We start from the raw sequence: 57,106 nt of genomic DNA, 5'->3' as shown, positions 1-57,106 counted from the left end.
GCAATCGGTGCCGACGCGATCCTGATCATCGTCGCCGCGCTCGATGACAATCAGATGGTCGAGATTGAGGCTGCCGCGCTTGAGCGTGGCATGGACGTGCTCGTCGAGGTTCACAACGAAGATGAGATGGCACGCGCGAGCCGCCTGAAATCACGCCTGATCGGCGTGAACAATCGCGACCTCAAACGCTTCGTAACCGATCTTGCGGTTACCGAGCGGCTTGCTCCCCTCGCGCCTGAGGGCACGCTCCTGGTCAGCGAAAGCGGCATCAACTCGCACGCGGATCTTCAGCGCCTTTCCGCTTGCGGAGCGCGCACGTTCCTTGTGGGGGAAAGCCTCATGCGCCAGCCCGACGTGGAACAGGCGACGCGGGCCCTCCTCTTCGCCTGATCCTCGGCGCATCCGCAGAGAGCTTGTCTCTCTGTCCTACAACGATCGGCTCTGGCATGACGGCGTGATGGCCCAATTTCAGCAGCACGTCTCGGAACCATTCGCTCACCACTCCAGAAAGCGCGGGATTTTCCTTTCCAGGACACCGGCAATTGCGGCAACCTGCGCCGCATGAGCAAATCCCTTTCCCACATCGACGCCGAAGGCACGGCCCGCATGGTCGACGTCGGCGCCAAGGCCGAGACCCAGCGGCTCGCCGTCGCCTCCGGCCGCGTCCGCATGAGCCCCGAGGCGCTCGCAGCCATCCGAGCAGGGAATGCGCCGAAAGGTGATGTGCTCGGCACGGCACGGATCGCCGGCATCATGGCCGCAAAGCGCACCGGAGATCTGATCCCGATGTGTCATCCCCTGGTGATCGACGCGGTTAACGTCGACTTTGCTTTCGAGGGGGACGCCGTTCGCGCCACCGCCACCGCTTCGCTCACGGGCAAGACCGGAGTCGAGATGGAGGCGGTCACCGCCACAGCCATCGCGCTGGTCACCATTTACGACATGGCAAAAGCGCTCGACAAGGCGATGGTGATCGAGGACGTGCGCCTGATCGAGAAGCGCGGCGGCAAGTCCGGCCACTGGCGGGCGGACGAGGCATGATGCGCGAACCACCGCTCCAGCTGGAAGAGGCGCAGGCTCGCCTTCTCGCCCTCGTCGAACCGCTGCAGATCGAGCGAGTCGATATCGACGGTGCGCTTGGCCGCTATCTCGCCGAGCCGCTGCGGGCCCGGCGCACGCAGCCTCCTGCAGCGCTCTCTGCCATGGATGGCTACGCCGTGTCCGAGGGCGATCTTACCGGGCCTTGGCAAGTCGTCGGAGAGAGTGCCGCAGGCCACCCCTTCGAGGGGACCATCAGTTCGGGCCAAGCGGTGCGGATGTCGACCGGTGCGCGCCTTCCGGCGGACGCCGCTTGCGTCATCCTGCAGGAAGATCTCGCGCGAGATCAGGATCGGCTGACACTGACGGGCGAGCCGCCGTCGCCAGCGCACAAGCACATCCGTCCTTGCGGCCTGGATTTCCGCGACGGTGATGAAGTGCTGCCGATCGGCACGCGACTTGGCCCTGCACAACTGGCACTGGCAATCAGTGCCGGGCACCGGCACTTGCCGGTGCGCCGTGCGCCGTCCGTGCTGGTTATGGACAGCGGAGACGAGCTCGCCTCTGACCCAGAGGTCTGCTTGGAGCATCAGATCCCCGCAAGCAACGCCGCCATGCTTGCCGCCATGGCTCGGGCGCTGCCTTGCGAGGTTCAACGCGTTGGCCCCGTGCCCGATTCGATGGAGGCGCTTGCGGAAGCGCTCTCCCAAGGCGCGGATGCAGACGTGATCGTCACCAGTGGTGGTGCATCGGTCGGCGATCACGACTTGGTGAAGCCGGCGCTCGAGGCTTGGGGTGCAAAGCTCGGGTTCTGGCGCGTGGCGATCAAGCCGGGCAAGCCCATCATTGTCGCCACGCGTGAGCATGGCGGCAAACGGCAGATCATTCTTGGCCTCCCGGGAAATCCAGTCTCAAGCCACGTGACCGCTTACTTGTTCATGCTGCCGCTGCTGCGGGCGCTGCTCGGCGCCGCTCGCCCTCTCCCTCGCACGCTGAGACTAAGGCTCGGGGCTCCGCTGCCCAGCAATGGTGGGCGGCGTTGTTTCGTGCGGGCCACTTGGGACGGCGAAGTCGTCTGTGCGCAATCCATTCAGGACAGCAGTGCATTGGCATCCCTCGCGGCGAGCAACGTGCTGATCGACCGGACCGCGAATGCACCCGAGGCTCTCGCCGGCGAAGACGTCGACGCGTTCTGGATCGAGAATGGCGGAATTGCTTGACGGGCGACTTCTTGTTGCTTACTTGTTCGCTAATTGTTCACGACAAGAACGCCTGAGGAGGCGCCGAACATGTTGACGCGCAAGCAGCACGAATTGCTCCGTTTCATCCAGGCCCGCCTGGAAGAAACCGGCATCTCCCCCAGCTTCGAGGAGATGAAGGAGGCGCTGGACCTGAAGTCCAAGTCGGGCGTGCATCGCTTGATCTCCGCGCTGGAAGAACGCGGCTTCATTCGCCGGCTGCCGAACCGCGCCCGAGCGCTTGAGGTCCTCAAAGAGCCTGAGAACGCAGCACCTCGCACCGCGGCCAAGCGTGCCGCCAACAGCAATGAAGCGCCTCGCGCGCAGCCGCCCGTTCCCTCTCCAGCCAATGACGTGATCGAGATCCCGCTTCACGGACGCATCGCCGCAGGCGTTCCGATCGAGGCACTGGAAGGCCAGGCATCGCTTTCTGTTCCGGCAGCGCTCCTGGGCTCAGGCGAGCACTATGCGCTTGAAGTCTCCGGCGACTCCATGATCGAGGCGGGCATTCTGGATGGCGACTTCGCGTTGGTGAAGCGCACCAGCACTGCGCGTGATGGCGAGATCGTCGTGGCGCTTGTTCGGGGCGAGGAAGCCACCCTCAAGTACTTGCGTCGCGAGGATGGCATGGTGCGGCTCGATCCCGCTAACGCGGCTTACGAGGCGCAGGTCTACTCGCCAGGAGAGATCGAGGTGCAAGGCAAGCTTGCAGGATTGCTGCGCCGCTATCACTGATCGATTAGGGCGCAGCTGAAGCAGAAGCGCTTACCGCGGGGCGCGAGGGCTGTCTGTCCTCGGCCCCTCGCCACCACCCGTGCCGACCTTCGCTGTCCGCGACGCTGCTAACGCGGGCGTTTGCAAGATCGATGGCGAGACCGCCCGTGTGCTGGAGAAGCCTGCGATCGACCTTGAGCCACCGGGGCCGGCAACTCCGCGGTAGCCAGCGGTCGGAGATCACCAGGTCCACACGCTCGCAAGCGGCGGCCAGGGCGCGTTCCGGCACGGCATCGCGGCTTCGCGTCAGCAGGAGCTGCCAATCTCGCTCGCCGCGCGTCAAGGTTATGACACAGGTGTCACGATTACAGTCCGCGCCAGGAAGGCTGACTAGAGACGTCGGTGTGCCGCTCATGCCTGCGATCTCAACCAGATTGTCCCTAACAAAATCGCTGCGGCTGGGGCGAAGGACGAACAGAGCGTCCGCCTCCTTCGACAGCAAGCCCACGTGGCGGCCGTCGCCCGAGATGAGCAGGTCCGGCGGCCGAGCCGTGGCTACAAGCACAGCCCCAAGCACCGCCGGTGCCAAGCCGAACCAGCGCACTTTACCGGACCACAGACCGAACCAGAGGCCGCCGCCAATGAACAGAGCAAACGCCGTTCCCGCCATCGCAGGGATGACCGTCACGGCGCCGGGCCGGCTGGCTACCCAGTGCGCAAGACCATTCAACCCGGCGATCGCATGGCCCGCTATCCACCAGGCTGGCGCTCCCATGCTCACTAGATCAAGCAGCAAGCCGCATAGAACCGAGGGCATGATCACCAGCGTGGTGAGCGGGATCGCGACCACATTGGCGAAGGCGCCGTAGATCCCCGCCCGGTGGAAGTGATAAAGGCCGATCGGCATCAGAGCGAACTCGATCACGAAGCCAGTCAGCAACACGAGCGCGAGGTGTCTCAGCGCCCGGACACCCAAGCCCTCCTCTCGTGGTGTCAGGAACCGGCGGACCGGCCCGGCGCCTGACAAGGCTATAATCGCAAGCACAGCGGCGAAGCTCATCTGGAAGCTGGGACCGGCAACGGCCTCGGGCCAGAGCAACATGACGAGAAACGCCGCCACGGCCAGCATACGCAGCGACAAGGGCTCGCGCCCGAGCGCAAGCGCCATCAACACAAGCAGTGCGCCGATGCACGAGCGCACCGTCGGCACCTGAGCGCCGGTCAGCAGGGTGTAGCCAACACCCGCAAAGGCGCCGAAACCTGCGCCCACGACCGGTAGCCGTACTCGCAAGGCCAACCACGGCCACAGCGCCAGAAGCCGGAGGCTGACGAAGTAGACCGCGCCGATTACCGCGCTGACGTGAAGTCCGCTGATCGAGAGCAGGTGCGCGAGGCCCGCGTCCCGCATCGCCTGTGCGTCGGCTCCGACGATCCCGCCCACATCGCCGGTGGCGAGCGCTGCTGCGATGCCGGCCTGCCGGTGCTCCAGTTGCTCCCGAATATGGCTGGAAATTCTCCGGCTCGCGCTACCCAGCCAAGGCGCGGCACCGCCCTCGTCCACGATCTTCGGCGCTTCGAGTGCTGTGCCCGTCGCGGCCAGCCCCTTGAACCAAGCGGTACGTGCGAAGTTGTAGGCGCCCGGCAGCATCGGGGGCGCGGGCGGCATCAACCGGGCGCGGAACCGCACCACCTGACCGGCATGGAGGCCATCGGCGCTCCCAATTGCGTCGGCCAGATTGATCCGGACGCGAATGGCGCGTTCGCCACCCGGCTCACGCGTGGCAAGTACAAGCCGGCTGCGGGCCTGAGCTGGCTGGGTTTCCACGGCGAGCACTGTCCCCGTCAGAGTCGCCACCCCCGGTGCGGCAATGGGGGCCGCGCCAACAAAGTGCGAGCGGGCCCATACCGAACCGCAGCCGGCTGCGACCACCAGAGGCACGACAATCCCGCTTAGCCGCAGATAGGGATAACGCCCGTAGGAGCCCAGAGCGGCAGCGAACCCGGCAGACAGCCCTCCGCACGCAACCATAAGCGCCAGCCAGTAACCGGGGGCCGGCAATGCGAACCAGACCGCGATGCCCGCACCGAATGCAACTGCCAGCCATGGCATACGATCGAACCCGGCATCGCCAAGAAATCGCTCGACTGCGGCCAACCCTCTCGACAAGCGGCGCGCACTGTTCCATGGCCCATGTTGCAGTGCAGCGCCCCCGGGCGCGGCGGGCGGCAGGATATCTCGGCGCGCGGCTCGGGTGGCCATGTGCGCATTGGACAGGAAGGACAAGGCGATGGCAAGCGGCAGCTTAGCGGAGGCGACGCAAGGCGGAGCTCCAGCTGGCGCTCGTCCCGTGGTCACACGGTTTGCGCCTTCGCCCACCGGCTATCTTCATATCGGCGGCGCACGCACCGCTCTCTTCAACTGGCTCTATGCACGTCATCACGGCGGGAAATACCTCCTTCGCGTCGAGGATACCGATCGCGCCCGCTCGACTGAGCCGGCGATCGGCGCCATCTTCGACGGGCTCTCATGGCTCGGTTTGGAAGGCGATGAAGAAGCTGTCTTCCAGTTCGCGCGCTCTGACCGCCACGCGGAAGTTGCCCGCAAGCTGATCGAAGCCGGTCACGCCTACCGGTGCTACATGACGCAGGAGGAGCTCGCCGCTCACCGCGCGAAAGCGCAGGAAGAGCGCCGCCCCTTCCGGCTCGCAAGCCCCTGGCGCGATGCGGATGCGGCAACTTGGCCGGCCGCCGAACCATTCGTCGTGCGCATCAAGGCGCCGCGTGAGGGCGAGACGGTGATCGACGATCTCGTCCAGGGCACTGTGACGGTGCGCAACGAAGAGATCGACGATTTCGTTCTCCTGCGTTCGGACGGCACGCCCACTTACATGCTTGCCGTTGTGGTTGACGACCACGACATGGGCGTCACGCATGTGATCCGCGGTGACGATCACCTCAATAATGCGTTCCGCCAGCTTGCGATCATCGACGCGATGAGTGCGATCGAGGGTTGGGGGCGTCCCATCTACGGGCACGTTCCGCTGATTCATGGCGCGGACGGTGCAAAGCTTTCGAAGCGGCATGGTGCCTTGGGCGTCGATTCGTACCGGGACGAACTTGGCATCCTGCCAGAAGCGCTGTTCAACTATCTCTTGCGTCTGGGCTGGGGCCACGGCGATGACGAGATCATCGCTCGCGAACAGGCGGTCGCCTGGTTCGACATCGCGCATGTGGGCAAGTCGCCCTCGCGTTTCGATCTCGCCAAGCTCCAAAACCTCAATGGCCATTACTTGCGCGAGGCGGACGACGGGCGCCTCGCTTCCCTCGTTGCGCAGCGCATAGACGGCGCGGCCAATCTCGCCCTTCTCGAGCAGGCGATGCCCGTGCTGAAAGTGCGCGCCAAGGACCTGAACGAGCTGGCGGAAGGCGCCGCGTTCCTGTTCGCGACGCGGCCGCTAGCGCTGACCGAAAAGGCTGCAGCGCTCCTGACTGAGGAAGCGCGTACGCGCCTCGCTTCCATGCATGAGCGCCTCAGTGGGGAGGCGAACTGGACGGCCGAGAGTCTGGAAACCAGTCTCAAGGCAATGGCCGAGGATCTGGGTATAGGCCTTGGCAAACTCGCACAGCCCTTGCGGGCTGCCCTGACGGGTCAGACGACCTCGCCGGGGATCTTTGATGTTTTGGTTCTGCTCGGACGGGAAGAGAGCCTCGCGCGGATTGGCGCGCAGGTTGCCGCTCCTGCCGGGTCGCAAGTCTAGGGAGAATAAGCACTTGGCAAACCAGGCAAAGCTCAACGCAGCGGGCAAGGACTTCGATTTCCCCGTCCTTCAGGGCAGTGTCGGCCCCGAGGTCATCGACATCCGCAAGCTCTACGCCCAGACCGGGAAGTTCACCTTCGATCCCGGTTTCACCTCGACGGCGTCGTGCGAATCGGCACTGACCTACATCGATGGCGACGAGGGCGTACTGCTCCATCGTGGTTATCCCATCGGTCAGTTGGCCGAGCACTCCAGCTTCATGGAAGTCAGCTATCTCCTGCTGAATGGGGAACTGCCCAGCAAGGACGAGCTCGACACCTTCAGCTACACCATTAGCCGCCACACGATGCTGCATGAGCAGCTCGCAACGTTCTATCGCGGCTTCCGTCGCGACGCGCATCCGATGGCGATCATGTGCGGCGTGGTCGGCGCACTCTCCGCGTTCTACCACGATTCCACGGACATCGCGGACCCTGAGCATCGCAAGATCAGCTCGCATCGCCTGATCGCCAAGATGCCGACGATCGCAGCCATGGCGTACAAGTACGCGGTAGGGCAGCCCTTCCTCTACCCCGACAACAACCTGAGCTACACCGGCAACTTCCTGCGCATGACCTTCGGCGTGCCTGCTGAAGAGTATGAGGTAATCCCGGCGGTCGAGAAGGCCATGGACCGCATCTTCATTCTGCACGCGGATCACGAGCAGAACGCCTCGACTTCGACTGTGCGCCTCGCCGGTTCCTCGGGCGCCAACCCCTTCGCCTGCATCGCAGCAGGCATCGCATGCCTCTGGGGCCCTGCTCATGGCGGCGCCAATGAAGCGGCGCTCAACATGCTGAAGGAAATCGGCACGCCCGATCGCATTCCGCACTACATCGAGCGCGCGAAGGACAAGAACGATCCGTTCCGCCTGATGGGCTTTGGCCACCGCGTCTACAAGAACTACGACCCACGCGCGACTGTGATGCAGTCGACCGTGCGCGAAGTGTTCGAGGCGCTGAAGGTTACCGATCCGTTGTTCGAAACCGCGTTACGGCTGGAAGAGATCGCGCTCAACGATCCCTACTTTGTCGAGAAGAAGCTTTTCCCGAACGTGGACTTCTATTCGGGAATCATCCTTTCCGCGATCGGCTTCCCAACCACAATGTTCACGGTGCTCTTTGCGTTGGCCCGCACCGTAGGCTGGGTGGCGCAGTGGAACGAGATGATCAGCGATCCCGGCCAGAAGATCGGTCGTCCGCGTCAGCTCTACACGGGTCCGACGCAGCGCGACTACGTGCCGCTCGACAAGCGCTGATCATAGCAACACGAGACGATTGGAAGGGCTCCGGTGCAAACCGGGGCCTTTCTCATTTCAGGACACTGGGAAAAGGGGGAAGCTGTCGGAGCGCCTCAGGCGGGGACGAGCAGCCAGATAGCACCTGCGAGCACCACTGTGACGGTCACCAAGGACCACGTCATGATGCGGATACGAACAGGTCCGAGTTCGGAAACCGTGTGGGGTTGAAGACGCCCGACTATCCGGCATGCACGACGCTGTGCCGAGAAGAAGATCAGGATAGCGATCACGAAGAAGCCAGTGGCAATCCCTTTCGCCACCCATGCAGGCTCGAGCGAGCGGAACAAGGCGTTAAGGCCGAGGCCGATACCCACCGCCGCCATGCCTGTCCTTACCCAACCGGCATAGGACCGCTCATGGGCTAGCACCGTGCGATCCTCTGCCAGGTCGGTGCGATCTTCCGCCAGCGTCTCTTTGTTCTCCGCCATCGCTCTATCGTCCAGAAATCACAACAACACGAACGAAGCTTTGCAGAGTGCGGGGCATAATCTCTAAAGAGATGAGAATGCGCTTTTGTTTCCGGCAGCCGCCGGTACCGCACAGTCTACGCGGCATAAACCGTTCGAACATGGGGCGATGAAAGCGAAGTCAGGGATGGCTATATGGGCGCGCGAAGCACCTGTCCGCTGAACTGCCGCACCCCGCTGCAAGAACAAGCGACACCTGAGGAACAACAGCAGAATGTCCGACCAGGTATCCGAGCGCCGGGAGAAACTTTTGTGGATCGCTCGGTGTGGCTGGAAAGGGCTTTGCCCGCGTTGCGGCAAGGGGCGCATGTTCACCAAATGGTTGAAGCTGGCAGACACGTGCCCCGTATGCGGTCTGGAATACAGCTTCGCAGCGCCTGATGATGGTCCGGCGTTCTTCTCGCTGTGTATCATCGCATTTCCGCTGATCTTCTTCGTCGTCTGGCTTCAGGTCGCCTTCAACCCACCGTTCTGGGTTCACCTGCTGACGTCCTTCCCCCTTCTCGGCCTGGGGTGCATACTGCCGCTGCAGCCGATCAAGGGTTGGCTGGTGGCGTCGCAGTATGTGAACAAGGCCCAGGAGGCCGGCACAGCGCAGCTGTGGGAGCAGCTTCACGGTAGCCGCGGCAACTGGCTCGATGATCACACCCCCCCGAATGGACAAGCGGCTGGGACCGATGATCCCGCGACCAAGGAAGACTGACCGGAGCCCTTACCCGGCACGAAAAGACCTCACGAAGCGCAAGCTCCGCGAGGTCCTTCGGTGATCTCAAATGGTTCTTATCGCAGCGAGACGACGTTGTCCGAAACGCGCGGATCCTTGCGCTCGCCAGTATAGAGGCTCGCCATCGGCTCGTCGGTTACGATCACACTCTCTCCCTGACCGAAACCGTTGAAAGCGGTGCGCATGGCAGCACCATAGGCACCCAGCATGCCGATCTCGATGTGATCGCCTGCCTTGATATCTTCCGGCAACTGGAAGGGACCTTCCATGTAGTCGGCATCATCGCAGGTGGGGCCGTAGAAGGCGAAGTCTTCCAGTGCTTCCGAGCGTCCCTCGGCCAGGCACTTGACCGGAAAGCGCCAAGCCACGTGAGCGGCATCGTAGAGAGCGCCGTAAGCGCCATCGTTGATGTATAGCTCCTTGCCGCGGCGCTTCTCGACCTTGACGATCAACGAGTTGTACTCGGCACATAGCGCCCGGCCGGGTTCGCACCACAGCTCTGCGTTGTAGGCAATCGGCAGCGCCTCGAAGTGGCGGTGGATGATAGCGAAGTAGTCCTCAAGCGGAGGTGGCTCCATGCCCGGGTAAACCGACGGGAAGCCTCCGCCCACATCGATCATATCGATGACCACGCCCGCATCGGCAATCGCGGCACGCACGCGCTCAAGCGCTTGGACGTAAGCGAAGGGCGTCATTGCCTGGCTGCCTACGTGGAAGCACACGCCAAGCCAGTCGGCTACCTGGCGGGTCTCCTGGAGGAGCGGACCTGCGTCAGCGAGGTCGATCCCGAACTTGGAAGCCAGGCTCAGTTCGGAATAGTCAGACGAGACGCGCAGACGCACGCAGAGGCGAAGGTCGCTTGCAGGGTTACCGCTCGCGTCCGCCGTAGCAGCGACGATCTTCTCCAACTCCTCACGCGTATCAAGGCTGAACGTGCGCACGCCATGCTGGAAATAGGCCTCGCGAATGGCGCTTGCCGTCTTCACCGGGTGCATGAAGCACAGCGTGGCGGAAGGCAGCGTTGCACGCACCAAGCGCACCTCGGCGATCGAGGCGACATCATAATGCGTGATTCCAGCTCCCCAGAGGATCTCAATCAGATCCGCCGATGGATTCGCCTTTACCGCGTAGAGTGACTTGCCCGGAAACTTCGTGGCGAAGAAACGAGCAGCACGCGCCGCAGCGTGCGGGCGATTCAGAATAACGGGTTCGTCGGGCGTTAGGGCGCGCGCTACAGCCGATGCGTCAAGATGATGGTGCAACTCAAGGGACCCCCAAACGGATGTTAGCGAAAAGCTGCCTTGCGGTTTGGAAGGTCCCATGGGGCAGCGGAGGGCGGATATAGGGGGGTACGCGCGAATCGCAAGACAAAAACGCGATGCTTCACAAAACCGTCACATACCTGGAAGTGCTCAAGCTGCGTGAGGCCTGACAATACGCGATTGTCGATGCATAACAGGCATTTACAAGCTCTCCTATTTCCTCATGCCTACGGCTGGAAATCAAGAAACGCGGATTCAGGCCGCGGCGTTGCATGAGACAGCTGTGATCCGAGCTCGATCGGGTCGGAAGAAAGCCGGGTCGTGCCCTCATTTCAGCTCAGGCGATCGCGAAAGTCCTCGTAATCGAATCGCCGGATGCATTCGAGTGCATCTGTTTCGGAGTCCCAAAGCCAGATGGATGGCAGCGGCACACCGTTGAAGGTCGTGGTCTTCACCATAGAATAATGCGCCTGGTCGAGGAACGCGAAGCGCTGCCCCGGCTCCGCTGGCATCGGCAACGCATAGTCTCCGATTACATCGCCTGCGAGGCATGAAGGCCCGCCAAGCCGCACGCGGTCGTGCTGCGCCATGACCTCGTCGGTCGAAGGTGCTGTCTCACCCAGCATGGCCGGGCGATACGGCGCCTCTATGACGTCTGGCATGTGGCACGTCGCGGAGATGTCGGTGGTGGCAACGGGAATGCCGTTCCAGCCAGTGTCGAGAATGGTGCCGACCAGGATGCCTGCGTCCAGTGCGATCGCTTCACCTGGCTCGATGTACACTTCCGCGCCGGTGTCCTCTGCGACGTCGGAGAGGAACTGCACCAGTTCGTCGCGCTGGTAATCCGCGCGGGTAATGTGGTGTCCGCCACCCAGGTTGATCCAGTTGAACTGGCCAAACCAGGGCTCCAGAAAGTCGAACACCTTGTCCCAGGTTCGCGCAAGCGGCTCGAAGTCCTGCTCGCACAAGGTGTGCATGTGTATCCCGTCGACCATGGCGATATGATCTTCGGTAAGCTGATCGATCGGAAATCCGAGGCGGGAGTGCGGCGCACAAGGGTCATACCGCGGCACTTCACCCTCAGCGTGGAGCGGATTGATCCGCAAGCCGATGTCGAAATTCTCGCCCCCTGCACGGGAAGCCTCGATGATTGGCCACAGACGTTCGATCTGTCCCGGGGAATTGAAGATGACGTGGTCCGAAAGGCGCAGGATCTCCGGCAGATCCTCGGGCTTGTAGGCCGCGCAGTAAGTGGTGATCTCGCCGTCGTAGAACTCTGACGCGAGCCGCGCTTCCCACAGACCGGAGGTACAGACACCATCCAGATACTCACCCACGATCGGCGCCGTAGACCACATCGAAAATGCCTTGAGTGCAGCCAGTACTTTCGCACCCGAGCGCTCGCCCACGTCCTGCAGCACCCGCAAGTTGGCACGCAGCTTGGCCGCGTCGACCACGAACGCCGGACTGTCGACGCGGCTCAGGTCGAAGCGGGCGAAGGCTCCGGGATCGCCGGCTCTGGTTTCCAATACAGTCTCCTGTCGTCAGCCTTGAAGCGTTAGAACGGCAAGGGGCCGGACAGTTCCTCCACGGACCAGGGCAGACCTTGCGTGTTCAGCATCTCCATGAAGGGATCGGGGTCCATCTGCTCGATGTTGAATACGCCCTCCCCCTTCCACTTGCCGGTGAGCATCATGGCCGCGCCGATCATGGCGGGAACGCCAGTGGTGTAGCTGACCGCCTGGTTGCCGGTCTCCTCGTAGGCTTCTTCGTGGTCGCAGATATTCTTGATGTAGAACGTCTTCTCGCCAGATCCATCGAGCGCTTCGCCGGTAGCGATATCGCCGATATTGGTCTTGCCCTTGGTCGTGGGGCCGAGGCTGGCCGGCTCAGGCAGAACCGCTTTGAGGAACTGCAGCGGGATGATCTCGACCCCGTTGTAGACCACCGGATCGATGCGGGTCATGCCCACATTCTGCAGCACCGTCAGATGCTGGATGTAGGCATCGCCGAACGTCATCCAGAAGCGCGCGCGCTCCAGCTCGGGAACGAACCTGGCGAGGCTTTCCAGCTCCTCGTGGTACATCATGTACATGTTCTTCGGCCCGACGGCCTCGAAGTCGAAGCTCTGCTTCACTGCCATGGCAGGGGTTTCGACGAACTGCCCGTTCTCCCAATGCCGCGCCGGCGCGGTGACCTCGCGGATGTTGATCTCGGGGTTGAAGTTCGTGGCGAAAGGCTGACCATGGTCGCCGCCATTGCAGTCCAGAATATCGAGCAGGCGGATGGTCTTGAGCTTGTGCTTCTTGAGCCACATCGCGAAAACGCTGGTGACGCCTGGATCGAAGCCGGAGCCGAGCAGCGCCATCAGACCAGCTTCCTTGAACTTGTCCTGGTAGGCCCACTGCCACTTGTATTCGAACTTCGCTTCGTCGCGCGGCTCGTAATTGGCGGTGTCGAGGTAGTGGGTGCCGGTTGCCAGGCACGCATCCATGATCGCAAGATCCTGGTAAGGCAGGGCCAGATTGACGACGAGCTCCGGTCCGATGCTCTCTATCAGCTTGCTGGTGGCGGCAACATCGTCCGCGTCGATCGCGTAAGTGGAGACGGAAACGCCGGTGCGCTCTCGCACGGACTGAGCGATCGCCTCGCACTTGGACACAGTGCGGCTCGCCAGATGGATGTCGCTGAAGATGTCAGGGTTCATCGCCATCTTGTGAACCGCGACCGAGCCGACGCCACCAGCGCCGATCACCAGAACCTTGCTCACTAGCCCGTCTCCTTCATCGTCGGCCTCACTTGGCCCACGGTTGCGAAAGGCCCGCATATAAGCGCGGCTTGTGACAAGACAACCGCACGTCGACGATGCTTGCGAAGTGCGGGGCGATGCGCCTAACCGGAAAGCCGTGACCTTGCCTGCATCCCATGCCCCAAGCCGCGCCGGCGTTTTGCGCGCGGCGCAGAAGGTGGCAGCAATCCTACCACCGACACCGCTGCTGCCGCTTGAGTTCGGGGGACGCACGCTGTGGTGCAAGGCGGAGTGCTTGCAGCCAGTCGGCGCCTTCAAGATTCGCGGCGGCTGGCACCGTCTCAGCGACTTGTCGGCCGAAGAGCGCCGGCGCGGCGTCGTCGGCGTGTCCAGCGGCAACCACGCGCAAGGCGTCGCCTGGGCGGCTCGGCGGCTCGGCATCGCGGCCACCATCGTCATGCCGGCTGATGCGCCGCAGGTGAAGCTCGACGCCACTCGTGCCCTCGGCGCCGAGATCGTGCTTTACGACCGCATGACGCAGTCGCGCGAGGAGATCGCTTCCGAATTGTGCGCGAAGACCGGCGCCATTCTGGTGCATGCCTTTGCCGATCCCTGGATCATCGAGGGTCAGGGAACGGTGGGCGTCGAACTCGATGAACAGATGCGCGCCCGTGCGGGTGGCTCCGCGTCGCGTATCATCGTTCCGTGCGGCGGCGGCGGACTGGCGGCGGGTGTAGCCCTCGCCTGTCCCGATGCCTCGCTCACTCTCGTCGAGCCAGAAGGATGGGACGATGTGGGACGCAGTCTCGCCGCCGAAGAGATCCTGCCGGTCGCCAAGGACGCTCCGGCCACTGCATGTGATGCGTTGCAGACGCTTTCGACTCAGCCGATCAATTTCGCCGTGCTCAAGGAGCGCTGCAGTGCGGCGCTGTGGGTCACGCCCGCAGAGGTGCGAGCAGCTCAGCGGCTCGCGTTTTCCAAGCTGCACCTAGTCGTCGAACCCGGTGGCGCTGCCGCACTCGCCGCCGTCCTTGTCGGCAAAGTTGAAGTCGACGAACGCACCGCGGTGGTGCTTTCAGGTGGCAACACGGATCCCGAAGCCTTCGCTCGGGTCCTCAGCACGGCGGATTGATCATGGACTTTGATGACCAGTTGCGCCGCTATTTCGGCACTCCAGACCTTGCCCAGGTCACAACTTCCGCGATGCAGGCCGGCGTCGAGCGCATGGCCGTAGACCTCGGCATGGAGACGGACCGCGGCCGCCGCTTCGCGCTGTGGTCGCTGATGTATCTGCTTGGCGCCGCACCCGATCTCGACGTCGCCTTTAAGTCCCAGGAAGATCGCGAGGCCGCGCGTGACTTCATGGACATGATGGATCGCGCGAGCCGCGAATCAGGCGCGTAAGAACAGGCTTGCAAGCTCGACGTGGCTCGACCAGCGAAACTGCCCCACTGGCCTCAGTTCCACCAGGCGATAGCCGCCCGCGACGAGAGTCGCGGCGTCGCGTGCCCAGCTTGAGGGGTTGCACGAGATATAGACGACCCGCGACACCGTGCTTTCCGCAATGTGTCCGACCTGATCGCGTGCACCCGCGCGGGGCGGGTCGATCAAAACCGCAGAAAATCGATTAAGTTCATCGGCCTGCAAAGGGTTACGAAACAAGTCGCGATGCAGTGCGTGTACAGGCACTTGCGCCCGGCCGGCCGCAGCCTTGCAGGCAAGGTGGGCGTCTCGCGCCGCTTCGGCCGCCAGCACTTTGGTGCCTGGCTCCGCCAGCCCAAAGGCGAATGTGCCAAGGCCTGAGAACAAGTCAGCCACCGTGGCCGCCTCCGCGAGCCACTCGCGCGCTGCGCCGACCAGCACTGCTTCACCGTCCGCTGTCGCCTGGAGGAAAGCTCCGGACGGCAAGGGCACGCTCACGTTGCCGAGCCTTACCGTAGTGGGCTCGGGCTCCCAGACTGCCTCGGGCCCATAGCCCTGATCCAGCGTCAGGCGCGCCAGCCCCTGCGTGCGCGCGAAGGTCAACATCGCTTCAGTCGCGGCCAAGCCCTCGACCGTTATACCCTTGATACCGACGTCCACGCCTTGCTCTGCCAACGTCAGCTCGAGATCTGCGGCAAGACGGCCCGGCTGAGCTGCGAGCAAGCGCCGCAGCGGCGCGACCAGCGCGAACAGCTCCGGCGCGAGTACGTGGCACTCCTGCATATCGACGATGCGGTGCGAACCCGCCTCACGAAAGCCGAGCAGGATGCGCCCACCGGACCGTTGCGCGTGAAGAGTTGCCCTGCGCCGGCTGTTCGGCGGCGAGAGGTGCGGCGAGGCGATGGCCTCCGGCACGAGCCCTTGCCCGCTGGCTGCGTTGGCGACGCGCTCTGCCACGAACCGAGTGAGCGTCTCCTCGTCGAGATGCTGCAACTGACAGCCGCCGCAAGTGCCGAAATGGCGGCACGGCGGGACAGCATGGTGCGGTCCCGGCTCCAGAGTTCCGTCTGCGTGGACACGGTCTGCCGGCGCGGCGAACGGCACGTGCCGTCCACTCGCGGTGACACCATCGCCCTTTGCGGCGACACGGACGATTTCCTCTGCTGCGCTCACAAGCAGGTGGCGAACGCCTGAGGGATTGCCCCTGCGAGGTCGCTGGCGGTGAACGGCGCTGAGCAAAGGCGCGATGCCTCGGAGTGAAGCCAAAGTCCCTCGCAGGCAGCCTCGAAAGGCGCGCTGCCTGTCGCAAGACGGCTCGCGATGGCGCCGGCCAACACATCGCCGGTTCCCGCAGTAGAGAGCCAGCTTGTCGCCACGCCTGCGCAGGCGAGACGCCCATCTGGCGCTGCTACCACTGTGTCCGGTCCCTTGGAGACGATAATCATGCCGCTAGCTTGCGCGATCCTCCGGGCCCGCTCCGCCTTGCTGCCGCTCGCTTCGCAATCGAAGGCATGCTCCAGAGCCGCGAGTTCGCCTTCGTGAGGCGTTGCAATGACGGGCGCGGACCGCTCGCTCAGGTTGCGGGGTGAAAGCAGGACCAATGCATCTGCATCGACCACCGCCGGGATTTCCGCAGCGAGCGCCACCGCAATTCGCTCGCGCGCCCGCGCGTCGCGACCCAACCCGGGGCCGACAAGGACCGCGCCAATGCGCCCGTCCTCAAGCGCCTCGATCGGTGGTTCGGTGCTGAGCACGATGTCACTCGGCACGTGTCCGTCATGCTCGGAATAGAGCCGCACGTATCCCGCCCCGGCACCTTGCGCGGCCGTCGCGGCAAGAACCGCGGCGCCTGGCATCCGGCCTGCGACAATGGCGAGCAAGCCGCGCGTGTACTTGTGCGCGTTGGCAGCGGGCGCGCTCAGCTTTGGCCGTGCAATCGCTTGCGCCGCACCCGCCACAGGCTCGATACCGACACCAACCAGCTGCAGCGCGCCCATTATCCCGGCGGCGGACCTCAGGAAATGTGCGAACTTCCAGGCTCCGAGTGCAACCGTGAGTTCGAAGCTTGGCAGACCTCCGGCGAGCAGCATTCCGGTATCCGACTGCACCCCACTGGGAACATCGACAGCGATGCGGTGGTGATGGCTCGCTGCCAGGCGGGCGATCAGTGCTTCGTCGTCGGTCTGGAGAGGGCGAGTAAGGCCGCTGCCGAACAGGCAGTCCACAAAGACCTCCCCTCTTACCTCAGCCGCGCGCCCAAGCACCTCGCCGGAGAAAGCATCCCGAGCCTTGCGAGCGGCTGGCGTCTGCGGCTCGTAGGCAGCGACCACGATCACGTCCCCGCCGCGTTCGCGGATCGCCCGCGCCAGGACGTACCCGTCGCCTCCGTTATTCCCGGGACCGCACAGCACAGTGACGCGATGGCCTGCGGCGACACGCCAGACCCAGTCCGCGGCCCCGCGGCCAGCAAGATCCATCAGCGCCTCGACGCTGCTGCCGCTCGCGATCAGGGCTTCTTCCGCAGTGCGCATCTGCGCGACAGAAAGGATCTGGTGACTAGCGGGCATCAGTCTGCGCCGTCTTGATACTGGCTGGGAACATGTAGCGGTCTTCTCCCACGGCAACGGCCAGCTTGCCACCCTCGATCCTGGTCACGGCCTCCTCCGCTCCGTCCGCAACCACAAGGCCGCGACCGTCCGTCACGACTGCGAATCGGCGGAAGGCACCGTCGGGGTGGCGTACCACCAGGGCCAGCTTGCCGTCAGCCTTGGATCGGTCGACCGCGCAGACTTCTTCAAACTCCTGCGCGCCGCCGACGGCGCAGGCAATGCGTTCTTCGTCCGCCGCGACTTCGGCGGGCTCAGGAGAGCAGCCGGTCACCCCTGCGGAGACAGCAAGGACCAGCAGACCGGAGCGAGGCATCAACCGCGCTTAAGCTGCGAGACGTCGCGCACCGCACCGCGTGCAGCGCTGGTCGTCATCGCGGCATAGGCCTGCAGCGCCACCGAAACCTTGCGCGGGCGCGGATGCACGGGCTTCCATGCCGCGTCGCCCTTGGCCTCCATCGCTGCCCTGCGCTCACGCATCACCTCGTCGGTGATCGCCAGGTTGATGGTGCGATTGGGGATGTCGATCTCAATGGTATCCCCATTCTCGACAAGGCCGATCGCGCCGCCCTCGGCTGCTTCAGGAGAAGCGTGACCGATCGAGAGCCCCGACGTGCCGCCAGAGAACCGGCCATCGGTGATGAGGGCACAGGCCGCACCGAGGCCTTTCGATTTCAGGTAGCTGGTCGGGTAAAGCATTTCCTGCATGCCAGGGCCACCGCGCGGCCCTTCATAGCGGATGACGACAACGTCGCCAGCCTGCACCTGCCCGCCGAGGATGCCCGCCACGGCCGCGTCTTGGCTTTCGTAGACGCGCGCAGGACCAGTGAACTTCAGGATCTTTTCATCGACGCCAGCCGTCTTCACGATGCAGCCGTCGAGCGCGATGTTGCCCGACAGCACGGCGAGGCCGCCGTCCTGGCTGAAAGCGTGCTCGGCGGAACGGATAACGCCACCCTCCCGGTCGACGTCCAGTTCTTCCCACCGGCGCGACTGGCTAAAGGCCGTCTGCGTCGGCACGCCGCCCGGCGCCGCAGCGTAGAACTCGCGCACATCGGACGAAGGCTGGAGGGCAATATCCCACCGCGCGATGGCCTCGCCAATCGTCGGAGCATGAACGGTCGGCAAGTCGCGATTGATGAGGCCTGCCCGGTCAAGCTCGCCCAGGATTGCCATGATCCCGCCGGCGCGGTGGACGTCTTCCATATGTACGTCGGACTTGGCGGGCGCGACTTTCGACAGGCACGGAACCTTGCGGGATAGCCGGTCAATATCGGTCATCGTAAAGTCCACGCCTGCTTCGTGCGCGGCAGCGAGCAAGTGCAACACCGTGTTGGTCGAGCCACCCATCGCGATGTCCAGGCTCATGGCATTTTCGAATGCGCCGAAGCTCGCGACCGAGCGCGGCAGGACGCTTTCGTCGTCCTGCTCATAATAACGGTGGCACAAGTCCACGACGACCCGGCCTGCTTCCAGAAACAGCTTCTCGCGGTCAGCATGGGTTGCCAGCATCGAACCATTGCCGGGCAGCGAGAGCCCCAGCGCCTCGGTCAGGCAGTTCATCGAATTGGCGGTGAACATGCCCGAGCATGAGCCGCATGTCGGACACGCCGAGCGCTCGATCGCCTTCACATCCTCATCCGAGTAGGATTCGTCTGCAGCGGCCACCATGGCGTCGACAAGGTCAAGCGCGCGCTCCTTGCCTTTCAGGATCACCTTGCCTGCCTCCATCGGACCGCCAGAGACGAAAACAGCCGGGATGTTCAGCCGCAATGCCGCCATAAGCATGCCGGGCGTGATCTTGTCGCAATTCGAGATGCACACCATCGCGTCTGCGCAGTGCGCGCTGACCATGTATTCGACGCTATCGGCGATCAAGTCACGGCTGGGCAGCGAGTAGAGCATGCCGTCGTGCCCCATCGCGATCCCGTCGTCGACGGCGATCGTGTTGAACTCCTTGGCGACGCCGCCAGCCGCCTCGATCTCACGTGCGACAAGCTGGCCGAGGTCTTTCAAGTGGACGTGACCGGGCACGAACTGCGTGAAGGAGTTCACCACCGCGATGATCGGCTTGCCGAAATCGGAGTCCTTCATCCCCGTGGCACGCCACAGTCCGCGCGCGCCCGCCATGTTGCGGCCGTGAGTGGTAGTGCGGGAACGATAGGCAGGCATGGGACGGCTCCGGGAAGCGAACGCGATCTGTGCGAGTGAGCTATCCCCCTACCTTACACGGGCATTCAGTCGAAGCGGAAAATGGCCTTTCGTCATGGCTGTAGCGCCCGCAGCCGCAGCCAGGGCTTTCTTCATCTCAAGCGCAGCGCGACCTCGTTGGCGATACGCGCCAGCCGCTCGGCCCACAGCGCCTGGCCCTCCGCACCCCGGATCTGATCCTGCCGGACCTCGATGCCCAGATAAGGCCGGCCTTCCGCCTCGGCATGGCGGTTCATCGTCGCGTTGAGCAGCTTGCCGGAATAGGGCTGCTGATCACCTACTGTCAGCCCCTCGGCCGCCAGCAAGGGAATAGCGAGCCGCGCAGCGCGATCGTCTTCGTTATAGAGCACACCAACTTGCCATGGCCGCAACTGTGCGGGGTCGCTGGCCAGCTTCGGCGTGAAGCTGTGCAGCGAAAGGATCAGCGCCTGGGGAGTCCGGTCCAGCAGAGATGCAAGGCCCGTATGATAAGGTTCAAAATACTGGGTGATTCGTTCCGTACGCCCTTGTCGACACAGAGCATTACCTGGGATCGCATAGCCGTCGCTGGTCTCGGGCAGGATGCCCGGCGCATCGCAGTCGCGGTTGAAGTCGCACACGAGGCGGCTGACGTGCGCGAGATAGGCGGCGATGCCGGGGCGCACCATTCGTTCGGCCACGCCGGCGACGCCGATATCGATGGCGATGTGTTCGTTCAGCAGTTCAGGTGCGATGCCGAGATCGATGCCTTCGGGAACACGGTTGGAGGCATGATCGGCCACCACCAGTATGCCGCCGAAGCGCGGTTCGCCCAGCAGGCGTAAAACCTCGGATTGCAACGCCATACCTCCGTTTGCTCAGCGATCAGCGCAACTTGCCCGACATCTGCCACCACTGCTGATTTACGCGGGCGATCGCGGCTGCGGCTTCCGCGATCTGAGCCTCGTCTTCGTAGAGCGCGAAGCACGTCGCCCCAGAACCTGACATGCGCGCGAGGACCGGCGCGGTCTCGCGCAGCGCGGCGAGCACGTCACCAATCACGGGGCAGAGCGACAAGGCCGGTGCTTGCAGATCGTTGCGCCCTTCGAGAGCGATCGCTCTCACCGAGCCTGTCGGCATCGGGCCGCGATCGATGCCGTCCCACCCCTTGAATACAGGGCCTGTTGGCACGGGCGCACGCGGATTGACCAGAAGCACGCTCATCCCCGCAAGATCATTCTCGACCCGCTCGAGTTCGGTTCCGGTGCCCGTTCCGATACAGGCTTGCGAAAGCACGCATGCCGGCACATCGGCACCCAGCTTCGCAGCTCTTGCCTGCCAGTCCTGAGGCAAGCCATGCGCTCGCTCGACCATGCGGAACACGGCACCCGCATCGGCCGACCCGCCGCCCAGCCCCGCCGCGACCGGCAGGCACTTGTCGAGATCGACTGCCCAGCCCTTGCCATGCGGTAGACCGCTGAGGGCCTTGGCGACGACATTGCCGAACGGATCGGCAATCGCGGGCGCGAACTCGCCAAACGTTCGCAGCTGGTCGCGCTCCGCCTGCCGCGCGCTCAATCGGTCGCCCTGGTCCACGAACGCGAAAAGAGTCTCGAGTTCGTGATACCCGTCCTCCCGCCGCTTACGAACGTGAAGCGCGAGGTTGATCTTGGCGTAAGCCGTTTCGGTCAGCACGGTGGCTTGCCTGGATCAGATGCGCATCGTCACATGTTCGGGTAGTTGGGCCCGCCTCCGCCTTCAGGAGCAGTCCACTCGATCTGCTGTCCCGGATCCTTGATGTCGCATGTCTTGCAGTGGACGCAGTTCTGCGAATTGATCTGGAACCGCATGGCGCCGGTGTCCTCGTTCCGAACGTACTCGTAGACTCCCGCCGGGCAGTACCGCGTCGAGGGACCGGCATAGACCGGCAGCTCGGTTCGCAGCGGATAATCCGAGTCCTTGAGCACCAAGTGGACCGGCTGGTCTTCCTCGTGATTGGTGAAGGAGTACGAAACACTGGTCAGGCGATCGAAGCTGATGACGCCATCCGGCTTGGGATATTCGATCGGGCGGTAGTGATCTGCTCGATCAGTCGCCGACGCATCGGTGTGATGCTTCATTGGTTTGGCAATGCCGAAGCCGAACAGCGTACGCAGCCACATGTCGGCACCGGCGAGGATCGTCCCCATCTCGCCGCCCCACTTCGCTACGAGCGGCTCTGCGTTCTGAACCAGCTTGAGCTCCTTGGCGATCCAGCTTTCGCGAACCGCGGTGTCGTACTCGTCCAGGCTGTCCTGCTCCCGACCTGACTTGATCGCGGCGGCAATGGCCTCCGCGGCAAGCATGCCGCTCTTCATCGCAGTGTGCGTACCCTTGATGCGAGGCACGTTGACGAAACCGGCAGAGCAGCCCGCCAGCACACCGCCGGGGAATGCCAGCTTCGGCACCGACTGCCAGCCGCCCTCGTTGATCACGCGCGCACCGTAAGCGACGCGCTTGCCGCCTTCGAGCATGGCACGGATGTCCGGGTGCTGCTTCCAGCGCTGAAACTCCTCGAACGGGTACACGTAGGGGTTCTTGTAATCGAGCGCAGTGACGAAGCCGAGCGCAACCTGGTTATTCGCCTGATGGTAAAGAAAGCCGCCGCCCCAGCTGTCGCTTTCCGACATCGGCCAGCCCTGCGTGTGGATGACGCGCCCGGGCACGTGCTTGTCGGGATCGATGTCCCACAGCTCCTTGATGCCCAGGCCGTAGATCTGCGGCTGACAATCCGCCTCAAGGTTGAACTGGGCCTTCAGCCGCTTGGTCAGGTGGCCACGCGCACCTTCACAGAACACGGTGTACTTACCGAGCAGTTCCATACCCGGCTCGAAGTCAGGCTTCTTGTTGCCTTCGCGATCGATTCCCATGACGCCGGCGACGACGCCGCGAACCGCCCCGCTTTCATCGAAGAGAACTTCGGACGCCGAGAAGCCGGGAAACACCTCAACCTCAAGCGCTTCGGCCTGCTCTGCCAGCCAGCGGCACAGATTACCCAGCGACCCCGTGTAGTTGCCGTCGTTCGACATGAACGGCGGCATGATGATGTGAGGCATCGCGTACTTCTTGCCACGGGTGAGGTGCCAGTGCCAGTTATCGGTAACCGGCGTCTCCGCCATCGGGCAGCCGTCCTCGCGCCACGTCGGCAGCAGTTCATCCAGAGACTTGGGGTCGACCACTGCGCCCGAAAGAATGTGCGCGCCGATCTCCGAGCCCTTCTCGAGCACCACTACGCTGAGTTCAGGATCCACCTGCTTGAGCCGGATCGCCGTGGATAGCCCCGCAGGTCCGCCGCCGACGATGACGACGTCATAGGGCATCGATTCGCGTTCACTCATGGCTTCCGGTCCCCGCCTCTGCTTTTCAATCGCGCGATTAACTGTCGGAATGCCTTGATTGGTGGAGTGCGGCAGGTCAAGACCCGAGACATGGAGATCGGGACAAATCCGGATTACGACCAAGCCTTTACCGCCGCGCTCGACTGGTGGCGGGAAGCGGGAGTCGATTCGGCTTTCGTCGACACACCGCGCTCATGGCTGCCTGAACCAGAGGAACCGAAGGGGCCCGCTGCCAAGGCTCAGGGAACGCGCCAGCTTGCGCCTGCGGCCGAACCTGTCGCCCCTCCCCCCCTGCTCCTGCCCGACGATCTAGAGAGCTTTCGGACGTGGTGGATGACAGCGCCCGAGCTCGACCATGGGGGCACGGCCGGACGGATCACTCCGCGCGGCAGCGTGAACCCGGCTTTGATGGTGCTGGCGACGACTCCCGAAGGCGGCGATCGGGATCAGCTCCTGTCAGGACCGGAAGGTCACATGCTGGATGCATTCCTACATTCGGCCGGACTGAACGAGGCCGATGTTTATCGTGCCAGCGTATTGCCCTGCCATTCTCCGGGCGCGGACTGGTCACCAGAAGCGAACCGAGTCCCGACCGAAGCACTGATGCGGCACATCGCTCTGGTACGTCCGCAGCGCCTTCTGGTGCTTGGTTTCGTCGTCCTGCCGCTACTTGGCCACGGCTCGCCTCAAGGCCCTGCAGTTTCAGACCTTTTTAACCATGAAGGGTCACCGATACCAATGCTGGCAGTGCGAAGAATACCGGCGGCAGCCTCGCAGCCCCGCTGGAAGGCTGCACTGTGGCAGGCATGGCTGGATTGGACGGCCTAACCGTCGTAACAGCCGCATCGGCTGAGGATCAGACAGGGACCGGGGTGAAATCTTGAATAAAGCTGGCAAGATTGGACTGCTCGCCGTCGTGGGCGCCGCTTCGCTTACGGCAACGCCTGTGCTCGCGAACAGTGCTGCGGTAGATTACTTCCGCTCACGCGCGGACAGCACTGCGGTTCCCTCGCTGCTCAGCCATGACGAGCGTGAGTATTACCGGAACTTGTTTGGTGCGATCGACGGCAAGGACTGGTCACGCGTCCAGCAGCTCTTCGCCGAGCGCGGCGACGGTCCGCTGCACCAGCAAGCGCGCGCGGAATACTATCTCGCCGCCGGCTCTCCCAAGATCGAGCTGCCCGACCTGCAGGCGTGGCTTGCAAGCGGAACCGAGTTGCCTGGCGCCGACCAGATCGGGCGGCTCGCCCTGAAGCGCGGCGCCTCGGCCTTGCCCAGGATGCCAGCGGAGCGCCAGTTTGCTCGCCTCCCTTCCTTGCCCAAGCGAATCAAGCCTGCTGCGATCAACGACGGCACCATGCCAGCGGCCGTCTCGAATGGTATTCTAGACCGTATCAAGGCAGACGACCCGATGGGCGCACGCGTCCTGCTGGATGGGATCGACGGCGCGCTTAGCCCGTCGGCTCGTGCCGAATGGCGTCAACGCGTGAGCTGGAGCTTCTACATCGCCAACCAGGACGCGTCGGCTTACGAGATGGCGCAACTTGCCGCGCAAGGCATCGGCCCATGGGTAGGCGAAGCCTGGTGGACAGGCGGCCTGGCTGCCTGGCGCCTGGGCGATTGCGACGGCGCGGCGGACGCATTCAAGAACGCTGCGGCTCGCTCCGAGAACGCGGAACTGACTTCCGCCGCCTACTATTGGCAGAGTCGTGCGCTCGTCCGCTGCCGAAAGCCGGAGCAAGCCGCCGCGATCCTGCGCAAGGCCGCAGCGCGCGACGAAACCCTCTATGGCATGCTGGCAGCCGAACAGCTCGGCGTGCGCTTGCCCGAGCAGCACGCCGCTCCTGACTTCACGCAGAACGACTGGCAGCACCTGCGCAACCGCAACAATATCCGTGTGGCTGTCGCGCTGAACGAAATCGGCCAGGACGGCCTCGCGGACGAGGTTCTGCGCCATCAGGCGAAGATCGGATCTCCGACGGAGTTCGAGCCACTGACGCGCCTGGCCCGGGACCTCGGACTTCCCAAGACGCAGTTGTGGATGGCCTACAACGCTCCGCGCGGCGGCAAGCCGGCGCCCGCAACGCGCTTTCCGACGCCGAAGTGGACTCCTGCAGGGGGCTGGCAAGTGGACCCGGCGCTGGTCTATGCCCACGTGCTGCAGGAATCGGTCTTCCAGACGAGCGTCGTCAGCCCGGCGGGTGCGCGCGGTCTGATGCAGATCATGCCGGCTGCGGCGCAGGATCATGCGGGACGGCTGGGGTTCAGTGGCTCGGCGAGCGACCTCAACAAGCCGGAAGTCAACCTCGCTTTCGGCCAGCGCCATCTGCAGATGCTGAAGGGCAACAGCGGCACGCAAGGCCTGCTCCCGAAAGTCATGGCGGCGTACAACGCAGGCGTGGCGCCGGTCTCGCGGTGGAACAGCGAAGTGCGCGACCAGGGCGATCCCCTGCTGTGGATAGAATCGCTCCCCTATTGGGAGACGCGGGGCTACGTGAACATCGTCACGCGCAACTACTGGATGTACGAGCGGCAAGCTGGCGGCGCGTCGGAGAGCCGAGAGGCTCTGGCGCAGGGCATGTGGCCGACGTTCCCGGGTCTGGGAAGCGCCAAGGGCGTGCGCTTGTCGGCGAACGGAGCGGTCCTGCGTGGCCATTGATCCCTCACGCACGTTCAAGCCGATCCAGATCGCGCTGCTCACCGTCTCTGACACGCGCGGCCCCGACGAGGACACCTCGGGCGACATCCTGGCCGAGCGGATCAAGAGTGCCGGCCACAAGCTGACCGCGCGTGCGATCGAAAAGGACGACGTCCAGCGCCTCGTCACCCGGCTCAACAACTGGATCGACGACAGCACAGTCGACGCGGTCGTCATCACCGGCGGTACCGGCCTCACCGGCCGGGACGTGACCCCTGAGGCGCTCGACCGCGTCAAGGAAAAGAACATCCCCGGCTTTGGTGAGCTGTTCCGGTGGCTCAGCTACAAGACCATCGGCACATCCACAGTCCAGTCGCGCGCCTGCGCCGTCCTCTCGCGCGGCACATACATCTTCGCGCTGCCCGGCTCGAACGGAGCGGTAAAGGATGGCTGGGATGGGATCCTTGCCGAACAGCTCGACAGCCGCAATCGACCCTGCAACTTCGTCGAGCTGATGCCCCGGTTGCGCGAAGTCTGAGCCGCGAACTGCCTCCTGCGGCTTAATGCTGCACTGGCCGCCTGGGCGCGGGCGCTTGCCACTTCGTTCTATTTATGTTCTCATGCCAGCATGGCATCGCTGATTCCATCGAAAGGCCGCGGGGCCTGCTCTTCGCAGGCGCCAACCCGGCTCGGCCTACCATCCCGCGACGCTGACGGTGACTGGCTGGATGTGCACGACCTTGTCGATGGACCTGTGGACAAGCTGCGGACAACCGTCACGCTGGAGAACCCGAAGACCATCATCAGCTTCAACCGCTCGCCTGACATTCCCTTCGACCGCTCGATCAATGCCTACCGCGGCTGTGAACATGGGTGCATTTACTGCTTCGCCCGCCCGACCCACGCCTTTCACGATCTCTCGCCCGGCCTCGATTTCGAGACCAAGCTCTTCGCCAAGCCCACGGCAGCGAAGCTGCTGCGCGAGACCCTGGCGAAACCCGGTTATCGGCCCGAGCCTATCGCCATGGGGACCAACACGGACCCCTACCAGCCCATCGAAGCCCGCTACCTCATCACCCGGGAGCTGCTCGAAACCTGCCTGGAAGCCCGGCATCCCGTCACCATCACGACCAAGTCCGATCGCGTCGTGCGCGATCTGGACCTGCTCACCGCGTTGGCGGCACGCAATCTGGTGGCGGTCGGCATCTCGGTGACGAGTCTCGACGCCAAGCTATCGCGGCTGCTTGAGCCGCGTGCGGCCTCTCCGGCCAAGCGGCTTGACGCTCTAGGCGCGCTGACGGACGCCGGGGTACCGTGCCACGTCTCGGTCGCTCCGGTCATCCCGTCGATCACGGACTCGGACCTCGAAGGCATTCTCGCGCAAGCGGCTGCCCGCGGCGTGTCGGCAGCCACCTGGATCATCGTGCGCCTTCCCCACGAAGTCGCGCCGCTGTTCCGGGAGTGGCTGGAAACGCATTTCCCCGAGCGTGCGGGCAAAGTGATGGCGACCATCCAGTCGATCCGGGGCGGGCGCGACAACGATCCGCGCTTCGGCAAGCGGATGCGGCCCGAGGGTGTCTGGGCGGACTTGTACCGAAGGCGCGTTCGGCTCGCCATGCAGCGTCACGGGATGGGCAGGCCGGACATCTTCCTTGATTGCTCGCAGTTTCGTCCCCCATCGGCACATGGCCAACTGTCCCTTTTTTGAACACGAGAGTGACAGCGATACCGCAGCAACTCCACGAATACTTGCGCGTTCTGCCGCTTGACTTAGATCAAGAGGAGGACACCATGGTCGAAGAACGGATCACCACTACCGACAGCACTGGCGCGCCGACGAGCCACACGACCGTCATTCGCGACGAGCCGCGGCGCAGCGGCGGCGGCGCCACGATGCTGCTGGCGATCGCGCTGATCGTCCCCGTGATCGCCGGCATCTATCTTTTCAGTCAGTCGACCTCGAGCGAGGCGGCCAAGGACAACGCGATCGCCGGCGCGGCGAGCAGCGTCGGCGATGCCGCCGAGCAAGTCGGCGCCGCTGCTGAAAGCGCAGCTGGCAGCGTCACCAAAGACTAAGTGCCCGCGCCGGACCGCAGCATCACACCGCGGTCCGGATCAGGCGACCAGCCGCAAGTGATCGCCGCCCCGTCGCGCGGTGAGCGAGATATCCGACAGGCCCTGCACTTGGGCGAGCTGCTCGGCGAAGTCGCCATCGAGCGCGAAGTCGCGGCCTAGCCGGACCTTCTGGTAGAGCCCTTCGCCAAGCCGCAGCCGCGCGATCACTTCGCCGCAGCCCTTCGCGCCGGGCCGCATCAGCAAGGCCAGTTCCTGGATCGCCTCGACCCGATCGATGTCGAGCGTCAGCACCATCCGCGCGTCGGCTTTCACTTCTGCCAGTGGCCGAGCACCGCGCACGGTTACGCGCGGCGGTTCGTCGGCGCTGGGGCTGTCGAGCTCGACGTTCAGGAGCACGCAAGTGCCCTCCTTGGCCCAACGCACGAAGCTGTCGACCAGGCTTTCCTCGAAGCAGGACGCGCTGAACTGGCCGGACTGGTCCGAGAAATCAGCCATCACGAAGTCCTTGCCCTTGCGAGTCTTGCGCTTCTGCACGTTCTCCACCAGCGCGGCCATCACAGCCGCCGTCCGGCCCGTCGCGCCGCCGACAATCAGACTGGCATGCGTGCGCGCGCCATTCGCGGAGGCGACCATGCGCCACTGCTCGACCGGGTGCGCCGCGAAGTAGAAGCCGAAGTTCTCGCGCTCCTTCGCCATCTGATCCTGACGGCTCCAGGGGGGGCAATCGACCAGGCGCAGCGCCTGCTCCTCGTGCCCTTCCCCGCCGAACAGCCCGCCTTGGTTGCTCGTGCGCTCACGGGAGGAGCGATCGGCCTCCGCCAGCAGCGTGTCGGCGTTGGCCAGCACTTTGGCACGGTTCGGCTCCAGGCTGTCGAAACCGCCCGCCGCAGCAAGGCTCTCCAGCTGGCGCCGGTTCATCGAGCCTGCCGGCGCGCGACGGAATACGTCGTCCAGCGAGACGAACTTGCCGTTGGCCTCGCGCTCCGCGACGATGGCGTCCATCGCCTTTTCGCCGACGTTGCGGATGCCTGCCAGTGCATAACGAACAGCGTGGCTGTCGGGCGTTTCCTCCACCGTGAACTCGGCTTCCGACATGTTGATATCCGGCGCCGCCAGTTCGATGCCGTTCCTGCGCATGTCGTCCACGAAGACTGCGAGCTTTTCCGACTGGTGCATGTCGAAGCACATCGATGCCGCGTAGAATTCGTGGGGGTAATGCGCCTTGAGCCAGGCGGTGTGGTAGGCCAGCAGCGCGTAAGCGGCAGCGTGCGACTTGTTGAAGCCGTAGCCGGCGAACTTGTCGATCAAGTCGAACAGCTCGTTGGCCTTGGCCGCGTCGATGCCGGAGACGCGCTTGCAGCCGTCGACGAAGCGCTGGCGTTGCGCGTCCATCTCGGCCTGGACCTTCTTGCCCATCGCGCGGCGCAGCAAGTCGGCGTCGCCCAGCGAATAGCCCGCCAGGATCTGCGCGGCCTGCATGACCTGCTCCTGATAGACGAAGATCCCGTACGTTTCACCAAGGATCACCGCGAGCTTCTCGTGCGGGTACTCGATTGCTTCCAGGCCGTTCTTGCGCCGGCCGAACAGCGGGATGTTGTCCATCGGGCCCGGTCGATAGAGCGAGACGAGTGCGATGATGTCGCCGAAGTTGGTTGGCTTCACTGCCGCCAGCGTGCGGCGCATGCCTTCCGATTCCAGCTGGAACACGCCGACCGTATCGCCGCGCTTCAGCAACTCGTAGACCCCGACATCGTCCCAGGGCAGCGTCGACAAGTCGATGTGGATGCCGCGTCGTGCCAGCAGGTCGGTCGCCTTACGGAGCACGGACAGAGTCTTCAGGCCGAGGAAGTCGAACTTCACCAGGCCCGAGTCCTCGACATACTTCATGTCGAACTGGGTGACCGGCATGTCCGAGCGGGGATCGCAGTAGAGCGGCACCAGCTGCGCCAGCGGACGATCGCCTATCACCACGCCGGCAGCGTGAGTCGAGGAATTGCGCGGCAAGCCTTCCAGCTGCGTGGCCAGATCGACCAGGCGCTTCACTTCGTTGTCGTTATCGTACTCACGGCGGAACTCGACCGCGCCATTGAGCGCGCGCTCCAGCGTCCATGGGTCGGTTGGATGGTTCGGCACCATCTTGCACAGCGAGTCCACGCGCCCGTAGCTCATCTGCAGGATGCGCCCGCAGTCGCGAAGCACCGCACGGGCCTTCATCTTACCGAACGTGATGATCTGCGCGACATGGTCATGGCCATATTTGGCCTGCACGTAGCGGATCACCTCGCCGCGACGGGTTTCGCAAAAGTCGATGTCGAAGTCCGGCATCGAGACGCGCTCGGGATTGAGGAAGCGTTCGAACAGGAGCCCCAGCCTCAGTGGGTCGAGGTCGGTGATGGTGAGTGCCCAGGCGACCAGTGATCCCGCACCCGACCCACGCCCCGGGCCCACGGGAATGCCGTTGTCCTTGGCCCACTTGATGAAGTCGGCAACGATCAGGAAGTAGCCGGGGAAACCCATCCTGATGATGATGCCAGTCTCGAAATCCAGGCGGTTCGCATACTCCAGGAACTCCTCCGGCACGCTTTGCGGCTGCAGCTTGTCCTGCCATGCCGCGCGGCGCTCATCTTCCGGAAGTGCGAGAACCGCGTCCAAGTCCTCCAGCGTCGTCTCTGGCCAGTAGGGCGCCAGCCTTTGCGCCAGCCCGCGCTGTGCATCGCGCACAAGCATTCGCTCCTCGCCTTCCTTGTCGCCGGCAAGGCTGGGCAAGATCGGCTTGCGCTTGGGCGGTGCAAAGGCGCAGCGCTGCGCCACGACGAGCGTGTTCGCCATCGCCTCGGGCAAGTCTGAGAACATGTCCGCCATCATGTCCGCAGGTTTGACCCACCGCTCCTGCGAAGAGCGCGGACGATCAGGCGCGTCGACATGCGTGGAGTTGGCGATGCACAGCATCGCATCGTGCGCGGCGTAGAAGTGCTTCTCCGCAAACTGCGCCGGGTTGGTTGCCACCAGCGGCAAGTCGCGCGCGTAGGCCAGATCGATAAGCGCATCCTCGGCAGCATCCTCTACCCCATCATCGCTGCGGGCGACTTCGATGTAGAGACGGCCGGGAAAGAGGTTCTCCAGCCTTTGGCAGTACTGTGCGGCAGCCTGCCGCCGATCATTCGCCAACAACCGGGCCAGAGCGCCCTCGCCAGCGCCCGTCAGGCAGATCAAGCCCTCGGCATGACCCTCAAGGTCGGTGATCTCAACGTGCGGGTCGCGCTCCAGGGGACGGCCCAAATGCGCGCGGCTGACCAGATGGCACAAGTTGTTCCAGCCGGTTTCGTTTTGCGCGAAGAGTGCCAGCCAATCGATAGGGGCTTCGCTGCTCTGACTTGCCGCATCAGGCCGGACCACGGCCAGGAAGGTGCCGATGATCGGCTGCACACCGGCTGCGCGGCAAGCCGAAGCGAAGGCCACGGAGCCATATAGCCCATTGCGATCACAGATCGCGATGGCCGGAAACTTGCGTTCCTTGGCGAGCTTGGCGATCGCTTTGGGGTCGATTGCGCCCTCAAGCATGGTGAAGCTCGAGAAAATTCTGAGAGGTACAAAGTGCGCGAAAGACATGGTTCGACTGTGGAGCCAGCCACCCGTCCAATCAATAAGCGGCCGGCACAAAGAAGGGGAAAGCCGCTGCATTCCCCTAAAGCAGAGCCTCGATATCGCGTACCAGCTTTTCCGGTTTCACGGCGGGGGCGTAGCGCCGCATGACAGCGCCATCGCGTCCGATGAGAAACTTGGTGAAGTTCCATTTGATGGCGCGCGTACCCATCACGCCAGGCGCTTCTTCCTTCAGCCACTCGTACAGCGGGATGGCTCCGGGTCCGTTCACCTCCACTTTCGCCATAAGCGGAAAGCTCAGGCCGAAGTGGACCTCGCAGAAGGTGGCTATCAGTTCGTCGCTGGCCGGTTCCTGCCTGCCAAACTGGTTACAAGGAAAAGCCAGCACTTCGAAGCCGCGGCTGCCGAACTGGCGCCACAGACTCTCAAGCCCCTGATACTGAGGCGTGAAACCGCACTTGCTGGCGGTATTGACCACAAGTAGGACTTTGCCAGCTTTCTCAGCCAGTGACAGACGCGCACCAGTGCTCGCTACGACATCGAAATCAGCGATGGTGGTCACGGCGGCGCGGTCCTGGCCGATCGGGAGCGAGAGGTGGGTTCTGCGGAAGCTTCCATGGCCCCTCCCGGTAGCCTGAGCACCACGAACTTCCGATTATCATCAATGACTTAATCCGCAATACGCACGTAGCAAGGTTAGCGCCAGAGCGGTGCCTACTTTTGATGAGCAGGAAAGTCACCGCGCCGCCATAGGTTACGGATTTCACCGATGGAAAGGCGCCGATCGCCCTCCTTCAGAATGCCGTAATCGTCCTGCTGGTCATCCGGCATGCTCATCACGAAGGCCACCATTTCGGCCAGCGACCCGCTGCGGATGGTCTTGAAGCGATGGAACAGGCCGCCACCATCCTCACACTTGTGAAGCTGGGCTGCGTCGCCCCAATCGATGCCGCCAGCCCCTTCCGGGCCAGCGTGGATGGTGGTTGGATTGTCGCTCATCGCCGTCTCCTTGCAGGAAAGCGCCTCTTGTTCGGAAGCCACTTGCCAGAACCAGTCATGTGCGCGTTCGGAAGAAGTCCGCTTCGATCGCTGACGGCCTCCTTTTTCACGCAGTTACGACTCAAGAAACGGCTTGGTTGCAGACGGGTTCCACCGGCTGAGCCTGCCAAACGGACGAATCCGACGCATTGTTCGCACTGACAAGATGGCGCGCGACTGAAGTGGATGCTCGATAACCCGCGCAATCAGCGCGCTGCGATTTCTTCCAGCACGCCGTCGTGGATTCGCACCACACGATCCATCGCCCGTGCCAGCCGCTCGTTGTGAGTCGCCACGAGCGCGGACGAGCCTTCGCCCCGAACCAGATGGAGGAATTGGCCAAGCACACGGTCCGCCGTGGCCTCGTCGAGGTTCCCCGTGGGCTCATCCGCCAAGACCAGCTGCGGCTTGTTGGCGAGAGCGCGAGCCACGGCCACGCGCTGTTGCTCACCACCCGAAAGCTGGCTTGGCCTATGCTCCAGCCGATGCTCCAGCCCGAGCGCGCCCAGCAACTCACGCGCTCGCACGCGCGCTTCCTCATGAGTCCTGTTCGCGACGAGCTGTGGCAGGACCACATTTTCCATGGCCGAGAAGTCCGGCAGCAGATGATGGAATTGGTAGATGAAGCCGATGTGATCGCGCCGCACCGCCGCGCGCTCGTCCTTGCCCAGACGCGATGCATCGATCCCGGCAATCTCGATTCGCCCGCCGAAGCCGCCTTCAAGCAGCCCGATGGCTTGCAGCATCGTAGACTTGCCCGAGCCGGAGGGGCCGAGCAGAGCCACGATTTCCCCTGGGCCGATCGCCAGGCTCGCGCCACGAAGAACGTCGATCCGGACGCCGCCCTGCTCGAAGCTGCGGGTGAGCCGGTCAAGAACGACCACTGGACTACTCATAACGAAGCACCTGGACAGGATCGGTGCTCGCCGCGCGCGATGCAGGATACAGCGTCGCAAGGAAGCTCAGCACCAGAGCGAGAACACAGATCACGGCGACCTCAACTGGGTCCGTCCGGCTCGGCAGCTCCGTCAGGAAACGAATGGAGGGGTCCCACAGGTTCTGCCCTGTCATCAACTCGACACCGCGTACGATAGGCTGGCGGAAGAACAGGAACACGAAACCGAGCAGAACTCCCGCGCCCGTGCCAAGCGCTCCGATCAGGAAGCCGGCCGTGACGAAGACTTTCATGAGCGAGCGCCGCGTCGCCCCCATGGTGCGAAGGATCGCAATGTCGCGCGTCTTCGCGCGCACCAGCATGATGAGCGAGGACAGGATGTTGAACACGGCCACCAGCACGATGATCGAGAGCACCACGAACATGGCGACGCGCTCCACCGCCAACGCTTCGAACAACGAGGCATTGATCGTCTTCCAGCTGGTAACGATCGCCTGTCCTGCCAATTTCTCTTCCAGCGGCGCGAGGATGGTCTCAACGTTGTCCGGATCAGTGGTGGTCACTTCGATCATGCCGATCGTGTCGCCAGTCAGCAGCAAGGTCTGTGCATCGGCTATCGGCATGACAACAAAGGCCTGATCGTAGTCATAGACCCCGATTTCGATGATGGCGGCGACCTGATAGCCGATCTGACGCGGCACGGTGCCGAAGGGCGTAGAACGCCCTTGCGGGTTAATCACGGTGATCGTGTCACCCACCTGCGCTCCCAGATTCTGTGCCAGCCGGGACCCGATCGCAACCATGTCTCCGCCGGGACGCAGCGGCGTGAGGCTGCCTGCGGTAACCTTGGACTTGATTCGGGCAATATCCTCTTGGGTATTGCCGCGCACCAAGATCGCCTCGACCCGACCATTGAAGGTGGCGAGCAGCGGTTGCTCGATGAGCGGCGACGCGCGCGTGACGCCCGGCGTCTGCCGCACATCCTCCAGCACATCCTGCCAGTTGTCCAGCCGGCCACCATAAGCCTGGACGATCGCATGGCCGTTTAGGCCGACGATCTTGTCGAACAGCTCTGCCCGAAACCCATTCATCACGCTCATGACGATGACGAGTGCGGCCACGCCCAGCATCACCGCGACCAAACTTATGCCTGCGACAAGCGCGATGAATGCCTCGCCCCTGCCCGGAAGCATGTAGCGCTTGGCGATCATCCATTCGAAGGGGGAAAGCAGCAAGCAGGAAATCCGTGGTGTCGGTGCAAGAGCGCGGCGAATAGGTTGTCGGTGCAGGAGTGGCAAGCGCGGAGCCGCCTCAACGGCTGCGAAAGTGGCGCCGACGGGCGCTGGTTCCCACGACGAACACCACGGCTCGTCACAGATATGCAGTCTTTCTAAGGGAGATGGCCACCCGCACCCCTTGCAATTTCGACCCACATGGATCACATGCGCCATCAGCAACGACGCGCCATGCGGGCCGAACAAATCCATGAACTTGACACATCCTTTCCGTGATCCCGACGGCGACAAGCTGCGCGAGGAGTGCGGCGTATTCGGCGTTATCGGCGCCCGTGAGGCGGTGAACATCGCCGCGCTGGGTCTCCATGCGCTGCAGCACCGCGGCCAGGAGGCGGTCGGCATCTCGACTTATGACGGCCGGGAATTCTACTCGCGCCGCGGCCTTGGCCATGTCGCGCAAGTGTTCTCCGAAAAAGACCTCGGTGAGACGCTGCCGGGCGAAATGGCGTCGGGTCACGTGCGCTATTCGACCACGGGCGGTTCAGGCCTGCGCAACGTGCAACCCCTGTTTGCTGACTTGTCGACCGGCGGTTTTTCCATCGCGCACAATGGCAACATTTCCAACGCGGCGAGCCTGCGGCGTGAATTGGTGCGACGCGGAGCGATCTTCCAGTCCACATCCGATACCGAGGTGATCATCCACCTCGTTGCCACGAGCCGCTATCCGACTCTGCTTGACCGCTTCGTCGATGCCTTGCGTATGGTCGAGGGCGCTTACTCGCTGATCTGCATGACCGATCAGGGAATGATCGCTTGCCGCGATCCTCTCGGCATCCGCCCGCTTGTCATGGGCCGCCTGGGCGATGCGACGGTTTTCGCCAGCGAGACTGTCGCGCTGGACGTGGTCGGTGCAGAGTTCGTCCGCTCGATTGAACCGGGCGAGTTGGTCCAAGTCGATCACAAGGGCACGGTTTCCAGCCATCGGCCTTTCGGCAACATCTCGCCGCGCCCTTGCATCTTCGAGCACGTCTATTTCAGCCGGCCCGATTCCGTGATGGACGGTCGGTCCGTCTATTCGGTCCGCAAGCAGATCGGCGTCGAACTGGCGAAGGAATCGGGAGTCGACGCGGACATCGTTATTCCTGTCCCCGATAGCGGCGTCCCCGCAGCAATCGGCTATGCGCAGGAATCGGGCATTCCGTTCGAGCTTGGGATCATCCGGTCTCACTACGTGGGCCGGACCTTCATCACGCCCTCCGAAGGTGCCCGCCATGCCGGCGTGAAGCGTAAGCACAACGCCAACCGCGCCATCGTCGAAGGCAAGCGCATCATCCTCATCGACGATTCGATCGTTCGCGGCACGACCTCGATGAAGATCGTGGACATGATGCGCGATGCCGGTGCCGCTGAAGTGCACATGCGCATTGCCAGCCCGCCTACCGGTCACTCCTGCTTCTACGGCGTCGACACGCCGGAGCGGTCGAAGCTCCTTGCCGCCAACATGGATACGGCAGCGATGGGCGCCTTCATCAAGGCTGACAGCTTGGCGTTCGTCACGATCGACGGTCTCTATCGCGCTGTCGGCGCCGCAGGGCGGAACAACGCCTGTCCGCAGTTCTGCGATGCCTGCTTCACCGGTGAATACCCCACCAGTCTCACCGACCTCGCTGATCGCGAAACGCCCGATCTGCTGACTTTGCCGGTGAACAAAGTCGCGTGAGCACGCCTTCATTTCAGGGGCAGATCGCACTGGTAACCGGCGCGAGCCGCGGCATCGGCGCCGCCACTGCCAAGGCGCTTGCTGCGGCGGGCGCGCATGTGATCCTTACCGCGCGCGACGCGAAGGCGTTGGAGGGAATTGAGCAGGAGATCTTCGAGGCGGGGGGCTCGGCGACGATCGCTCCTGTGGACCTCACCCAACCTGACGGCGTCGCGCGTCTGGCTTCTGCCGTGTCGCAGCGCTGGGACCGGCTCGACATCCTCGTCATCAACGCCGCTGTGCTACCCGAACTGACATCGGTTGCCGACATCGACCAGAAGGCTTGGAACAAGGCGCTGACAGTCAATGTGTTGGCAACCCAGACGTTGATCGCCAATTTCGACCGACTTCTTCGGGCGAGCGAAGACGGCCGAATCGTCGGCATCACCAGCAGCGTCGCCGAAGCGCCCCGGGCGTTCTGGGGCGCCTACGCCTCCACGAAGGCAGCGTTCGAGGTGCTGCTCGACTGCCATGCGCAAGAAGTGGCCAATATTTCCAAGGTGCGCGTCGCCATCGTTAACCCCGGCGCGACACGCACGGCCATGCGCGCCCGAGCCTATCCAGGCGAGGATCCCGCCTCTCTCAAGGGGCCCGAGGTGGTTGCCGAGCGGATTATTTCCCTTCTTTCACAGCCATTTGGCACTCGACACCGAGAGTCGGTTAACTCTTCTCGTTAAGACGGTGTGAACCTATTGGTGGCAGCCTTTCTTAGGAAAGTCGCCAAGAGAGGATGGGTCAGCGATCATGACCAGCACTGATAGCGATAGGTACGCCTTCGCCGCACAAGAGGACCGCAGCGCGCCGCGCACCAAGCTGTCCGCACCCGCAACCCTGCGGCCCGCCGGTGGCCGACGATTCCAGACCGTCGTGCGGGATCTCTCGCTCTCGGGGTTCTCGGCGACTGCGATCAGCCGCCTTCCCGTAGGCGGGATCTGCTGGCTGACGATGCCGGGCATGGAAGCGATGCAGGCGCGTGTGATCTGGTGGGAGCAGGGCCTGGTGGGCTGCGCGTTCGAACGCCTGCTCAGCCCGATTATTCACGATAACATCCTGACCCGCTGGCGCGGCGCTGTCGCGCGTGAAGGCAAAGGCCAGTAAGGTTCAGGCCGGCTTGACCAACGTTACCTGGGCGACATCAATCCCGCCTCCCAGGAAGCCGCCTTCGCAGTACATCAGGTAGTACCGCCAGAGCCGCACGAACCTTTCGTCGAACCCGGCTGGCAGACGCCCTTCCTCAACCGCATTGTCGAACCGCTGCCGCCAGATGGCGAGGGTGCGGGCATAGTCGCGCCCAAAGCCGCGGCGATTCTCCCAGCGCAGCCCGCGGGCTTCGGCGAGGCTGCGGAACTCAGGCTCGTGGAGCAACATGCCGCCGGGGAAGACATAAGTCTGGATGAAGTCCGCGCTACGGGCATAGCTTTCGAAGACGTCGTCATTCAAGGCGATGTACTGAAGCGCAGCGCGTCCTCCGGGCTTGAGGCTGCGGGCGATGCAGTCGAGAAACTCACCCCAGTATTCGCGCCCCACCGCCTCGACCATCTCGACGCTGACCACGGCGTCGTAAGTGCCGGTGACATCGCGATAGTCCTGCTTGCGGAAGTCGACAGCCCCTTGCACTGGATGCCATCGGGCGGCGGCATAGGCGAGTTGCTCGTCCGACAGGCTGATCGCGTCGACATATGCGCCGTTGTGGTCTGCCAGATGAGCGGCAAGCGCGCCCCATCCGCAGCCGATCTCCAGCACGCCCGCCCCCGCCGTCAGCGCGAGGCGCTCGTTCAGCGCAGCGATCTTGGCTACCTGCCCCGCTTCCAGCTCGCGAAAAAACTGCGACTCCGCACTGGGCGCCACTGCCGGTGCATCGAACAGAGCGCTGGAGTAGACCATCGTGTCGCCCAGCCACTGTGCGTAGAAGTCGTTGCCCAGATCGTAGTGCGCGTGGATGTTGCGCTCTGCTCCCTTGCGCGAATTGCGCTTGAGGCGGTGGAGCAACCTGGCCGCCAGTCGCCAAGGCCCTCGCGCCCGCGCCGCATCGCCAAGGCTGGCGGCGTTGTCCATAAACAGGGCGAACAGTTGCACCGGGTCGGGGCTGGTCCACTCGCCCGCTTCCCAGGCCTGGTACCAGCCGACCGAGCCCCCGGTCGCGAGACGCAGCAGCGCGCCATAGCTGCGCAGTTCCACGATGGCATCGAAGCCCGGTGCCTTGCCGCCCAGCAGGCGCGTGCTGCCGTCCGTCAGCGTAGCCGTGATGGAGCCGCGCTCCAGACCGGCATCGATCCGATCCAGAATGCGATGCACACCGCCGGACCATAGCTGCGCAAGCCACCGCGGCCCGACGCCAAGCGGACGCCCTGCCGCCACGAGTTCGCCGCCTCTACCCGGAACTTGCGCATTCATGGGAAGGCTTATGGGCACGCGAAGCGGCTGTAGCAATCGCCCACGCGCCTTTTGCCGCCGGTTTCGCGCAGAACTTTCTAGCCCTTTACCGTGCGATAGGCGGCCAGCGCCCTCTCCCGCGCTTCTTTGTGGCCGATGCGCTTCGCCGGATAGCTTGCGGGCCGCTTCGCGTCGGCGGGGTCATGGACATCGGCATCGGAGAGACCAGCCAGTTCGGGCACCCAGCGCCGGATGTAGTCGGCAGCCCCGAACTTCTCCGACTGGCTCAGCGGCGCCATGATCCGCGGAAACATGTTCGAGTCCACTCCGGAGCCCGACACCCACTGCCAGTTCACGCCGTTGTTGGCGTAGTCCGCATCCACCAGCGTGTCCCAGAACCAGTGTTCGCCCTGGCGCCAATCGATCAGCAAGTGCTTGATGAGAAAACTGGCCGCGATCATCCGCACGCGATTGTGCATCCAGCCCATCGCCCAAAGCTGGCGCATGCCTGCATCGACGATTGGATAGCCCGTGCGCCCGCGCTGCCATGCTTTCAGGTCCGCTGCGGCGGCATCGTCGCGATCCGGGTTGCGCCACGGAAAGCGAGCGAAGGCCTCGCGATAGCTTTCCTCGGGATAGCGGGGGAACTGGTGGATCACATTCTGCGCATAGTCACGCCAGACGATCTCACCCCGATAGGTCTCGCTCCCGGTCCCGTGATGCTGCTCCAGCGCATGCCAGACCTGAGTGGGAGAAATCTCGCCCCAGTGCAGGTGCGGAGAGAGACGCGAGGAGCCGTCTGCCGAAGGCTTGTTGCGCTCCTCGCCGTAGTCCTCGGCGCGGTCGAGAAAGTCTTCGAGCTGGGCCTGAGCGGCAGTTTCGCCGGGCGTGCCGGTCTCATGGAAGCCAGTCGCCCAGTCGGGTGCGGTGGGCCGCAGTTCCCAGTCCGCCAGATCGTCGGAGGCCGGCCACGCCTCCACCGGCGTCAGCTCCGGCACGGTAAGAGGATCGCGCAAGGGAAGCAGCCGCGTCAGCGCCCGGGCGAAGGGCGTGTAGATCTTGAACGGAGTTCCTGCCCCGGTGGTCACGAGCCCTGGTGGTGCCAGGTAGTTGCCCTCGTGCAGTTGCAAGTCGGCCTGGTCGGCAAGCTCCTGTTCGGCTTCGCGCCACCAGGGCTCGTAGTGGCGGATCGCGTCGATGCCGCTCGCTCCTGTTTCCTGCACGAGAGCCAGGAGGTGCCTGACGCAGTCGCCCCGGCGAAGGATCAGCCGCAGTCCATGGCCGGCCAGACTTCGCTCCAGAGCCTCAAGGCTCCCGTGCAGCCACCAGCGCGACGCGCCGCCAAGCTTGCGATCGCCCGCGCGCTCGTCGTCCAAGATGTACACCGGGATGACCGGGCCTTGAGCGGCAGCGGAACAGAAGGCGGGCTGGTCTGCAAGCCGCAAGTCGCGGCGCAGCCATACGATACGAGGCGCAGTCATCCGCGCGCAACGAGACGCGTCGCCTTGCGTTCCTTGCCCTTATGGCCGTAGCTCCTGGCATCATGACGCGACCCTCCCGTACTTTCCGCATCGATCCACGCAAGGCCCTGATGGCGGCCGCCCTGTGCTGGGCTGGTTTCGCCGCCATGGTCTGGGCGGTCGAGACCGGTCACACCACCACCATCGACGAAGCCGGCCTGCTGTTCTGGCGCGGCCCCGACTTGCACCCGGCTGGTCCCAGCAAGTTGCTCGAGGCGGTGCGCGACACAACGGCATTGGGCGGCACGCTGTTGCGCAATCTCTTCGCGCTCATGGCTGTTGTCGCGCTGCTGTTCCTGCGGCTGCGGCGCGAGGCGCTGCTGCTTGCGGCCTCCGTCCTGCTGGCGCTTCTTGTGAACAGCGGCCTCAAACTCGTATTCGGCCGCGACCGGCCTGAGATTGTACCGCACCTGATGGAGGCCGGCGGCAACAGCTTTCCCAGCGGCCACAGCTTTGGTGCCGCCGTCGTCTATATCAGCATCGCCCTTGCCTTTGCGCCGATGAGCCAGCGCCAGTCCGTACGGGTGACGATCATCGCGACTGCCCTCGCTGCCAGCATACTGATCGCCTGGAGCCGGGTTTGGCTCGGGGTCCACTGGCCCAGTGACGTGATCGCGGGATGGCTGGGCGGCGCCGGTTGGGCGTTCCTGTCGGCCGCCCTGCTCGACCGTCCGGCAAGAGCTGCAGCGCAAGCTACTGAAGCGACGCACTGACTCCCGAGGAACGGCAGAGGTCGACCACCACCTTATGTTCCATGAAGTTGCGACCGCCAATACTGCTGGGGTAGCGCGCGTCGCCGAAAGTGACGGTGGCGTTGCAGCCGTCCCGCTTCACGCGCGCAGTCGTCATGGTGGACCAGCGGAGGAAGTCGGCGATTTCGGGCCCGGCCTTCATGGCACGGCGGACGATCGGATCGTCCAGGCCGTCAGGCTCGGGGGTGGTGTGGCTCAGCAGTTGCGTAAGCTGACGCAGAGGGTTGAAGCGCCCGCGGGCGATCATCCCGTTCTCACGCCAGACGACGGTCCTGCGCCAGAACGCGACCGGGTCGGGAGAGGCGTAGACGGCGTCGGGCTGCGCATAGGGAGCGCCGCGCACCGGCGCGCTGCGGGCGAGTTGAGAGATGGCACCGTTAAGAGCGATGTAGGCGCCCACGCACGTCAGCGCGATCACTGCCGGCCAGCGGACGCGATTCTGTGATCCCCTCTTCCGGGCCAGCCAGATACCCAGCGCCAGCGTCACCAGTATCCAGGGGTCGACGATGAACAGCGCGTCGTTGTGATACCAGCGCGTGCTTAGCGGCGCGAGAAGCTGGACCGCGTACGTGTTCTGCCAGTCGAGCACTGGATGGCTGATCGCGCCGAGGTAGCAAAGCGCGACAAGCCAGCCGAAGTGCATCGGAAGGCCGCTGCGGAACTGCGCGCCGCGTGCCACCTGAACGCGATCGAGCAGGTAGAGCAGAGCCGCCAGGATCGGCGGCATCAGCAGGACGCCGCCGACGAGGCCATGGGTGAAGCCCCGGTGCGTCGCCAGCGATACCCAGGGCACCCAGCCGAAGAACACGTCGATATCCGGCATGTTCGCGCCGAGGATGCACGCGGCAAGGCCCTTGCGCGTGCGCCGCTTCAGACCGGTTTCCGCAAGGGCCCAGCCCGCCAGACTGTGAGTGAGATTATCCATTCAGGCGATGGCGTAATCCGGACGGGGTGTCCGGATCAATCCATCAGCCCGTGCGCAGCCTCCGGCTCCACTGTCCAGGTCTGGCCCTTGCCCAAAAGCTTGGCGAGGTCGGCATTCTTGCCGGTGACCGCCTTCTCCCTTTCCAGAGCGACCGATTCCTCGAACGTCGGCGCGGGATCGTCGTAGATCACGCCCAGCGCCATCGGGAACGGACCGAAGGGCATTTCGACCAGCATATGCGCAAGGCCGCGGTTCTTCACGTTGTGCACCACCACGCCGGCCGCCTGCCAGTTGCCGTCGATCACATCGACGACCTTGAGGGAAAGCGTGTCGAGATCAAGCGCGAGGCCCTTGATCGTGCCGGTCTTGGCATTGCCGAACAGCAGCGGCTCGCCGTCCTTGCACCACAGCTGCATGTCGTCGGTGCCTTTCGACGTGAAGTCGTCGAAGCGGTCCTTGTTATAGACGATGCAGTTCTGGAAGATCTCCACGAACGCCGCACCCTTGTGGGCGTGCGCCGCGATCAGCGTGTTGGGCAATTCCTTCGACACGTCGAACGCGCGGGCGATGAAGCGCGCACCCGCGCCCAATGCAAAAGCGCATGGGGATACCGGACGGTCGTAGGAGCCGAGCGGCGTCGTGGGCGAATTGGTGCCCATGCGGCTCGTCGGCGAGAACTGGCCCTTGGTGAGACCGTAGATCTCGTTGTTGAACAGCATGACCTGGCAATTTAGATTGCGCCGCAGCAGGTGCATCGTGTGATTGCCGCCGATCGACATGCCGTCGCCGTCGCCGGTGACGATCCACACGTCGAGGTCAGGGTTGGCCAGCTTGATGCCCGTGGCGAACGCAGGCGCGCGGCCATGGATCGTGTGGAAGCCGTAGCTCTCGACATAGTAGGGGAAGCGGCTGGAGCAGCCGATGCCCGAGACGAACACCGTGTTCGCCGGGTTCGCGCCGATCATCGGCAGCGTGCGCTGCACGGCCTTGAGGATCGCGTAGTCGCCGCAGCCCGGGCACCAGCGCACTTCCTGGTCGGTTTCCCAGTCCTTGAGCGTCGTCGTGATGGGGGTCATGTCGTTCATGGGTCTTGCCTCGTGGTCCCGCCGAAATGGTCTGGTTCGGGAGTCGAAATCAGTCGTTCTTGGCTTCAGGGCTCGGCAGCTGGTCGCGGTTCACCGCGGTCTCGCCGCCTTCGTTGCCCGGTATGTGGTCGAAGAACTTGGCGATGGCCTCCTCGATCTCACCGATCGCGAAAGGCTGGCCGGAGACCTTGTTCAGCGGCACCGCGTCGAGCAGGTACTGGTCGCGCAGCACCGTCTTGAACTGGCCGGTGTTCATCTCGGGCACCAGCACGTTCTCGTAAGCCGCCAGCAGCTCGCCCAGGTTTGCCGGGAGCGGCCAGATGTGGCGCACGTGGATGTGGTGCACGTCCAGCCCCTTGCGGCGGGCGCGGCGTACGGCCTGGTGGATCGGCCCGAAGGTCGAGCCCCAGCCAACCACCGCCAGCTTGCCCGAAGCCTCGCCCAGCGTGACATCTTGCGCCGGGATGGCGTTGGCGACGCCGCCCACCTTGGCCATGCGCGCATCGGTCTGGGTCTGGTGGACACCGGGCGAATAGTCGATGTTGCCGCTGTCGATCGCCTTCTCAATCCCGCCGATGCGGTGCATCAGGTCCGGCGTACCCGGCTTGATCCAGGGACGCACACCCTGCTCGTCCCGCTTGAACGGCAGAACCTTGCCTTCGGGGTTGTCGCTTTCCTCAAGGAAGGCCTTGGGGAACGGCGTGAACGAGGCGGGATCGGGCACCTTCCACGGCTCGGACGCATTGGCGATGTAGCCGTCGGTCAGCAGCATGACGGGAGTCATGTACTCGGTGGCGATGCGGCAAGCCTCGATCGCGCATTCAAACGCATCGGAAGGCGAGCGCGTGGCGATGACCGGCATCGGCGCGTCGCCGTTGCGGCCATAGACCGCCTGATAGAGGTCCGACTGCTCAGTCTTGGTCGGAAGGCCCGTGGACGGACCGCCGCGCTGCGAGTTGACGATGACGAGCGGCAGCTCGGTCATGATCGCCAGCCCCATCGCCTCGCCCTTGAGCGCGATGCCCGGGCCAGAGGAGGAGGTGACACCCAGCTGCCCGGCATAGGACGCACCGATCGCGGCGCAGATCGCGGCGATCTCGTCCTCGGCCTGAAAGGTGGTGACCCCGAACTCCTTCATCTTGACGAGGTTGTGCAGGATCGCCGAGGCCGGGGTGATCGGATAGCCGCCAAAGAACATCGGCAGATCGGCCAGCTTGGCACCCGCAACGAGGCCCAGCGAGATCGCTTCGGCGCCGGTGATCGTGCGGTAAAGCCCAGGCGCCGAGGGCACGGGATCGATGTGCAGCTTCTTGAGCGGCCCTGTCAGCTCGGCCGTCTCGCCATAGGCGTGGCCGGCGTTGAGCGCAGCGATGTTGGCTTGAGCCAGCACAGGGTTCTTGGCGAACTTGCCGTTCAGCCAGTCGATCAGCGGCGCGCGATCACGGTCGAACATCCACAGCGCGAGACCGAGCGTCCACATGTTCTTGCAGCGCAGGGCTTCCTTGTTGCCAAGGCCGAAGGGCTTCACGGCTTCCAGCGTCAGCGCGCTGATGTCGAAGGCGAGCACGTCCCACTTGGCGAGACTGCCGTCCTCGAAGGGCGAGCTTTCGTACTTCGCCTTTTCCATGTTGCGCTTGTTGAACTCGCCCGTGTCGGCGATGATCAGGCCGCCAGGCTTGAGCGACTGGACGTTCACCTTCAGCGCCGCCGGATTCATCGCCACCAGCACGTCCGGCGCATCGCCAGCGGTCGTGATCTCGCTGGAACCGAAGTTGATCTGGAACGCGGAGACGCCGAACAGCGTCCCTTGCGGCGCGCGGATCTCAGCCGGAAAGTCCGGGAAGGTGGAAAGGTCGTTACCAGCGAGCGCTGTAGATAGCGTGAACTGACCGCCGGTAAGCTGCATGCCGTCGCCGGAATCGCCCGCAAAACGCACCACCACCGCTTCAGGCGCGGCCGTGGCCGCGAGCGCCGCCATGTCGTTCTCGACAGGAAGTGTTGCCATGGTATTCCTCTGTCGCCCGGGCTTTATGTGCGCGCTTTTATTGTTTGCGCCCCGCCCTGTTTGCTAGGTGTGACCATCGATGATCGCGATCAACCCACCTGGCAATTTAGAAAATCCATGGCGGGCCAAACCCCAGCAATGGGTAGCGGCGGGCAAATGCTACTGGCCAAGTGTCGGCGCCTGGGCCATGGTCGATCAACCTGTGGTGATCGAGCCTGCTCGGCTGCCCCCTCTACAATCATGTATCGAGCACGCACTCATGACCGACATTTCCCGGCTGTCCTATCGACCCTGCGTGGGCGTCATGCTCGTCAACGCCGCAGGCAAGGCATTCGTGGGCAAGCGCATCGACAACCGCGAGGGTGACTGGTGGCAAATGCCCCAGGGCGGCGTCGACAAGGGCGAAGACCTGAAGACCGCCGCCTTCCGCGAACTATGGGAAGAGACGGGCGTGACCGAGCAGCACGTGAAGCTGATCGCGCAACTGCAGGAGGAACTCCTGTACGACTTGCCCGAAGAGCTCATGGGCAAGCTGTGGGGTGGCAAGTACCGCGGGCAGCGGCAGACCTGGTACCTCGGGCGCTTCGAAGGCGAGGATGCCGACATCAACCTCAATGCACACCAGCCGCCTGAGTTCTGCGAGTGGAAGTGGATTGAGCCCGAGCTCCTGCCCGAGTTGATCGTGCCCTTCAAGAAGCGCGTTTACCGCGCGATTCTGGAAGAATTCCGTCCCTTGATCTGAACCCTGCGCGCCTCGGCTCGATTTTGCTGGCCGAGTCCGCTGCCCGCTCAGTGATCCGAGACGACAGGCCTGGGCGTCAACGCAGCTGCGCTGACCATCCTTGACGAAGGTCCACGCGCGATCGCAGCGGCAAGTTGCTGGCTGGCTTCGCAATCGGCGCCGCACAAGCTCTTGAGACGGGCAAGGTTGCGGTTCGCCTTCTCGGTTGCGCCCTTTTCCGCAAGGGCAACACCCTCGCCGGCGATGGCCGCAACGTTGCGCGGATCCACCTCCAGCGCCTGCCGATAGTAGTGGATCGCCCGGCCCTGAAGCCCGGTGCGCCGGGTGGCGGTCGCCAGGTTGATCAGAACTTCCGTGCTGCCCGGCTCCAGCGTCAGCGCCGCTTCGAACGCGTCGATGGCTTCATCGTGCTGCCCGGCTGCCATCGCCGCGCGCCCCTGCTCCACCAGAGCAGCCGCGCGGGGATCCAGCGCCTGCGCGGGGGAGGAATGAAGAACACTGGAACTGACGGCGACGACGAGCGAAAGAGCAAGGGCGGCCGGGGTATAACGCATCAATAAATCCTTGGCCGAGAGCGGTGTCTTGGTCATTTCGGGCGAAGCTATCATAGCGAACCAAAACGCGCGATGAAAAACCCGTCCGTTCCATCGCGACAGGGGGACAGGCGAAGCCCTGCTCCGCGAGGCACGCCAGCGGGGAGCACGGGGACCTCGGCCCGCCAGCCCGCTCCGTGCCGAGAGAGAAACGCGGCGGCCTGCTCCGCCCCTTCGGCGTCCAGCAGCGAGCAGGTCACATAGACCAGCCGCCCGCCTGGCCGCACCAGCGCCGCGCCGACATCAAGCAGCCGCGCCTGAAGTGCGACGTAGCGGTCGAGCTGCGTCGGTGTTAGCCGCCAGCGCGCTTCCGGGTTCCGGCGCCAGGTGCCGGTGCCCGAGCACGGCGCATCGACCAGCACCGCATCCGCCTGCCCCCTCCAGTCGGAAAGCTGCTCCAGTTCTGCACCGGGGTCGAGCAGCCGCGTCTCGATCCCGGTTGCACCTGCGCGTTCAGCACGCGGCTGCAGTCGTGAAAGGCGCGCCCGGTCGGCATCGCAAGCCAGAATGCGGCCGCTTGCGTCCATAGCCGCAGCCAGGGCCAGCGTCTTGCCCCCTCCTCCGGCGCACAGATCGACGACGCTCTCTCCTGGCCGGACCGCCACTGCCTCGCACGTGAGTTGCGAGCCGGTGTCCTGCACCTCGATCATGCCTTCGCGCCAAGCCGGCGTGTCTTCAATGCGGGTGCCGTGCGGGTAACGCCAGCCGTGTGCCGCCACCGTCGGCTCGCCACCGGGCGGCAAGTCAGCGCGACCCGCCCGAAGCGCGTTGACACGTATGTCGAGCGGCGCCCGCTCGAGCAGAGCCGCCGCCTCGTCGCCCTCGATGCCGCTCTTCGTCAGCGCAGCGATCAGCCACTCCGGCGCGACACCGGGGCGGGCAACCGTCTCCTCCGCCGAAATTGGTTCGGGGGCGTGGCGAGAGCCGTCGAAGAGGGACGCAAGCGCGGCATCATCGCGCGCCAACAGAAGCATGGCCGCGCGGCCGCGCGCGGGAATCTCGCCGCAGGCACGGATGGCGCGGAACACCAGCTCTCGCACGGCGCGGCGATCGCCACTACCGGCGAAGCGACGGGCCTTGAACCAGTCCGAAACGATGCGGTCCGCCGGAGCGCCGTTACTGCGCGCAGCCGCGATCACGAGGTCCAACACCTCGATCGCGGCCTGCACCCGTGCTGCAGGAGTCACCGGTGACCTCCTGAAATGCACGCCAACGTGAGGGAGACCCGCAGGAGAGTCAGCGATCTCTCCTGCGGCGACTTCCCTCTACGGCAGCGGCGATCAACGTGTCGGGTAATTCGGAGCCTCGCGCGTGATGGTAACGTCATGAACGTGGCTTTCGCGCAGTCCCGCATTGGTGATGCGGATGAAGCGGCTGTTGCGCCGCAAGTCGTCGATCGTGGCCGAGCCGGTGTAGCCCATCGCCGCCTTCACGCCGCCCACGAGCTGGTGAATGACGTCGCGCGCCGGACCCTTGTACGGCACTTGGCCCTCGATGCCTTCGGGCACCAGCTTCATCTGGTCCTTGATGTCACCCTGGAAGTAGCGATCGGCGGAGCCGCGGCCCATGGCTCCGACCGAGCCCATGCCGCGATAGGACTTGTAAGCGCGGCCCTGGTAGAGGAACGTCTCGCCCGGCGCTTCCTCGGTGCCCGCGAGCATCGAACCGACCATGATCGTCGATGCACCCGCCGCCAAAGCCTTGGCGGCATCGCCCGAGGTGCGCAGGCCGCCGTCGGCGATCACGGGAACACCGGACTTCTCGGCTTCCTCTGCGGCTTCCATCACCGCCGTGAGCTGCGGCACGCCAACACCAGCGACGATGCGCGTGGTGCAGATGGAGCCCGGCCCGATGCCGACTTTCACCGCATCGGCGCCTGCGTCGATCAGCGCGCGCGCCGCTTCGGCGGTGGCGACGTTGCCGGCGATCACTTGCGCGGAGTTGGACAGCTTCTTCACCCGCTCGACCGCACGCGCCACGTCGGCGTTATGCCCGTGCGCGGTGTCGATCACGATCACGTCGCATTCGGCTGCGAGCAACGCTTCGGTGCGGCCGAAGCCCTTGTCACCCACCGTGGTCGCAGCAGCCACGCGCAGGCGGCCCGCCGCGTCTTTGGTGGCGCTGGGGTACATCACCGCCTTCTCGATGTCCTTCACGGTGATGAGGCCGATGCAGCGGAACGCCTCGTCCACGACCAGCAGCTTCTCGATCCGGCGCTGGTGGAGCAGGCGGCGGGCATCTTCCTGCGTCACGCCCACGCCCACGGTGGCGAGGTTGTCGCGCGTCATCAGTTCAGAGACCGGCTGCAGCGGATTGGCCGCGAATCGGACATCGCGATTGGTGAGGATGCCGACCAGCTTGCCGCCGGGCTGCTCGACCACGGGGATACCGCTGATGCGGTGCTGGCTCATCAGTGCCTGCGCATCGCCAAGCGTCGCATTGGGCGAGATGGTGATGGGGTTCACCACCATGCCGCTTTCAAACCGCTTGACGCTGCGCACCGCCGCGCACTGCTCTTCGACGGTAAGATTGCGGTGAAGAACGCCGATGCCGCCCATCTGCGCCATCACGATCGCCATCTCGTGTTCGGTCACAGTGTCCATTGCCGAGGAGATGACCGGGATGTTCAGTCCGATGTCGCGCGTCAGCCGAGTGCGGGTGTCCGCCTGAGTGGGCACGATGTCGGACTTCGCCGGGCGCAGCAGGACATCGTCAAAAGTAAGCCCGAGCGAAATTTCCATATGCGCCATTCTCCGGTTCGGATTCGTGGCGGCCCATGTAAACAAGCCCGGCGTCCACGGCTAGGGCATCATTTCTGTATCGCGGGAACCTTGCGGATATCCGCGAACCACCGCGTGAGTGCGGCCAGGATGCGAAGATCGTCGGACGCCCCGCCCAGTTCCAGCGACTGCGAAAGGTCATCGCTCGGCCGGTGATAGCTGCCGTCGAAGAAGGCGCGCATGCGATCGAGGTTTCCGTAGGCGGTGGTGACCATGACGGCGGGAATATCGTGCTGCAGCAGCGCCCAGCCGTCCTGCCGCTTCACGAACTCGTTAGCCTCGTCACCGGGGACGACCTTCATCCGCTCGGCCCGCGCGACTTGCTCGATCTGGCCGTCGAGTTCTGTCATCCCGCGCCCCACGATCGCAAGAGGCGTGCCGCGCGGCGCGATCGCGACGCTGTCGATATTGAAGGCGGCTACGATCTGCCCCAGCGGCAGCGGCGGGTTCTCGGCAAATGCATGCGCGCCCCACAGGCCCAGCTCCTCGGCGGTGGTTGCCAGGAAATAGACGTCACGATCCATCTGCGGTCCGCGCGCAAGCCGTCTCGCCAGCTCAGTCAGCACCGCGACGCCGCTCGCGTTGTCGATCGCGCCATTGCAGACGAGATCCTCTGCCGCCTCTGTGCCGCAAACGCCGAAGTGGTCCCAGTGCGCCAGCAGCAGCACTGCGCCCGCCTCAGGCCTGCGCCCCGGCAGCTTGCCGATCAGGTTATGTGTGCGGATGGTCGTTTCGCGCGTCGTCGCCTCAAGAGTCACCGACAAGCCGACCGGCACAGGCTTGAAGTCCTCCTGCCGGGCAGCCGCCGAAAGCTCCTCCAGCGTCTTGCCGGTCCCTTTGAGGACCCGAGCCATCGCCTCGCGCGTGATGAACGCCTCCAGATCACCGCCGACCGAATCATTGGCCAGCGCATACCCGCTCCGTGCGCGGCGGTTACTGACCTGCTCAAGCGACCGTTCTCCGTCGAGGACGGTCAGCACGGCAGAGGCACCCTGGGCGAGAAGCTGGTTCTGCCGCGCGCTGCCTTGCGCGCCGCCCATTGCCTCGTCTCCGTCGAGCAGCACGGCAACTCGCCCGGCCAGTTCGTTGCGCGTGTACTCCTGGCCCTTGGCTTTGCCCACGAACAGCATCGGCGCCTGACGCACCAGGCTGCGCTTGCCTGACGTAAGCACAAGGACTTCGTCCTGCGGGGTCACCACCGGGCGGCCCTTCCGGTAAAACTGCGCGGCATCGCCGGCCGGCTCGCGGGCTATCAGAGTGACAGGAGCAAACCACTCGTGACCGGGGTCGTTGGTGCCGGACACCAGACCGATATCGAACCATTGGCGCCCCAGGTAGCGCAGCGTCTTCGCCTCACCGTCAGTGCCGGGTTCGCGCCCCTGAAATTCATCGCTGGCGAGCACCTCGATATGCGCGCGCAATCGCTCTTCAAGCTCTCGGTCGGCACGCGAGCCCGGTGCAGCGATCGCGGGCAAGGCGAACGCCAGCATCACGCCCGCAAGCGCGGCCCGAACGGCAGGTATGGCGGTGCCCCTTGTCATGTGGTCCAGCGTAGAACGATCAGCTTACGACTAGGTGTCCAAGGAAACGCGAATCAAGGTCCGCAGCAAAAATAAAGTGTGAGTGTGGGCGGAATGTCGCACTTCAGGAGCGCCGGACCGCAGATTGTGGTGGAACAAAGAAGCCGCCAGCTCATTTGAGTTTAGAGCCGAGCCTGTCGAGCGCAGTGGCGTACGCGCTGCGCCGCTGGTCCCGCATGAGGCATCCCCCATGTGGCAGGGACAAGGACGCAGTGAGACTAAACCCTTTCGATCCCAGCAACATCCGCGTCAGCGAAGGCGGCGGCTCGTTCTTCCCCGGTGGCGGTGGCGGTAAGATCGGCTGCGGCACATTGGTGATCGCCTTAATTGGAGCGGTCGTCTTCGGAGTGGACCCGGGCCAGATGATCGGCGCTATCGAGGGCACGCAGCAAGTTGGTCCGGTACAGGGGCGGCCCGCCAGCACCGACGCGCAGACCATCTGCACGCGCAATGCCTACGCCAACGAATCCTGCAACGCGCTCGATTCGCTCAACCGCACTTGGGAGCCGCTATTCCGCCAGGCGAACATCTCTTTCCAGCAGCCCACGCTGAACTTCTATCAAGGCGGCACGCAATCCGGCTGCGGCGCGGCGCAAAGCGCGATGGGGCCATTCTATTGCCCGGCTGACCAGGGCATCTACATCGATACGAGTTTCTATGAAGAACTCGCCCGGGATCTTGGTGCGCAAGGAGACTTCGCCCGCTATTACGTGATGGCGCACGAGTATGGCCATCACGTGCAGCATCTGACCGGCTTGGCCGGACAAGTGCGCAGCGCTCAGCAGCAGAATCCCTCGCGAGCGAATGAGCTTCAGGTCCGCATGGAACTGCAGGCGGACTGCTATGCCGGCGTCTGGGCAGGACACAACCGCGACCTGATCGAACCGGGTGACTTGCAGGAGGGCCTGACGGCGGCCAGCGCGATCGGCGATGACACGCTTCAGCGCAGTGCCGGCCGGCAAGTCGCTCCCGAGAGCTTTACCCACGGCTCCAGCGCACAACGCATGAAGTGGCTAAGGCGCGGCCTGGAAACCGGTAATGACGAGGCGTGCGACACGTTCGCCGATCTTACACGATGACGGCAAGCGACGGACGCGGCAGAACGGAGAAGAACATGCACAAGCTTCTATTATCGGCGCTCACCGCTTCGGCACTTACCATGGGCGCTGCGCATGCAGCCGATCAGGACCGCCCCATCACCAATCGCGAGCCCGATGTGATGGATGTCGCCAAGACACCCGTGACCGATCTCAACCTTGACCGAACCGAGATCCCGGCCTTGCTGGTCGAAGCACAGACGCGTCCCTATTCGCTGCAGAACCTAAGCAAGTGCAGCCAGCTTATGGCGGCCGTGGAAGAGTTCAACGCCATTCTCGGCCCGGACCTAGACCTGCCGCAAGCGGAGCGCGTCCGCCTCAGCAAAGGCCGGATCGCGCAGTCCGTAATCGGCTCGTTCATCCCTTTCCGCAGCATCATCCGGGAAATCTCCGGCGCCAATAAGCAGGAGCGTGAAATTCTGGCTGCCATCCAAGCCGGTCTTGCACGGCGCGGCTTCCTCAAGGGCGTGGGCGCGGCGCGCGGCTGCCGCTATCCCGCATCGCCCGCAACGCCAGCCATCGTCGAACGATACGAGATCCAGCTTCGCGAGGCCGCCGAAAGGGATGAGGACGAAGACGAGCAGGAAGACCGCAACGAAGCGCAAGCAGTGACCGCGCCAAGCACAACTAGACCGGCGCGCGCGCCGCAACCAAACAACGGCGTCACATTCACCTCCGACCCGGTTGTGCAGACCACCAGACGATAGACGTCTTGCTCAGAAGCGATTGCGGCGGGCCTTATGTGCGAGAGTGGACGACGCCTTCCGCGACTGGTTGCGCTGCGGCAGCGCGAGTCCGGTACAGGTGTCTGTACCGTAAGCGGCGCTCAGTCGAGCCGGGCTCGAGCATGCGCCATATCGCGACCCAACTCGGATAGGATCTCGGCGCGAAGAGGCGCAGATATAGGTGCGTTCACGATTGACGCGCGCGCCTGAGCAAATGCTGCAGCAATATGCCGAGTAGTGTCGGACGCGCCGGTACAAACCCGCGTGACGGCCCTCTTGCCATCGGACCGGACCTGGCGATCAGCGGCGCAAGTACCGTCGATCACCATCGTGCGGGTAAGCGCCGGACGGCCGTCGGCAAAGCGCGTGACGAAGCGCAGGGTCTGCACCTTTCCGTCTGAGGAGAAGGACTGTTCTACCTTGGGCGCGCCGGCCAGAGCGATGCGCGCCGTCCGCCCTGCAGCCGCCACGCTGCGCTCGGCCAGACGCTCCGCTCGTTCTGCCTCCTGCTCTGCCTGGCGCTCGGCGCGTTCCGCCTCTCGCTCGGCCCGCTCGGCACGCTGTTCGGCCAAGCGCTCCGTGCGCTCGGCATGTTCCTCGGCCCTCGCGGCCTGTTGCTCTGCTAGCCGCTCGGCTCGCTCCGCTTGCTGCTCCGCCAGCCGTTCGGCACGCGCGGCCTGCTTTTCCGCAAAGCGCTCCGCACGTTCCACGTCAGCCGGCGTCCGCTCCGCATGCCGCTGCCCAAGCTCTGCGCGGACCAGCGCGTTCTCGACCACCCGGTCGATCTCGTCGGTCGAGAGCCTATGGGGTGTGAGGATCTGGAACCGTTTACCGTGCCGCACGACCGTTTGCCGATGTGCGGTCTCCTCCGCGTCGGCGCAGGTCTCGTCCAGACCATGCTTGATCGTGATCAGCGAGGCTTTGGCCGACCCCGTGGTCACTGTGGCCGGGTCCTCGGTGAAAGCCATCGACAGAAGCGGAGCGGCGTCAGCAGCAGGTGCTGCGCGCGCAGCCGGAGCAGCATGGACGATGGTCTGCGCTTCTGGCTCAGCCACTTCATCGGCGGCATACGTTACCGTCGCCGTCAGCGGCACGGCGATCACCGAAGCCGCAAACAGGCTGCGCCCCAGCAGCGGGTGGCGCTCCGCCTCCTCGTTGCGCACGAGCGCCTTCAAGCGGTGAATGATGGGCTTATCGCCCTTGAGCGGCCCGGCCATCGGCGCGGCCAGCGCGAATTTCGAGCCCGCAGCGAAAGAGGCGATCAGGCGGCCGTAGCGCTCCCGCTCACGGCGGGTGCAGCCGGTCATCACGCGCGCGTCGCAGGCCGCCTCCTGGTCGCTGCGCAGCGCCCGCCAGGCGAGCCAGGCGACGGGGTTGAACCAGTGCAGCGCGAACAGCGGCTGGACCGCCATGTTGGCGATCAGGTCCTTGCCCGCGTGGTGCTCCAGTTCATGGGTGATCGCGAAGTCGGACGCGTCGGAGTCGGCGGTCGCGAGGAAGCCGCGGGGCAGCGCGACCACCTTGTCGAACACCCCGAACGCCACCGGCGCGGCGACGGCCCGGCTCTCGACGATGCGCACCTCACCCGCGTGGCCGACGCTGCGGGCGTCTGCCAGGAGCTGGCGGCGCATCACGCGGTAGGCGATCACCCGGTGCGCCAGAAACAGCGCCGCGCCGCCGAGCCACACCGCGATCAGGATCGTCCCCCATGGCATGGCGAACCCCGGCTCCACCGCAGCCTCAGCAAGCGGCGCGGACATCAGCACTTCGGCGGGCATCACTTCCGCCAGAGGCTCGGCCGGGGGAAGCAGCGCTTCGGCGGCGCGGGTGGCGGCGAGGCTCTCTGGCAGCACGAGCGGCGGCAGGAACAGCCGGATCATCGGCAGTGCCCACAGTGCATAAGCCGCGCCGGGTCCGAACCAGCGGCCCACCGGGCGGCGCACGAGAAGGATCAGCGCCAGAAGTGCGCCGGTCATGATGAGCGTGTCGGTCAGCCAAGCGATCATGACTTGAGCTCCTGCAGCAGCGCCTCGATTTCCGCGATGTCTTCCTCGGTGAGCGCATCGGCCTCTGCCAGGTGCGCGAAGAGCGGGGCGGCGCGCCCGCCGAACAGGCGATCGACCAGCCGCCGGCTCTCGGTACCGACATAGTCCTGGCGCGCGATGCGGGGGCTGTAGAGGAAGCGCTTGCCATCGGGCGCGGTCGCCACCGCCTGCTTGGCGACGAGGCGCGAGAGCAGCGTCTTGACCGTGGCGAGGCTCCAGCCCCGGGTGCCGCAGACTTGCTCGCACACTTCGGAGGCGGTGAGCGGCGCGCGTTGCCACAGCGCCTCCATGACGGCATGTTCGGCGTCCGAGATCCGCTCGGGCTGCTCGGGGCTTTCGGCGGACACCGGCTCCTCCACTGTTATCGTTTACAAGCGTAATCGACTACGTCTGTAAACATGAACGCCAGATGAATGCACTCTCCTCCGACGTGGGATTTATCTTTCCTACACACACCCGCTTGCGCCATCCTCTGCGCCCCTTCGCCTCCCGAGGAGCCATCCCCCATGACCGACACGCCGCGCACCCCGCGCCCGCGCGCCACCCTGCCCGCCTTCACCCCCGTCCCGCGCGAGCGCGAGCGGCACGATGGCTGGACGCCCGAGCGCCAGAGAGGCTTCATCGCGGCGCTGGCCGACACCGGCAGCGTCAAGGCCGCCGCGCACGCGGTGAACATGACGCCCGAGGGCGCCTACGTCCTGCGCCGCCACGCCAGGGGCGCCAGCTTCCGCAAGGCGTGGGAGGCCGCCCTCGCGCTCGGCGTGCAGCGGCTGGAAGACGTCGCCATGGAACGCGCGCTCCACGGCATCGAGGTTCCCGTCTACTCCTACGGCCAGCTCATCGGCACGCGCCGCGTCTACAACGACCGGCTGCTGATGTTCCTCCTGAGGAACCGCGCCGCCAAGCGCTTCACCGAAGGCAGGGGCGGCGGCCTCAACGCCGCCAGCCGCTCGCACCTGCAGCGCATGAAGCGCGAGTGGCGCAAGGAGTGGGAGAAGGAGCGTGAGGCGGAAATCGCGGCGCAGGCGACCCGCTCGCCCGAGCAGATCCATGCGCTTCTCAGCAAGAGGATCGACGCCGCGCACCACGATTGGGTGAGCCGCATGAGCCCGGAGACCCTGCGCTACTACGCAGCCTTCCGCACCGCCAAGCGCGCCCAAGCCGCCGGCACCTCTCTGGAGGCGCTGGGCCTGGATCCCTTCGCGGAGGATTTCGACCCGCAGACGCCGCTGCTGCCTGCGCCGGACGAGAGCGCGCGGGAGCAGATCAGGGAGATGGGTTGAGGAAGGAGGGAGCACAAAAACAGCGATGCATTCTCATTCGCGGTCTTGCACTCCAAAGGGATCTCCGGCCTTATAACCTGAATCCCCAGCTAGGTTAACAACTCCGTGAGACATCCTCTTCTTGGCCCAGAAATCAAACTCCGTCGGGCCAGCCATCACCTCGTGGAGCTTGAGCAGAATGAAAAGAGGTTTTTCGCAGAGACCGCGTGTAGAATTGCCTTCGATACGGAAACCAAGCCCGGCCACAAGCTCGCAAAAATCGTACTCGATGCTACACCGCCAGAAATCATGCACGTATTGGCCGGAGAAATCATATATCAACTGCGATCATCGCTGGATCAGACAGCGGTAGCTTTTGCCAGACTAAGCAGAGGCCCTACAAAGCCGAAGGCTGTTTACTTCCCCACCGGAGATAGCCCGAGGGGGTTTTTAAAAGCATGTAGAGGCTTGTACAAACCGTCGAAAAAAATCCCCTTCTATGGCGGGCTGCGCCACTTTGATCATGATCTCCGGAAAGCGATTCTCAGAACGAGACCTTACGCAGGCGGCAATGAAGAGCTTCGTGCTATATTCCCGATGGCACAGATTGACAAACACATGGAACTTATCGCCATCGGAGCTGCAGGCAGCATATCGCTAATGAGCGACATTTCAATCACCGGGGCAAACACCGGCTTTATACTTTCCCCTCCAGGCGACCTAAACAAGGGAGTGATCTTTTCCGACCTAACCCCTACGGGATCTATAACTCTGAACAATGCCAACGCAAAAATAGAGGTATCAGGTCAGGTTAATACTGGGGATATTGAACCTTACTCAAATAGGCCGCTTGTTCCGCTTCTTAGATCGATGTTAGAAGCCGTTATCGATGCCCATCAAAGCTTTGAGGATCTCCTTATCAGGAGAGGAGATATCCCACCAAGAATAACGTACTGGCCGTCTAACGTAGAGTGCCTTGAAGATGGAACTATACAAAGGGCACGGATCGTGGCGAATCCCAACCCAATTGAGCAATAGCAACAGTCATTCTCTCTGACAGCTGGGCCATATCATCCTATAATATTATCCGTTGATGGGCTACATCAAAGGGTATGGAATGGTGACCACTTCGGTGAGAGAACATCAAAACATCTTTTCCAAATGCCTGAGCAATACGATGTCGGAAAGACCAACAATGACATCATCAAATTTCGGCACTCGCGCGGTCACAAACTTGATGATGAACAGGGTACAAGAGAGCGATATTCCAAATATAACAGGCCAAGACGGGTTCAAAATTCCGTTCAACATGATGTCGCGCCCACCTGCATACTGTTTACCTTCGATTTCGATATTTCGAGCTGCAGTCAAGGGGTAGATTTGGCAATTCAGGGATTAGGAGCGATCTTGGCGAAGGATGTGTTCTTCATTTACTTGTAACCACCGTCGCGCTAGCGGCCTTCCGCCCTCATGGCTGACGCCATGACGTCGAACCTCGCCGTTCGGCGAGGCCGG

At 64.1% G+C, this 57,106-nt stretch carries 51 protein-coding genes (1 of these 51 cut by a window edge); 23 read left to right on the top strand and 28 right to left on the bottom strand.

Annotated elements, in window-relative coordinates:
• From trpC to lexA, 4 genes are all read left to right on the top strand, one after another.
• A protein-coding gene (gene trpC, locus ABVV53_RS14200; protein ID WP_353985079.1) for an indole-3-glycerol phosphate synthase TrpC crosses the window boundary here: on the top strand, positions 1–390 show its 3' portion. 399 nt of this gene lie to the left of the window's left edge; 390 of the gene's 789 nt are visible here — the last part of the coding sequence; the start codon falls outside the window, past its left edge; the stop codon is at positions 388–390.
• Between the two features lie 171 nt (positions 391–561).
• Complete coding sequence (gene moaC, locus ABVV53_RS14195) at positions 562–1,041, top strand: cyclic pyranopterin monophosphate synthase MoaC (protein WP_353985078.1); 480 nt, start codon at positions 562–564, stop codon at positions 1,039–1,041.
• Positions 1,038–2,258: a molybdopterin molybdotransferase MoeA gene (locus ABVV53_RS14190; protein ID WP_419956782.1), complete on the top strand. Its 1,221-nt coding sequence runs from the start codon at positions 1,038–1,040 to the stop codon at positions 2,256–2,258. Before moaC ends, ABVV53_RS14190 begins: the two co-directional genes overlap by 4 nt.
• A gap of 69 nt (positions 2,259–2,327) precedes the next feature.
• Entirely contained in the window at positions 2,328–3,011 is a 684-nt protein-coding gene (lexA, locus tag ABVV53_RS14185) for a transcriptional repressor LexA (RefSeq protein WP_353985077.1), read from the top strand.
• A gap of 4 nt (positions 3,012–3,015) precedes the next feature.
• Here lexA and ABVV53_RS14180 read toward each other — a convergent pair whose 3' ends face one another.
• On the bottom strand, positions 3,016–5,250 hold the full coding sequence (locus ABVV53_RS14180; RefSeq protein WP_353985076.1) for a ComEC/Rec2 family competence protein: 2,235 nt from the start codon (positions 5,248–5,250) through the stop codon (positions 3,016–3,018).
• 28 nt (positions 5,251–5,278) lie between these two features.
• Here ABVV53_RS14180 and gltX point away from each other — a divergent pair, with 28 nt between their 5' ends.
• Complete coding sequence (gltX, locus tag ABVV53_RS14175) at positions 5,279–6,748, top strand: glutamate--tRNA ligase (RefSeq protein ID WP_353985075.1); 1,470 nt, start codon at positions 5,279–5,281, stop codon at positions 6,746–6,748.
• 13 nt (positions 6,749–6,761) lie between these two features.
• Positions 6,762–8,045, top strand: coding sequence for a citrate synthase (locus ABVV53_RS14170; protein ID WP_353985074.1), 1,284 nt, complete (start codon positions 6,762–6,764; stop codon positions 8,043–8,045).
• Positions 8,046–8,140: 95 nt separating this feature from the next.
• On the opposite strand, the gene ABVV53_RS14165 is transcribed toward ABVV53_RS14170, so the two are convergent.
• Positions 8,141–8,515, bottom strand: coding sequence for a YidH family protein (locus ABVV53_RS14165; protein WP_353985073.1), 375 nt, complete (start codon positions 8,513–8,515; stop codon positions 8,141–8,143).
• A 253-nt stretch (positions 8,516–8,768) separates the two neighbouring features.
• On the opposite strand from ABVV53_RS14165, the gene ABVV53_RS14160 reads away from it, so the two are divergent.
• A complete protein-coding gene (locus ABVV53_RS14160; protein WP_353985072.1) occupies positions 8,769–9,257 on the top strand; it encodes a DUF983 domain-containing protein in 489 nt (162 codons plus the stop codon).
• A gap of 77 nt (positions 9,258–9,334) precedes the next feature.
• Here the strand turns inward: ABVV53_RS14160 and ABVV53_RS14155 are convergent, their stop codons facing one another.
• The 3 genes from ABVV53_RS14155 to ABVV53_RS14145 form a co-directional block, all read right to left on the bottom strand.
• Positions 9,335–10,540 carry a type III PLP-dependent enzyme gene (locus tag ABVV53_RS14155; protein ID WP_353985071.1) on the bottom strand — a complete coding sequence of 402 codons (1,206 nt, stop codon included), beginning with the start codon at positions 10,538–10,540 and terminating at the stop codon, positions 9,335–9,337.
• Positions 10,541–10,872: 332 nt separating this feature from the next.
• Positions 10,873–12,069: a carboxynorspermidine decarboxylase gene (locus ABVV53_RS14150; protein WP_353985070.1), complete on the bottom strand. Its 1,197-nt coding sequence runs from the start codon at positions 12,067–12,069 to the stop codon at positions 10,873–10,875.
• Between the two features lie 29 nt (positions 12,070–12,098).
• Positions 12,099–13,310 (bottom strand): saccharopine dehydrogenase family protein, encoded by a 1,212-nt coding sequence (locus ABVV53_RS14145; protein ID WP_353985069.1) that lies wholly within the window; start codon positions 13,308–13,310, stop codon positions 12,099–12,101.
• 142 nt (positions 13,311–13,452) lie between these two features.
• Here ABVV53_RS14145 and ABVV53_RS14140 point away from each other — a divergent pair, with 142 nt between their 5' ends.
• Both ABVV53_RS14140 and ABVV53_RS14135 read left to right on the top strand, forming a co-directional pair.
• Positions 13,453–14,421 (top strand): threonine ammonia-lyase, encoded by a 969-nt coding sequence (locus tag ABVV53_RS14140; RefSeq protein ID WP_353985302.1) that lies wholly within the window; start codon positions 13,453–13,455, stop codon positions 14,419–14,421.
• Positions 14,422–14,423: 2 nt separating this feature from the next.
• Positions 14,424–14,693 (top strand): hypothetical protein, encoded by a 270-nt coding sequence (locus ABVV53_RS14135; RefSeq protein ID WP_353985068.1) that lies wholly within the window; start codon positions 14,424–14,426, stop codon positions 14,691–14,693.
• Here ABVV53_RS14135 and ABVV53_RS14130 read toward each other — a convergent pair.
• The 7 genes from ABVV53_RS14130 to ABVV53_RS14100 all read right to left on the bottom strand — a co-directional run bounded on the left by ABVV53_RS14130 (position 14,682) and on the right by ABVV53_RS14100 (position 22,863).
• On the bottom strand, positions 14,682–15,884 hold the full coding sequence (locus tag ABVV53_RS14130) for a class I SAM-dependent RNA methyltransferase (protein ID WP_353985067.1): 1,203 nt from the start codon (positions 15,882–15,884) through the stop codon (positions 14,682–14,684). The genes ABVV53_RS14135 and ABVV53_RS14130 overlap by 12 nt on opposite strands.
• Entirely contained in the window at positions 15,881–17,278 is a 1,398-nt protein-coding gene (locus tag ABVV53_RS14125) for an NAD(P)H-hydrate dehydratase (protein ID WP_353985066.1), read from the bottom strand. Before ABVV53_RS14125 ends, ABVV53_RS14130 begins: the two co-directional genes overlap by 4 nt.
• Positions 17,268–17,633 carry a hypothetical protein gene (locus ABVV53_RS14120; RefSeq protein WP_353985065.1) on the bottom strand — a complete coding sequence of 122 codons (366 nt, stop codon included), beginning with the start codon at positions 17,631–17,633 and terminating at the stop codon, positions 17,268–17,270. Before ABVV53_RS14120 ends, ABVV53_RS14125 begins: the two co-directional genes overlap by 11 nt.
• Positions 17,633–19,489 carry a dihydroxy-acid dehydratase gene (ilvD, locus tag ABVV53_RS14115; RefSeq protein WP_353985064.1) on the bottom strand — a complete coding sequence of 619 codons (1,857 nt, stop codon included), beginning with the start codon at positions 19,487–19,489 and terminating at the stop codon, positions 17,633–17,635. Before ilvD ends, ABVV53_RS14120 begins: the two co-directional genes overlap by 1 nt.
• Before the next feature lie 131 nt (positions 19,490–19,620).
• A complete protein-coding gene (locus tag ABVV53_RS14110; protein ID WP_353985063.1) occupies positions 19,621–20,352 on the bottom strand; it encodes an N-formylglutamate amidohydrolase in 732 nt (243 codons plus the stop codon).
• A gap of 19 nt (positions 20,353–20,371) precedes the next feature.
• Positions 20,372–21,178, bottom strand: coding sequence for a 4-(cytidine 5'-diphospho)-2-C-methyl-D-erythritol kinase (locus tag ABVV53_RS14105; RefSeq protein ID WP_353985301.1), 807 nt, complete (start codon positions 21,176–21,178; stop codon positions 20,372–20,374).
• 32 nt (positions 21,179–21,210) lie between these two features.
• Positions 21,211–22,863, bottom strand: coding sequence for an electron transfer flavoprotein-ubiquinone oxidoreductase (locus ABVV53_RS14100; protein ID WP_353985062.1), 1,653 nt, complete (start codon positions 22,861–22,863; stop codon positions 21,211–21,213).
• A 90-nt stretch (positions 22,864–22,953) separates the two neighbouring features.
• On the opposite strand from ABVV53_RS14100, the gene ABVV53_RS14095 reads away from it, so the two are divergent.
• From ABVV53_RS14095 to ABVV53_RS14075, 5 genes are all read left to right on the top strand, one after another.
• The gene (locus ABVV53_RS14095; protein WP_353985061.1) at positions 22,954–23,691 is read left to right on the top strand and encodes a uracil-DNA glycosylase family protein; all 738 of its coding nucleotides are present in this window, start codon (positions 22,954–22,956) and stop codon (positions 23,689–23,691) included.
• A gap of 52 nt (positions 23,692–23,743) precedes the next feature.
• On the top strand, positions 23,744–25,522 hold the full coding sequence (locus tag ABVV53_RS14090) for a lytic transglycosylase domain-containing protein (RefSeq protein WP_353985060.1): 1,779 nt from the start codon (positions 23,744–23,746) through the stop codon (positions 25,520–25,522).
• Positions 25,512–26,039, top strand: a complete 528-nt coding sequence (gene moaB, locus ABVV53_RS14085) for a molybdenum cofactor biosynthesis protein B (RefSeq protein ID WP_353985059.1) — start codon at positions 25,512–25,514, stop codon at positions 26,037–26,039. Before ABVV53_RS14090 ends, moaB begins: the two co-directional genes overlap by 11 nt.
• Before the next feature lie 90 nt (positions 26,040–26,129).
• Positions 26,130–27,209, top strand: coding sequence for a PA0069 family radical SAM protein (locus tag ABVV53_RS14080; RefSeq protein ID WP_353985058.1), 1,080 nt, complete (start codon positions 26,130–26,132; stop codon positions 27,207–27,209).
• A gap of 83 nt (positions 27,210–27,292) precedes the next feature.
• Positions 27,293–27,577 (top strand): hypothetical protein, encoded by a 285-nt coding sequence (locus tag ABVV53_RS14075; protein ID WP_353985057.1) that lies wholly within the window; start codon positions 27,293–27,295, stop codon positions 27,575–27,577.
• 39 nt (positions 27,578–27,616) lie between these two features.
• Here the strand turns inward: ABVV53_RS14075 and dnaE are convergent, their stop codons facing one another.
• The 5 genes from dnaE to ABVV53_RS14050 form a co-directional block, all read right to left on the bottom strand.
• The gene (gene dnaE, locus ABVV53_RS14070; RefSeq protein WP_353985056.1) at positions 27,617–31,186 is read right to left on the bottom strand and encodes a DNA polymerase III subunit alpha; all 3,570 of its coding nucleotides are present in this window, start codon (positions 31,184–31,186) and stop codon (positions 27,617–27,619) included.
• A gap of 76 nt (positions 31,187–31,262) precedes the next feature.
• Positions 31,263–31,742: a glutathione peroxidase gene (locus ABVV53_RS14065; protein WP_353985055.1), complete on the bottom strand. Its 480-nt coding sequence runs from the start codon at positions 31,740–31,742 to the stop codon at positions 31,263–31,265.
• Between the two features lie 152 nt (positions 31,743–31,894).
• Positions 31,895–32,179: a hypothetical protein gene (locus ABVV53_RS14060; RefSeq protein WP_353985054.1), complete on the bottom strand. Its 285-nt coding sequence runs from the start codon at positions 32,177–32,179 to the stop codon at positions 31,895–31,897.
• Positions 32,180–32,424: 245 nt separating this feature from the next.
• Positions 32,425–33,114: an ABC transporter ATP-binding protein gene (locus tag ABVV53_RS14055; protein WP_353985053.1), complete on the bottom strand. Its 690-nt coding sequence runs from the start codon at positions 33,112–33,114 to the stop codon at positions 32,425–32,427.
• A complete protein-coding gene (locus ABVV53_RS14050) occupies positions 33,107–34,348 on the bottom strand; it encodes a lipoprotein-releasing ABC transporter permease subunit (protein WP_353985052.1) in 1,242 nt (413 codons plus the stop codon). Before ABVV53_RS14050 ends, ABVV53_RS14055 begins: the two co-directional genes overlap by 8 nt.
• A gap of 250 nt (positions 34,349–34,598) precedes the next feature.
• Here ABVV53_RS14050 and purF point away from each other — a divergent pair, with 250 nt between their 5' ends.
• The 3 genes from purF to ABVV53_RS14035 all read left to right on the top strand — a co-directional run bounded on the left by purF (position 34,599) and on the right by ABVV53_RS14035 (position 37,205).
• On the top strand, positions 34,599–36,068 hold the full coding sequence (purF, locus tag ABVV53_RS14045) for an amidophosphoribosyltransferase (protein ID WP_353985051.1): 1,470 nt from the start codon (positions 34,599–34,601) through the stop codon (positions 36,066–36,068).
• Positions 36,065–36,784, top strand: coding sequence for an SDR family NAD(P)-dependent oxidoreductase (locus ABVV53_RS14040; RefSeq protein WP_353985050.1), 720 nt, complete (start codon positions 36,065–36,067; stop codon positions 36,782–36,784). Before purF ends, ABVV53_RS14040 begins: the two co-directional genes overlap by 4 nt.
• Positions 36,785–36,851: 67 nt before the next feature.
• Positions 36,852–37,205 (top strand): PilZ domain-containing protein, encoded by a 354-nt coding sequence (locus ABVV53_RS14035; protein ID WP_353985049.1) that lies wholly within the window; start codon positions 36,852–36,854, stop codon positions 37,203–37,205.
• A gap of 3 nt (positions 37,206–37,208) precedes the next feature.
• On the opposite strand, the gene ABVV53_RS14030 is transcribed toward ABVV53_RS14035, so the two are convergent.
• Positions 37,209–38,501: a cyclopropane-fatty-acyl-phospholipid synthase family protein gene (locus tag ABVV53_RS14030; RefSeq protein WP_353985048.1), complete on the bottom strand. Its 1,293-nt coding sequence runs from the start codon at positions 38,499–38,501 to the stop codon at positions 37,209–37,211.
• 77 nt (positions 38,502–38,578) lie between these two features.
• A complete protein-coding gene (locus tag ABVV53_RS14025) occupies positions 38,579–39,961 on the bottom strand; it encodes a cryptochrome/photolyase family protein (RefSeq protein WP_353985047.1) in 1,383 nt (460 codons plus the stop codon).
• A gap of 62 nt (positions 39,962–40,023) precedes the next feature.
• Between ABVV53_RS14025 and ABVV53_RS14020 the strand changes: the two genes are divergently transcribed.
• Positions 40,024–40,713, top strand: coding sequence for a phosphatase PAP2 family protein (locus ABVV53_RS14020; RefSeq protein WP_353985046.1), 690 nt, complete (start codon positions 40,024–40,026; stop codon positions 40,711–40,713).
• Here ABVV53_RS14020 and ABVV53_RS14015 read toward each other — a convergent pair.
• The 3 genes from ABVV53_RS14015 to ABVV53_RS14005 are packed head-to-tail and all read right to left on the bottom strand — an operon-like array spanning position 40,694 to position 44,767.
• Positions 40,694–41,677: a metal-dependent hydrolase gene (locus ABVV53_RS14015; RefSeq protein WP_353985045.1), complete on the bottom strand. Its 984-nt coding sequence runs from the start codon at positions 41,675–41,677 to the stop codon at positions 40,694–40,696. The genes ABVV53_RS14020 and ABVV53_RS14015 overlap by 20 nt on opposite strands.
• A gap of 35 nt (positions 41,678–41,712) precedes the next feature.
• Entirely contained in the window at positions 41,713–42,762 is a 1,050-nt protein-coding gene (locus tag ABVV53_RS14010; RefSeq protein ID WP_353985044.1) for a 2-oxoacid:ferredoxin oxidoreductase subunit beta, read from the bottom strand.
• A 49-nt stretch (positions 42,763–42,811) separates the two neighbouring features.
• The gene (locus ABVV53_RS14005; protein WP_353985043.1) at positions 42,812–44,767 is read right to left on the bottom strand and encodes a 2-oxoacid:acceptor oxidoreductase subunit alpha; all 1,956 of its coding nucleotides are present in this window, start codon (positions 44,765–44,767) and stop codon (positions 42,812–42,814) included.
• 259 nt (positions 44,768–45,026) lie between these two features.
• On the opposite strand from ABVV53_RS14005, the gene ABVV53_RS14000 reads away from it, so the two are divergent.
• The gene (locus ABVV53_RS14000; protein WP_353985042.1) at positions 45,027–45,509 is read left to right on the top strand and encodes an RNA pyrophosphohydrolase; all 483 of its coding nucleotides are present in this window, start codon (positions 45,027–45,029) and stop codon (positions 45,507–45,509) included.
• Between the two features lie 47 nt (positions 45,510–45,556).
• On the opposite strand, the gene ABVV53_RS13995 is transcribed toward ABVV53_RS14000, so the two are convergent.
• The 4 genes from ABVV53_RS13995 to ABVV53_RS13980 form a co-directional block, all read right to left on the bottom strand.
• Entirely contained in the window at positions 45,557–46,063 is a 507-nt protein-coding gene (locus tag ABVV53_RS13995) for a tetratricopeptide repeat protein (RefSeq protein ID WP_353985041.1), read from the bottom strand.
• A 50-nt stretch (positions 46,064–46,113) separates the two neighbouring features.
• Positions 46,114–47,289, bottom strand: a complete 1,176-nt coding sequence (locus ABVV53_RS13990; protein WP_353985040.1) for an RsmB/NOP family class I SAM-dependent RNA methyltransferase — start codon at positions 47,287–47,289, stop codon at positions 46,114–46,116.
• A 93-nt stretch (positions 47,290–47,382) separates the two neighbouring features.
• The gene (gene guaB, locus ABVV53_RS13985) at positions 47,383–48,843 is read right to left on the bottom strand and encodes an IMP dehydrogenase (RefSeq protein WP_353985039.1); all 1,461 of its coding nucleotides are present in this window, start codon (positions 48,841–48,843) and stop codon (positions 47,383–47,385) included.
• A 68-nt stretch (positions 48,844–48,911) separates the two neighbouring features.
• On the bottom strand, positions 48,912–50,423 hold the full coding sequence (locus ABVV53_RS13980; RefSeq protein ID WP_353985038.1) for a M28 family peptidase: 1,512 nt from the start codon (positions 50,421–50,423) through the stop codon (positions 48,912–48,914).
• 251 nt (positions 50,424–50,674) lie between these two features.
• On the opposite strand from ABVV53_RS13980, the gene ypfJ reads away from it, so the two are divergent.
• Both ypfJ and ABVV53_RS13970 read left to right on the top strand, forming a co-directional pair.
• Positions 50,675–51,541: a KPN_02809 family neutral zinc metallopeptidase gene (gene ypfJ, locus ABVV53_RS13975; RefSeq protein ID WP_353985037.1), complete on the top strand. Its 867-nt coding sequence runs from the start codon at positions 50,675–50,677 to the stop codon at positions 51,539–51,541.
• A 35-nt stretch (positions 51,542–51,576) separates the two neighbouring features.
• Positions 51,577–52,266: a hypothetical protein gene (locus ABVV53_RS13970; RefSeq protein ID WP_353985036.1), complete on the top strand. Its 690-nt coding sequence runs from the start codon at positions 51,577–51,579 to the stop codon at positions 52,264–52,266.
• A 119-nt stretch (positions 52,267–52,385) separates the two neighbouring features.
• Here ABVV53_RS13970 and ABVV53_RS13965 read toward each other — a convergent pair whose 3' ends face one another.
• Both ABVV53_RS13965 and ABVV53_RS13960 read right to left on the bottom strand, forming a co-directional pair.
• Positions 52,386–54,290: a M56 family metallopeptidase gene (locus ABVV53_RS13965; RefSeq protein ID WP_353985035.1), complete on the bottom strand. Its 1,905-nt coding sequence runs from the start codon at positions 54,288–54,290 to the stop codon at positions 52,386–52,388.
• Entirely contained in the window at positions 54,287–54,676 is a 390-nt protein-coding gene (locus ABVV53_RS13960; protein WP_419956781.1) for a BlaI/MecI/CopY family transcriptional regulator, read from the bottom strand. The genes ABVV53_RS13965 and ABVV53_RS13960 overlap by 4 nt, the downstream gene beginning before the upstream one ends.
• A 159-nt stretch (positions 54,677–54,835) precedes the next feature.
• Between ABVV53_RS13960 and ABVV53_RS13955 the strand changes: the two genes are divergently transcribed.
• Both ABVV53_RS13955 and ABVV53_RS13950 read left to right on the top strand, forming a co-directional pair.
• Entirely contained in the window at positions 54,836–55,612 is a 777-nt protein-coding gene (locus ABVV53_RS13955) for a hypothetical protein (RefSeq protein ID WP_353985033.1), read from the top strand.
• A gap of 105 nt (positions 55,613–55,717) precedes the next feature.
• Positions 55,718–56,629 carry a hypothetical protein gene (locus ABVV53_RS13950; protein ID WP_353985032.1) on the top strand — a complete coding sequence of 304 codons (912 nt, stop codon included), beginning with the start codon at positions 55,718–55,720 and terminating at the stop codon, positions 56,627–56,629.
• Positions 56,630–57,106 lie beyond the last annotated feature (477 nt).

Source organism: Novosphingobium kalidii, assembly GCF_040534015.1.
Classification (GTDB): Bacteria; Pseudomonadota; Alphaproteobacteria; order Sphingomonadales; family Sphingomonadaceae; genus Novosphingobium; species Novosphingobium kalidii.
This window is presented reverse-complemented; position numbering and strand designations above follow the sequence as displayed.

Excerpts from the sequence above, each read along its gene's own strand:
- ABVV53_RS14025 (WP_353985047.1), bottom strand. The coding sequence starts at position 39,961 with ATGACTGCGCCTCGTATCGTATGGCTGCGCCGCGACTTGCGGCTTGCA.
- ABVV53_RS14035 (WP_353985049.1), top strand. The coding sequence starts at position 36,852 with ATGACCAGCACTGATAGCGATAGGTACGCCTTCGCCGCACAAGAGGAC.
- ABVV53_RS14125 (WP_353985066.1), bottom strand. The coding sequence starts at position 17,278 with ATGCCCGCTAGTCACCAGATCCTTTCTGTCGCGCAGATGCGCACTGCG.
- ABVV53_RS14005 (WP_353985043.1), bottom strand. The coding sequence starts at position 44,767 with ATGGCAACACTTCCTGTCGAGAACGACATGGCGGCGCTCGCGGCCACG.
- ABVV53_RS14190 (WP_419956782.1), top strand. The coding sequence starts at position 1,038 with ATGATGCGCGAACCACCGCTCCAGCTGGAAGAGGCGCAGGCTCGCCTT.
- ABVV53_RS14120 (WP_353985065.1), bottom strand. The coding sequence starts at position 17,633 with ATGCCTCGCTCCGGTCTGCTGGTCCTTGCTGTCTCCGCAGGGGTGACC.
- ABVV53_RS14055 (WP_353985053.1), bottom strand. The coding sequence starts at position 33,114 with ATGAGTAGTCCAGTGGTCGTTCTTGACCGGCTCACCCGCAGCTTCGAG.
- ABVV53_RS14095 (WP_353985061.1), top strand. The coding sequence starts at position 22,954 with ATGGAGATCGGGACAAATCCGGATTACGACCAAGCCTTTACCGCCGCG.
- ABVV53_RS14165 (WP_353985073.1), bottom strand. The coding sequence starts at position 8,515 with ATGGCGGAGAACAAAGAGACGCTGGCGGAAGATCGCACCGACCTGGCA.
- ABVV53_RS13965 (WP_353985035.1), bottom strand. The coding sequence starts at position 54,290 with ATGATCGCTTGGCTGACCGACACGCTCATCATGACCGGCGCACTTCTG.
- ABVV53_RS14075 (WP_353985057.1), top strand. The coding sequence starts at position 27,293 with ATGGTCGAAGAACGGATCACCACTACCGACAGCACTGGCGCGCCGACG.
- ABVV53_RS13980 (WP_353985038.1), bottom strand. The coding sequence starts at position 50,423 with ATGACAAGGGGCACCGCCATACCTGCCGTTCGGGCCGCGCTTGCGGGC.
- dnaE (WP_353985056.1), bottom strand. The coding sequence starts at position 31,186 with ATGTCTTTCGCGCACTTTGTACCTCTCAGAATTTTCTCGAGCTTCACC.
- ABVV53_RS14015 (WP_353985045.1), bottom strand. The coding sequence starts at position 41,677 with ATGGATAATCTCACTCACAGTCTGGCGGGCTGGGCCCTTGCGGAAACC.
- ABVV53_RS14160 (WP_353985072.1), top strand. The coding sequence starts at position 8,769 with ATGTCCGACCAGGTATCCGAGCGCCGGGAGAAACTTTTGTGGATCGCT.
- ABVV53_RS13970 (WP_353985036.1), top strand. The coding sequence starts at position 51,577 with ATGCACAAGCTTCTATTATCGGCGCTCACCGCTTCGGCACTTACCATG.
- ABVV53_RS14010 (WP_353985044.1), bottom strand. The coding sequence starts at position 42,762 with ATGAACGACATGACCCCCATCACGACGACGCTCAAGGACTGGGAAACC.
- gltX (WP_353985075.1), top strand. The coding sequence starts at position 5,279 with ATGGCAAGCGGCAGCTTAGCGGAGGCGACGCAAGGCGGAGCTCCAGCT.
- purF (WP_353985051.1), top strand. The coding sequence starts at position 34,599 with ATGAACTTGACACATCCTTTCCGTGATCCCGACGGCGACAAGCTGCGC.
- ABVV53_RS14135 (WP_353985068.1), top strand. The coding sequence starts at position 14,424 with ATGGACTTTGATGACCAGTTGCGCCGCTATTTCGGCACTCCAGACCTT.
- lexA (WP_353985077.1), top strand. The coding sequence starts at position 2,328 with ATGTTGACGCGCAAGCAGCACGAATTGCTCCGTTTCATCCAGGCCCGC.
- ABVV53_RS14020 (WP_353985046.1), top strand. The coding sequence starts at position 40,024 with ATGACGCGACCCTCCCGTACTTTCCGCATCGATCCACGCAAGGCCCTG.
- ABVV53_RS14110 (WP_353985063.1), bottom strand. The coding sequence starts at position 20,352 with ATGGCGTTGCAATCCGAGGTTTTACGCCTGCTGGGCGAACCGCGCTTC.
- ABVV53_RS14180 (WP_353985076.1), bottom strand. The coding sequence starts at position 5,250 with ATGGCCACCCGAGCCGCGCGCCGAGATATCCTGCCGCCCGCCGCGCCC.
- ABVV53_RS14080 (WP_353985058.1), top strand. The coding sequence starts at position 26,130 with ATGGCATCGCTGATTCCATCGAAAGGCCGCGGGGCCTGCTCTTCGCAG.
- ABVV53_RS14060 (WP_353985054.1), bottom strand. The coding sequence starts at position 32,179 with ATGAGCGACAATCCAACCACCATCCACGCTGGCCCGGAAGGGGCTGGC.
- ABVV53_RS13955 (WP_353985033.1), top strand. The coding sequence starts at position 54,836 with ATGACCGACACGCCGCGCACCCCGCGCCCGCGCGCCACCCTGCCCGCC.
- guaB (WP_353985039.1), bottom strand. The coding sequence starts at position 48,843 with ATGGAAATTTCGCTCGGGCTTACTTTTGACGATGTCCTGCTGCGCCCG.
- ABVV53_RS14100 (WP_353985062.1), bottom strand. The coding sequence starts at position 22,863 with ATGAGTGAACGCGAATCGATGCCCTATGACGTCGTCATCGTCGGCGGC.
- ABVV53_RS13995 (WP_353985041.1), bottom strand. The coding sequence starts at position 46,063 with ATGCGTTATACCCCGGCCGCCCTTGCTCTTTCGCTCGTCGTCGCCGTC.
- ABVV53_RS14000 (WP_353985042.1), top strand. The coding sequence starts at position 45,027 with ATGACCGACATTTCCCGGCTGTCCTATCGACCCTGCGTGGGCGTCATG.
- ABVV53_RS14030 (WP_353985048.1), bottom strand. The coding sequence starts at position 38,501 with ATGAATGCGCAAGTTCCGGGTAGAGGCGGCGAACTCGTGGCGGCAGGG.
- moaC (WP_353985078.1), top strand. The coding sequence starts at position 562 with ATGAGCAAATCCCTTTCCCACATCGACGCCGAAGGCACGGCCCGCATG.
- ilvD (WP_353985064.1), bottom strand. The coding sequence starts at position 19,489 with ATGCCTGCCTATCGTTCCCGCACTACCACTCACGGCCGCAACATGGCG.